General features: G+C 65.4%; 62 protein-coding genes (1 of these 62 only partly in view). 44 read left to right on the top strand and 18 right to left on the bottom strand.

Annotated features, from left to right (window positions below):
- The 3 genes in view from R4P47_RS22410 to R4P47_RS22400 are tightly spaced (at most 24 nt apart) and all read right to left on the bottom strand, a layout consistent with a single transcriptional unit that may run on beyond the window.
- Window positions 1-274, bottom strand: partial view of a histidine phosphatase family protein gene (locus tag R4P47_RS22410; RefSeq protein WP_269596090.1) — the start only. 392 nt of this gene lie to the left of the window's left edge; 274 of the gene's 666 nt are visible here — the first part of the coding sequence; it begins with the start codon at window positions 272-274; its stop codon lies beyond the left edge, outside the window.
- Window positions 271-1203 (bottom strand): prephenate dehydratase, encoded by a 933-nt coding sequence (gene pheA, locus R4P47_RS22405; RefSeq protein ID WP_317785784.1) that lies wholly within the window; start codon window positions 1201-1203, stop codon window positions 271-273. Before pheA ends, R4P47_RS22410 begins: the two co-directional genes overlap by 4 nt.
- Window positions 1204-1227: 24 nt before the next feature.
- Window positions 1228-1935: a hypothetical protein gene (locus R4P47_RS22400; RefSeq protein ID WP_317785782.1), complete on the bottom strand. Its 708-nt coding sequence runs from the start codon at window positions 1933-1935 to the stop codon at window positions 1228-1230.
- A 133-nt stretch (window positions 1936-2068) separates the two neighbouring features.
- On the opposite strand from R4P47_RS22400, the gene R4P47_RS22395 reads away from it, so the two are divergent.
- From R4P47_RS22395 to R4P47_RS22375, 5 genes are all read left to right on the top strand, one after another.
- Window positions 2069-2839 (top strand): DUF2470 domain-containing protein, encoded by a 771-nt coding sequence (locus R4P47_RS22395; protein ID WP_317785781.1) that lies wholly within the window; start codon window positions 2069-2071, stop codon window positions 2837-2839.
- Between the two features lie 34 nt (window positions 2840-2873).
- Window positions 2874-3683, top strand: coding sequence for a CPBP family intramembrane glutamic endopeptidase (locus R4P47_RS22390; protein ID WP_032396467.1), 810 nt, complete (start codon window positions 2874-2876; stop codon window positions 3681-3683).
- 493 nt (window positions 3684-4176) lie between these two features.
- Window positions 4177-5433, top strand: a complete 1257-nt coding sequence (locus R4P47_RS22385; RefSeq protein ID WP_411567376.1) for an LCP family protein — start codon at window positions 4177-4179, stop codon at window positions 5431-5433.
- Between the two features lie 150 nt (window positions 5434-5583).
- Window positions 5584-6144 carry a ferritin gene (locus R4P47_RS22380; protein WP_317785779.1) on the top strand — a complete coding sequence of 187 codons (561 nt, stop codon included), beginning with the start codon at window positions 5584-5586 and terminating at the stop codon, window positions 6142-6144.
- Between the two features lie 112 nt (window positions 6145-6256).
- Window positions 6257-6811: a ferritin gene (locus tag R4P47_RS22375; protein WP_317785778.1), complete on the top strand. Its 555-nt coding sequence runs from the start codon at window positions 6257-6259 to the stop codon at window positions 6809-6811.
- A 91-nt stretch (window positions 6812-6902) separates the two neighbouring features.
- On the opposite strand, the gene R4P47_RS22370 is transcribed toward R4P47_RS22375, so the two are convergent.
- The 4 genes from R4P47_RS22370 to R4P47_RS22355 are packed head-to-tail and all read right to left on the bottom strand — an operon-like array spanning window position 6903 to window position 10004.
- Complete coding sequence (locus R4P47_RS22370; RefSeq protein WP_317785777.1) at window positions 6903-7814, bottom strand: DUF5926 family protein; 912 nt, start codon at window positions 7812-7814, stop codon at window positions 6903-6905.
- 10 nt (window positions 7815-7824) lie between these two features.
- Window positions 7825-8598 (bottom strand): glycerophosphodiester phosphodiesterase, encoded by a 774-nt coding sequence (locus R4P47_RS22365; RefSeq protein ID WP_068045617.1) that lies wholly within the window; start codon window positions 8596-8598, stop codon window positions 7825-7827.
- Entirely contained in the window at window positions 8595-9653 is a 1059-nt protein-coding gene (locus R4P47_RS22360) for a DUF4328 domain-containing protein (RefSeq protein ID WP_317785776.1), read from the bottom strand. Before R4P47_RS22360 ends, R4P47_RS22365 begins: the two co-directional genes overlap by 4 nt.
- On the bottom strand, window positions 9654-10004 hold the full coding sequence (locus R4P47_RS22355) for a rhodanese-like domain-containing protein (RefSeq protein ID WP_411567373.1): 351 nt from the start codon (window positions 10002-10004) through the stop codon (window positions 9654-9656).
- Between the two features lie 322 nt (window positions 10005-10326).
- On the opposite strand from R4P47_RS22355, the gene R4P47_RS22350 reads away from it, so the two are divergent.
- Window positions 10327-11253: an LLM class F420-dependent oxidoreductase gene (locus tag R4P47_RS22350; protein ID WP_317785798.1), complete on the top strand. Its 927-nt coding sequence runs from the start codon at window positions 10327-10329 to the stop codon at window positions 11251-11253.
- A gap of 93 nt (window positions 11254-11346) precedes the next feature.
- Here R4P47_RS22350 and R4P47_RS22345 read toward each other — a convergent pair whose 3' ends face one another.
- Complete coding sequence (locus R4P47_RS22345; protein WP_317785775.1) at window positions 11347-12486, bottom strand: acyltransferase; 1140 nt, start codon at window positions 12484-12486, stop codon at window positions 11347-11349.
- A 260-nt stretch (window positions 12487-12746) separates the two neighbouring features.
- On the opposite strand from R4P47_RS22345, the gene R4P47_RS22340 reads away from it, so the two are divergent.
- The 9 genes from R4P47_RS22340 (at window position 12747) to R4P47_RS22300 (ending at window position 21249) form a co-directional block, all read left to right on the top strand.
- The gene (locus R4P47_RS22340) at window positions 12747-13370 is read left to right on the top strand and encodes a superoxide dismutase (protein ID WP_045197953.1); all 624 of its coding nucleotides are present in this window, start codon (window positions 12747-12749) and stop codon (window positions 13368-13370) included.
- Between the two features lie 202 nt (window positions 13371-13572).
- Window positions 13573-14100 carry a peptidase gene (locus R4P47_RS22335; protein ID WP_094638518.1) on the top strand — a complete coding sequence of 176 codons (528 nt, stop codon included), beginning with the start codon at window positions 13573-13575 and terminating at the stop codon, window positions 14098-14100.
- Between the two features lie 208 nt (window positions 14101-14308).
- Window positions 14309-15013, top strand: a complete 705-nt coding sequence (locus tag R4P47_RS22330; protein WP_317785774.1) for a TMEM165/GDT1 family protein — start codon at window positions 14309-14311, stop codon at window positions 15011-15013.
- Between the two features lie 33 nt (window positions 15014-15046).
- Window positions 15047-16231, top strand: a complete 1185-nt coding sequence (locus tag R4P47_RS22325; RefSeq protein ID WP_317785773.1) for an ATP-binding protein — start codon at window positions 15047-15049, stop codon at window positions 16229-16231.
- Complete coding sequence (locus R4P47_RS22320; protein ID WP_411567372.1) at window positions 16219-17244, top strand: hypothetical protein; 1026 nt, start codon at window positions 16219-16221, stop codon at window positions 17242-17244. The genes R4P47_RS22325 and R4P47_RS22320 overlap by 13 nt, the downstream gene beginning before the upstream one ends.
- An 86-nt stretch (window positions 17245-17330) precedes the next feature.
- Window positions 17331-18626 (top strand): sugar ABC transporter substrate-binding protein, encoded by a 1296-nt coding sequence (locus tag R4P47_RS22315; RefSeq protein ID WP_317785771.1) that lies wholly within the window; start codon window positions 17331-17333, stop codon window positions 18624-18626.
- On the top strand, window positions 18623-19528 hold the full coding sequence (locus R4P47_RS22310) for a sugar ABC transporter permease (protein ID WP_317785770.1): 906 nt from the start codon (window positions 18623-18625) through the stop codon (window positions 19526-19528). Before R4P47_RS22315 ends, R4P47_RS22310 begins: the two co-directional genes overlap by 4 nt.
- Complete coding sequence (locus R4P47_RS22305; protein ID WP_068045038.1) at window positions 19525-20364, top strand: carbohydrate ABC transporter permease; 840 nt, start codon at window positions 19525-19527, stop codon at window positions 20362-20364. Before R4P47_RS22310 ends, R4P47_RS22305 begins: the two co-directional genes overlap by 4 nt.
- A 117-nt stretch (window positions 20365-20481) precedes the next feature.
- Window positions 20482-21249 (top strand): SDR family NAD(P)-dependent oxidoreductase, encoded by a 768-nt coding sequence (locus R4P47_RS22300; protein WP_269596339.1) that lies wholly within the window; start codon window positions 20482-20484, stop codon window positions 21247-21249.
- 41 nt (window positions 21250-21290) lie between these two features.
- Here R4P47_RS22300 and R4P47_RS22295 read toward each other — a convergent pair whose 3' ends face one another.
- Window positions 21291-22904 carry a TM0106 family RecB-like putative nuclease gene (locus R4P47_RS22295; RefSeq protein ID WP_411567371.1) on the bottom strand — a complete coding sequence of 538 codons (1614 nt, stop codon included), beginning with the start codon at window positions 22902-22904 and terminating at the stop codon, window positions 21291-21293.
- Between the two features lie 107 nt (window positions 22905-23011).
- Here R4P47_RS22295 and R4P47_RS22290 point away from each other — a divergent pair, with 107 nt between their 5' ends.
- The 9 genes from R4P47_RS22290 to R4P47_RS22250 all read left to right on the top strand — a co-directional run bounded on the left by R4P47_RS22290 (window position 23012) and on the right by R4P47_RS22250 (window position 30604).
- Window positions 23012-23662, top strand: a complete 651-nt coding sequence (locus tag R4P47_RS22290) for a DUF6474 family protein (RefSeq protein WP_037186611.1) — start codon at window positions 23012-23014, stop codon at window positions 23660-23662.
- Window positions 23663-23676: 14 nt separating this feature from the next.
- The gene (locus R4P47_RS22285) at window positions 23677-24231 is read left to right on the top strand and encodes a hypothetical protein (RefSeq protein ID WP_269596340.1); all 555 of its coding nucleotides are present in this window, start codon (window positions 23677-23679) and stop codon (window positions 24229-24231) included.
- A gap of 44 nt (window positions 24232-24275) precedes the next feature.
- Window positions 24276-24938: a YcnI family protein gene (locus tag R4P47_RS22280; RefSeq protein ID WP_317785769.1), complete on the top strand. Its 663-nt coding sequence runs from the start codon at window positions 24276-24278 to the stop codon at window positions 24936-24938.
- Window positions 24935-25480, top strand: coding sequence for a copper resistance protein CopC (locus R4P47_RS22275; RefSeq protein ID WP_317785768.1), 546 nt, complete (start codon window positions 24935-24937; stop codon window positions 25478-25480). Before R4P47_RS22280 ends, R4P47_RS22275 begins: the two co-directional genes overlap by 4 nt.
- 16 nt (window positions 25481-25496) lie before the next feature.
- Window positions 25497-26441, top strand: coding sequence for a copper resistance D family protein (locus tag R4P47_RS22270; RefSeq protein ID WP_317785767.1), 945 nt, complete (start codon window positions 25497-25499; stop codon window positions 26439-26441).
- 35 nt (window positions 26442-26476) lie between these two features.
- Window positions 26477-27652 (top strand): DNA cytosine methyltransferase, encoded by a 1176-nt coding sequence (locus R4P47_RS22265; protein WP_317785766.1) that lies wholly within the window; start codon window positions 26477-26479, stop codon window positions 27650-27652.
- Window positions 27636-28493 (top strand): GIY-YIG nuclease family protein, encoded by an 858-nt coding sequence (locus R4P47_RS22260; RefSeq protein ID WP_094669712.1) that lies wholly within the window; start codon window positions 27636-27638, stop codon window positions 28491-28493. Before R4P47_RS22265 ends, R4P47_RS22260 begins: the two co-directional genes overlap by 17 nt.
- A 24-nt stretch (window positions 28494-28517) precedes the next feature.
- Window positions 28518-29426 (top strand): LysR family transcriptional regulator, encoded by a 909-nt coding sequence (locus R4P47_RS22255; RefSeq protein WP_317785765.1) that lies wholly within the window; start codon window positions 28518-28520, stop codon window positions 29424-29426.
- A 68-nt stretch (window positions 29427-29494) separates the two neighbouring features.
- Complete coding sequence (locus R4P47_RS22250; protein ID WP_317785764.1) at window positions 29495-30604, top strand: TDT family transporter; 1110 nt, start codon at window positions 29495-29497, stop codon at window positions 30602-30604.
- Here the strand turns inward: R4P47_RS22250 and R4P47_RS22245 are convergent.
- Entirely contained in the window at window positions 30595-30945 is a 351-nt protein-coding gene (locus tag R4P47_RS22245; protein WP_269596347.1) for a VOC family protein, read from the bottom strand. The two genes, R4P47_RS22250 and R4P47_RS22245, sit on opposite strands and share 10 nt — an antisense overlap.
- A 62-nt stretch (window positions 30946-31007) precedes the next feature.
- Here R4P47_RS22245 and R4P47_RS22240 point away from each other — a divergent pair, with 62 nt between their 5' ends.
- On the top strand, window positions 31008-32303 hold the full coding sequence (locus tag R4P47_RS22240) for a plasmid pRiA4b ORF-3 family protein (RefSeq protein ID WP_317785763.1): 1296 nt from the start codon (window positions 31008-31010) through the stop codon (window positions 32301-32303).
- A gap of 30 nt (window positions 32304-32333) precedes the next feature.
- Here R4P47_RS22240 and R4P47_RS22235 read toward each other — a convergent pair whose 3' ends face one another.
- A complete protein-coding gene (locus R4P47_RS22235; protein WP_317785762.1) occupies window positions 32334-33428 on the bottom strand; it encodes a hypothetical protein in 1095 nt (364 codons plus the stop codon).
- Window positions 33429-33517: 89 nt separating this feature from the next.
- Here R4P47_RS22235 and R4P47_RS22230 point away from each other — a divergent pair, with 89 nt between their 5' ends.
- From R4P47_RS22230 to R4P47_RS22195, 8 genes are all read left to right on the top strand, one after another.
- Entirely contained in the window at window positions 33518-33763 is a 246-nt protein-coding gene (locus R4P47_RS22230; RefSeq protein WP_149407682.1) for a type II toxin-antitoxin system Phd/YefM family antitoxin, read from the top strand.
- On the top strand, window positions 33751-34140 hold the full coding sequence (locus R4P47_RS22225) for a type II toxin-antitoxin system VapC family toxin (RefSeq protein WP_269596350.1): 390 nt from the start codon (window positions 33751-33753) through the stop codon (window positions 34138-34140). Before R4P47_RS22230 ends, R4P47_RS22225 begins: the two co-directional genes overlap by 13 nt.
- Window positions 34141-34249: 109 nt before the next feature.
- A complete protein-coding gene (locus tag R4P47_RS22220) occupies window positions 34250-35287 on the top strand; it encodes an ABC transporter substrate-binding protein (RefSeq protein WP_317785797.1) in 1038 nt (345 codons plus the stop codon).
- Entirely contained in the window at window positions 35253-36896 is a 1644-nt protein-coding gene (locus R4P47_RS22215; protein ID WP_411567370.1) for an ABC transporter permease, read from the top strand. The genes R4P47_RS22220 and R4P47_RS22215 overlap by 35 nt, the downstream gene beginning before the upstream one ends.
- A gap of 25 nt (window positions 36897-36921) precedes the next feature.
- Entirely contained in the window at window positions 36922-37938 is a 1017-nt protein-coding gene (locus tag R4P47_RS22210) for an ABC transporter ATP-binding protein (protein WP_317785760.1), read from the top strand.
- 217 nt (window positions 37939-38155) lie between these two features.
- On the top strand, window positions 38156-38641 hold the full coding sequence (locus R4P47_RS22205) for a MarR family winged helix-turn-helix transcriptional regulator (protein WP_068045167.1): 486 nt from the start codon (window positions 38156-38158) through the stop codon (window positions 38639-38641).
- Window positions 38642-38698: 57 nt separating this feature from the next.
- Window positions 38699-40645, top strand: a complete 1947-nt coding sequence (locus tag R4P47_RS22200; protein WP_411567375.1) for an MDR family MFS transporter — start codon at window positions 38699-38701, stop codon at window positions 40643-40645.
- Window positions 40646-40780: 135 nt separating this feature from the next.
- Window positions 40781-42184 carry a PQQ-binding-like beta-propeller repeat protein gene (locus R4P47_RS22195; protein ID WP_317785758.1) on the top strand — a complete coding sequence of 468 codons (1404 nt, stop codon included), beginning with the start codon at window positions 40781-40783 and terminating at the stop codon, window positions 42182-42184.
- A 24-nt stretch (window positions 42185-42208) separates the two neighbouring features.
- Here the strand turns inward: R4P47_RS22195 and R4P47_RS22190 are convergent, their stop codons facing one another.
- Entirely contained in the window at window positions 42209-43801 is a 1593-nt protein-coding gene (locus R4P47_RS22190) for a succinic semialdehyde dehydrogenase (protein ID WP_317785796.1), read from the bottom strand.
- Window positions 43802-43916: 115 nt separating this feature from the next.
- Here R4P47_RS22190 and R4P47_RS22185 point away from each other — a divergent pair, with 115 nt between their 5' ends.
- Window positions 43917-45122 (top strand): lipase family protein, encoded by a 1206-nt coding sequence (locus R4P47_RS22185; protein ID WP_317785757.1) that lies wholly within the window; start codon window positions 43917-43919, stop codon window positions 45120-45122.
- 196 nt (window positions 45123-45318) lie between these two features.
- Window positions 45319-46071 (top strand): MerR family transcriptional regulator, encoded by a 753-nt coding sequence (locus R4P47_RS22180; protein ID WP_317785795.1) that lies wholly within the window; start codon window positions 45319-45321, stop codon window positions 46069-46071.
- On the opposite strand, the gene R4P47_RS22175 is transcribed toward R4P47_RS22180, so the two are convergent.
- Window positions 46040-46333 carry a WhiB family transcriptional regulator gene (locus R4P47_RS22175; RefSeq protein WP_317785756.1) on the bottom strand — a complete coding sequence of 98 codons (294 nt, stop codon included), beginning with the start codon at window positions 46331-46333 and terminating at the stop codon, window positions 46040-46042. The two genes, R4P47_RS22180 and R4P47_RS22175, sit on opposite strands and share 32 nt — an antisense overlap.
- Before the next feature lie 21 nt (window positions 46334-46354).
- The gene (locus R4P47_RS22170) at window positions 46355-46795 is read right to left on the bottom strand and encodes an amidohydrolase family protein (RefSeq protein WP_317785755.1); all 441 of its coding nucleotides are present in this window, start codon (window positions 46793-46795) and stop codon (window positions 46355-46357) included.
- A gap of 161 nt (window positions 46796-46956) precedes the next feature.
- Here R4P47_RS22170 and R4P47_RS25160 point away from each other — a divergent pair, with 161 nt between their 5' ends.
- The 3 genes from R4P47_RS25160 to rraA all read left to right on the top strand — a co-directional run bounded on the left by R4P47_RS25160 (window position 46957) and on the right by rraA (window position 48390).
- The gene (locus R4P47_RS25160) at window positions 46957-47244 is read left to right on the top strand and encodes a hypothetical protein (protein WP_411567369.1); all 288 of its coding nucleotides are present in this window, start codon (window positions 46957-46959) and stop codon (window positions 47242-47244) included.
- Between the two features lie 258 nt (window positions 47245-47502).
- A complete protein-coding gene (locus R4P47_RS22160) occupies window positions 47503-47886 on the top strand; it encodes a DUF5313 family protein (protein WP_094638507.1) in 384 nt (127 codons plus the stop codon).
- A 24-nt stretch (window positions 47887-47910) separates the two neighbouring features.
- A complete protein-coding gene (gene rraA, locus R4P47_RS22155) occupies window positions 47911-48390 on the top strand; it encodes a ribonuclease E activity regulator RraA (RefSeq protein ID WP_094638506.1) in 480 nt (159 codons plus the stop codon).
- Window positions 48391-48433: 43 nt separating this feature from the next.
- On the opposite strand, the gene R4P47_RS22150 is transcribed toward rraA, so the two are convergent.
- A complete protein-coding gene (locus R4P47_RS22150; RefSeq protein ID WP_317785754.1) occupies window positions 48434-49273 on the bottom strand; it encodes an alpha/beta hydrolase in 840 nt (279 codons plus the stop codon).
- 101 nt (window positions 49274-49374) lie between these two features.
- On the opposite strand from R4P47_RS22150, the gene R4P47_RS22145 reads away from it, so the two are divergent.
- The gene (locus tag R4P47_RS22145; RefSeq protein WP_317785753.1) at window positions 49375-49947 is read left to right on the top strand and encodes a TetR/AcrR family transcriptional regulator; all 573 of its coding nucleotides are present in this window, start codon (window positions 49375-49377) and stop codon (window positions 49945-49947) included.
- A gap of 69 nt (window positions 49948-50016) precedes the next feature.
- On the top strand, window positions 50017-51165 hold the full coding sequence (locus R4P47_RS22140) for a serine hydrolase domain-containing protein (protein ID WP_317785752.1): 1149 nt from the start codon (window positions 50017-50019) through the stop codon (window positions 51163-51165).
- Window positions 51166-51168: 3 nt separating this feature from the next.
- Here R4P47_RS22140 and R4P47_RS22135 read toward each other — a convergent pair whose 3' ends face one another.
- Complete coding sequence (locus tag R4P47_RS22135) at window positions 51169-52080, bottom strand: aminotransferase class IV (RefSeq protein WP_317785751.1); 912 nt, start codon at window positions 52078-52080, stop codon at window positions 51169-51171.
- 64 nt (window positions 52081-52144) lie between these two features.
- Here R4P47_RS22135 and R4P47_RS22130 point away from each other — a divergent pair, with 64 nt between their 5' ends.
- Entirely contained in the window at window positions 52145-53119 is a 975-nt protein-coding gene (locus tag R4P47_RS22130; RefSeq protein ID WP_317785750.1) for an aldo/keto reductase, read from the top strand.
- The gene (locus tag R4P47_RS22125) at window positions 53106-53558 is read left to right on the top strand and encodes a GNAT family N-acetyltransferase (protein ID WP_317785749.1); all 453 of its coding nucleotides are present in this window, start codon (window positions 53106-53108) and stop codon (window positions 53556-53558) included. The genes R4P47_RS22130 and R4P47_RS22125 overlap by 14 nt, the downstream gene beginning before the upstream one ends.
- Here R4P47_RS22125 and R4P47_RS22120 read toward each other — a convergent pair.
- Window positions 53540-53788 carry a PLDc N-terminal domain-containing protein gene (locus R4P47_RS22120; protein WP_317785748.1) on the bottom strand — a complete coding sequence of 83 codons (249 nt, stop codon included), beginning with the start codon at window positions 53786-53788 and terminating at the stop codon, window positions 53540-53542. The genes R4P47_RS22125 and R4P47_RS22120 overlap by 19 nt on opposite strands.
- Window positions 53789-53847: 59 nt before the next feature.
- Here R4P47_RS22120 and R4P47_RS22115 point away from each other — a divergent pair, with 59 nt between their 5' ends.
- Both R4P47_RS22115 and R4P47_RS22110 read left to right on the top strand, forming a co-directional pair.
- Window positions 53848-54858 (top strand): hypothetical protein, encoded by a 1011-nt coding sequence (locus tag R4P47_RS22115; RefSeq protein ID WP_317785747.1) that lies wholly within the window; start codon window positions 53848-53850, stop codon window positions 54856-54858.
- A 15-nt stretch (window positions 54859-54873) separates the two neighbouring features.
- Complete coding sequence (locus R4P47_RS22110) at window positions 54874-55071, top strand: PLD nuclease N-terminal domain-containing protein (RefSeq protein ID WP_317785746.1); 198 nt, start codon at window positions 54874-54876, stop codon at window positions 55069-55071.
- A 6-nt stretch (window positions 55072-55077) separates the two neighbouring features.
- On the opposite strand, the gene R4P47_RS22105 is transcribed toward R4P47_RS22110, so the two are convergent.
- Window positions 55078-55434 carry a hypothetical protein gene (locus R4P47_RS22105; RefSeq protein WP_269596366.1) on the bottom strand — a complete coding sequence of 119 codons (357 nt, stop codon included), beginning with the start codon at window positions 55432-55434 and terminating at the stop codon, window positions 55078-55080.
- Between the last annotated feature and the right edge of the window lie 141 nt (window positions 55435-55575).

Genomic DNA, 55575 nt, shown 5'->3' with positions numbered 1-55575 from the left:
CCTCCAGATCTCCGGCGAAGGTCTCCTGAATTCCCTCGGTCACCACCAGGGGAACCCCGGTCGCTCGTTCGATGTAACCCGCAGTCTGCTTGGCACGCAACGCAACCGAGGACACCAGCACCGCGGGTGGGCGTCCGATCCAGGTCTGCGCATAAGCGTCGGCCTGCTGGTGACCCAGCTCGGTGAGCTCGGCTCCCGGCGGCGAGGTGTCCAGTATCTTCGCGACGTTCGCTGTCGTCTGACCGTGCCGGACCAGAATCAGTTTGCCCATCACAGATCACCGCGTCCGGCACGAATGTCTGCGACCCACTGCACGTGTTCGTCGATCGGCGGCGGCACCGAACCGCCCGTTCCTGTTGCGGTGGGCCAGGATCCGAGGAACCGGAGGGGCATCTTGCGGTGGAATGCGGCCAACATCTCCGCGACGAGCGGGTCGTCGATGTGCCCGGCACAGTCGATGAAGAACCTGTACGTTCCGAATCGTGAACGGGTGGGCCGTGATTCGATGAAGGTCAGGTCGATGTTGCGGATTCCGAACTCGGCCAACGCTGCCGGCAGCGTACCCGGATCGTTCGGCGGCTCGAGGACCACCGACGTTCGGTCCGCACCGGTGCGCGCAGGCACCGACTGCGGCGCGGTCACCAGCACGAAACGAGTCCGCGCGCCCTCCACATCGATGACCCCGTCGGCCAACTGCGACAACTTCAAGCGCTCACCGGCGAGCCGCGTCGACACCGCAGCATCGACCATTCCGGCTGCCACGTCTTCTGCCGCACCGGCATTGGACGACGCGGACTGCACCACGGCGTCGGGCATGGTGGTCTGCAGCCACTGGCGCACCTGATTGAGCGCGATCGGATAGGCGCTGATCGTGCGGGCCGAGTCGAGGGTGACACCGGGACCACCGAGAATGGTGAAGGCCACCTCGATTTCCGTCTCGGCGACGATCTGCAGCCGGCGGCCCTCCGACAATGCGTCGAGCGTCGGTGGGACCGCTCCCTCGATGGAGCTTTCGATGGGGACCACGGCGGCGTCGGCCGCGCCCGATCGCACGGCCTCGAGCGCAGCGGGTGGGTTCGACGCCGACACCCGCTCGACCGCGCCGTCCAGACCGACCGCGCCGAAGGTTCCGAGCCTTTCGAACTGCGCCAGCGCCATCTCCGTGAACGTTCCCGATGGGCCGAAGTAAGCGATGCGAGGCACGTCTCGAGGTTACGTTGTGGACGCCTACGAAGCGATCAAACCGACGTCGACGAGCCGGGCGCGGGCGCGGGCGGCGTCGACGATCTCGATTCCGAGCAGTACCTCGCGCACCGCCTCGGCGGCCTCGGGGATGAGAGCTCGCAGTGCGGCGACGTTCGGAGCAGCAAGCGCCGCGGCGATGTCGTCTCCGCGTAGCGACGCCACCGTCGCGGCGAGGATCGCGAGCACCTCGTCACCGGCGTCGGCGCGGGCGACGAGGCCCACATCGGCGTGCGAGACCACGGCGAGTACGTCGGCGATGCGCCGCGGGGTGTCGCCGACGCGGATGCCCGGGGTCCGGTGGGCGAGGACGACGGCCTCCGCGGTTTCGGCGACGTCGATCGCGTCGAACATCGGGAAGACGACCAGCGGCGAGGGCAATCGCAGCCCGAGCGCGTCGGCGAGGTGCTCGGCCGGGGCGTCGACATCGAACCGGACGGCCTCGTAGCCGCAGGTCCTCCCTGCTCGGAGCTCGTCGGGGTCGACATCGAGGTGCACCACGATGCGTCCGTGGTCGTCCGAGTCGGACAGCGCGAGCAGGGTCGATGCCCGGACGACGGGCGGTCCGTACTCGGCTCCACGCGGAGCTGCGGCCAGCGAGGGGGCGTCGGCGCATATCGGCTGCAGCAGCTCGTGGACGAGCGCGTTCGGGTCGGGTCGGTGGGGCACACCGAGGGTCAGCGGAATCGGCACGCCTTCACGGTAGACCCGGGTCTGGGTCGTTCCGCGGGCTCCACTCCCGCGCACGGTCTTGCGATCCTCGAAACACCACGCTAACTTAGGTTTGCCTCACCTACTCGCCTGACCGATCGCATCGGAGGAGCCCATGCTCGGCGCAACCACCACCACCGGACCGACCACTGCCGAACGCGTACGCAGTGCCTGCATGCGCGCCGAGGGCGCCGCCCTGGCCATCGACGGCAGCGACCCGGTGATCACGTCCCTGCATCACCTGCGTCCCAACGGCGAGATGATCCTGGCCGTCCCCACCGACTCCCTCGACGACGCGCACACCTGGCAGTCCTCCCGTGCCGGCATCCCCGCCGTCCTCGAACTTACCGATCACGCGCCGCTCGCGCTGCGTGAACCGGTGCGTTCGCTGGTGTGGCTTCGCGGCGATCTACGCCCGGTCCCGGACTCGCTGATGCGCCCGATGGCCGGAGCGGTGGCCGCCGAACATCCGCATCCCGCTCTCCTCGACGTCGGGCACACCACCTCGCTGATGCGGCTGATCGTCACCTCCGCCGTGGTCGCCGACAGCACCGGAGCAGAGCCCGTCGACGTCGACACGCTGCTGGCAGCCGAACCCGATCCCTTCTGGGAGATGGAGACCAGCTGGCTCGAGCACCTCGACTCCGACCACCCGGACCTGCTCGCCCAATTGGCCCGACGCCTCCCGCCGTCGCTGCGGCAGGGCCGAATCCGGCCGCTCGGCATCGATCGCTACGGCATTCGGCTGCGGATCGAAGGCGAATGCGGCGACAACGACGTCCGGCTGGGATTCGCCCAGCCCGTCCAGGACGTCCTCTCGCTCAGTCGCGCGCTGCGCGTTCTCGCCGGTTGCCCGTTTCTGAACGGACTACGCGCCCGGGGCTGACACCCCATCCGACGAAACAGGGCAGACTCGTGCGGTGATCGACTTCAAGAGCTGGTTGACGCCACCGCCGCCCGCGAGCACGGCTCCACCGCCCGATGCCCGCGAACGCACCACTATCAAGGTCGAGATCGCGATCGTCCTGCTGGTCACGTTCGGCCTGAGCGGTATGAGCAGCATCCTCTCGCTTGTCGAGGACGCGCTGCAGACCGCTGCCCTGTCCGATCAGACCGTGGCGCTGAACTCGTCGCGGTCGAGTTTCAGCCTCATCGATCTGCTGTTCCAGCTGCTGAGCATTCTGCGGCTGTGCGCCTGGGGAGCTCTGGGGTTGTACCTGCTGTGGCGAGCCGACTTGGCACCCCGAGCGATCGGGCTGGCCCGGCCGCGGCTGAAGATCGACCTCGGTCACGGCGTCGGACTGGCCGCACTGATCGGATTGCCCGGCCTGGCGCTGTACCTCGTGGGCAACGCCCTCGGATTCAACCTCAACGTCGTTCCCAGCGCCCTCGACGACCACTGGTGGCGCGTCCCGGCACTGATTCTGTACGCGCTGGCCAACTCCGGTGCCGAGGAGATCATCGTGGTGGCGTACCTGATCTCTCGTCTGCGCCGACTCGGCCTGAGCGAGAACGCGTCGTTGCTGTGCTCGTCGCTGCTGCGCGGCAGCTATCACTTCTATCAGGGCGTGGGCGGTGGGGTCGGAAACTTCCTCATGGGTCTGGTGTTCGGCCGCTACTGGCAGCGCACCGGCAGACTGTGGCCACTGCTGATCGCACACGCTCTGATCGACATCGTGGCCTTCGTCGGGTATGCCCTCCTGCGCGAACATCTGTCGTGGCTCCCGTGAATCGGTACGCGAGGAACCCGGGTGTTTCCGTGGCGACGGTTACAGTCGACCCGTGAACGACGACGATCGCTACGGACGGCACGGCGCGCCGGAACGGCGAACGCCGCCCGACCGATCAGAACGGAGTCGTCACGGTCGACCGGACCCAGCGCCAGGACCCGCACCTCGCCCGACCGGGGGCCAACCGCCGCGCCAACCACCGCCTTCTCAACCACCGCCTCGTCAACCACCACCCGGCCGGCAACCACCCGGCCAACAACCACGAAGCCCGCAACCGCCGAGCCAATCGCGACCACCGCAGCCGCCCCCAGGTCAGGTGCCGCCCGGCCGACAGCCGCCACCCCCACGCGGGTATCGGCCCGGTCAGCCTCCACCGGATCGGGGCCCGCGTCAGTACGAACCCGTGCCCCCGCGCCGTCAGGGACCTCCGCCCGAGCGTCCGGCACAACACCGTCCCCGCCCACAGGGTCCGCCGCCGGAGGGCACCGAGTTCATCCGCCGCGACGGCAGGCCCACTGCCGGTCCGGCGCGCTCGGCCGCCGCACAGCAGGCGTGGTCGCAGGCTCCCGAACCCGGATCGGCAAAGTCCGACGCACCTTCGCCATCCGAATCGACGCGGCAGTACTCGCGTTCCCAGGAAGTTCCACCGGGCCGCACCGGGTACGCCCCGCGTCAGCAACCGGAGCCGTTCACCGAGGAACGCAGGCAACCCGCCGCACCGGCGCAGCGAGCTCTGCGACGACCCGAACCCGTTCGGCCGCAACGTGACTCTCGGCCACCGAAGGTCGCGAAGCCGCGCAAGCGCAGACGCTGGGGTCGGCGCTTCCTGATCGTGTTGCTGGTCCTGGTGCTGGGAATCGGCGGCGTCGTCTACTACGTCGACAGCTCGTTGACGCGCGTGGACGCCCTCACCTCGTATCCCGGGCGCATCGGCGACACCCCCGGCACCAACTGGCTTCTCGTCGGATCGGATTCGCGAGCCGGCCTGACGCCGGAGCAGGAAGCCGCGCTCGCGACCGGCGGCGAGGTGGGCCCGAGCCGCACCGACACGATCATTCTCATCCACATCCCCGAGGGCAGCGGTGCGCCCACGATGGTCAGCCTGCCGCGCGATTCGTACGTGTCGATTCCGGGCAACGGCCAGGACAAGCTCAACGCGGCCTTCGCATTCGGCGGGCCGCCGCTGCTGGTCCAGACGGTCGAGAGTGCAACCGGTGTGTACATCGATCATTACGCCGAGATCGGATTCGGAGGCTTCGCCGGGATCGTCGACGCGGTCGGTGGAGTCAACGTGTGCGTGCAGAATGCGATCGACGATCCGTTGGCGGGCATCAACATCGCCGCCGGCTGCCAGGATCTCACCGGAGCCGAGGCGCTCGGATTCGTGCGATCCCGCGCGACGGCATTGGCCGACATCGACCGGATGAACAATCAACGCGCGTTCATGTCCGCCCTCCTGGAAAAGGCAACCAGCGCTTCGACTTTCCTCAACCCGTTCAAGTTGTGGCCGCTGGTGTCCGATACCGCGTCGTCGTTGAGCGTCGACGAGGGAGATCACATCTGGAACCTCGCCGCACTCGCCTGGGCGATGCGCAGCGGTCCGGTGACCACGACGGTTCCCGTCGGCGGATTCCAGGACTCCGACGTCGGAAACGTACTGCTGTGGGACGACACTCGCGCTCCGGCGTTCTTCGACGCCATCGCGCAGGATCGCGAGATACCTCCGGAACTGCTGACCGGCGGGCCCTGACGACCCTGACTTCCCCGTGCACAGCCGGTAGGCGGGAGTGGAGCCTGCGGAACGACCCTGGATGTAGGCGGGAGTGGATCCTGCGGAACGACCCTGGATGTAGGCGGGAGTGGAGCCTGCGGAACGACCCTGGGTTGTAGGTTGTGGACCATGACATCGCCGTCTGCCCAGCCCGCCGCAACCCCCGGTACGTCGTTCCACGATCTGCTGCGTACCCAGGTGCGGCACGAGTTCACTGCATCGCAGCAGTACGTCGCGATCGCCGTGTGGTTCGACCGCAACGATCTGCCGCAGCTGGCCACGCGTTTCTACGCTCAGTCCGCCGAGGAGCGTCGGCACGCGATGATGATGATCCGCTTCCTCATCGACAATCGGCTCGAAGTCGATGCGTCGGGCATCGACGACGTGGTGACGGGATTCCAGTCGGTCGTCGAACCGGTGGAACTGGCGTTGGCCCAGGAGTCGACGGTGACCGAGCAGATCAGCGCGTTGGCGCGTGCTGCCCGGGCCGAGGGCGACTACATCGGCGAGCAGTTCACCCACTGGTTCCTCACCGAGCAGGTCGAGGAGGTGGCGGCGATGCAGAGCCTGCTCAACATCGTCCGCCGAGCCGGATCGAACCTGTTCGACATCGAGCAGTACGTCGCTCGCGAGATCGGTTCCACGGTGATCCGCGCCACCAATGCCCCCAAAGAAGCCGGAAGAGCGTAGTTTTCAGCCCTGCTCAGAGCGGACATTTAGGATCGACTGTATTAGGCAACGTTCGCCTCAATAAGGATCGACTTGGATGACAACGCCTCTGACCAGGCATATCGTCCTGAGCATGAGCGTAGACATCAAAGAATCCAGCCACACCAAGTTCCACGCACTTCTTCGCGACCAGATTCGCAACGAGTTCAACGCCTCGCAGCAGTACATCGCCACCGCGGTCTACTTCGCGAATGTCGATCTGCCGCAGCTGGCCAAGCACTTCTACGCGCAGTCGGTCGAAGAGCGCAACCACGCGATGATGATCGTGCAGTACTTCCTCGATCGCGACATCACGGTCGAGCTGACCGGCGTCGACGCGTCGAAATCCGTCTTCACCGATCCGCGTGAGGCCATCGCCCTGGCGCTGGCACAGGAGGAGACCGTCACCGAGCAGATCATCGCTCTGGCGAGCACCGCACGCGAAGAGGGCGACTACCTCGGCGAGCAGTTCATGCAGTGGTTCCTCAAGGAGCAGGTCGAGGAAGTTGCCAGCATGAAGACGCTGCTCAACATCGCCGATCGCGCGGGCCACAACCTGTTCGACCTCGAGCAGTTCGTCGCCCGTGAGATGAACACCAGCGTGACCGCCGACTCGGGCGCACCCACCGTCGCCGGCGGATCGCTGTAAATTCGCACCGCAATTCTGCGCGGATGACGCGCTCATACGGGTGGCCACTCGAACGAGGATTCCTTGTTCGAGTGGCCACCCGTTTCGCGTTCTAGCGCAGAGTGACCTGGCGGCCGCGTAGGCCGTCGCGCGAACGCAACTGAGCCGCCGTGAGCGGAGCGTCGACAGCCAGTGCCTCGCTCAGTTTCTCGCCGAATTCCTTTGTGGGCCCTGCCCATTCGGTGGGGTGCATCTCGGGATCGAGATCGAACACCGGCACCAGCACCCCGTGCGTGCGGAAGGAACCGGCGTAGCGCGAGCCTTCACCCAAGTTCAGATCACCCGCGGCGTGCAGGCGCGCCAACGCGAGCATCACATCGTCTTCGTTCTCCGGACGAACCCAGCGGATGTGCGCCTTGTCGCCTGCATCCACCCACCAGGCCGCGACGACGCCGTCGGCCTCGATCCGCGCCGAGGGCATGATCGCCTGGTTCGCGCGTTCCACGGTTGCAGTCACATCGGCTGCGGGAGTGGCACTTTCGGGAATCCACCAGTTGAAGTCCTGATGAACGGTGATCTCGAGCAGCGCGGAGGCGTCGAGCACCTCGGTCAACGCGGGCGTGCTGTCGGTGATCTTCGCGGCTTCGAGCGACTCGCCCGCGGACGCGGTGGATGCCCAGCCGAGCGCGCTACTGATATCTGCCGCAACGTCTTTCGACTGATTCTGCACCTGAAGGCCGACGAATCCCTCGACGGTATCGGCATCTTCGCGCACCAGTGCCGCGACGGCACCGGGTAGCACCGTGGCCAGCGTGATGGTGCGACCGTCCACGGTGATCGGCGCGGTGGCCGTCGCCGACGGGACGAACTCGCGCAGCGCTACCAGGTCGCATTCGGCGGCGAGGCCTTCGAACGGGCGAGCCGACGCCGATTCGATGCTCGCGCGTTCCGCTTCTCGCTGCGCGAGCTTCGCTGCTCGGTTGCTGTCCTGCTTCGGTCCACTGTTTCTTTTGCTCTTACCCACGCCCGAAAACCTACACGTTCTTCGATTCGAGCCAGGCTCGCGTTCGGCCGGGGTGGTTGGTGGCGATCCACCCGACGCCGAGCTCGCGGCACAGGTCCACGTCCTCTTTCTCGTCGACGGTCCACACGTAGCTCGCCCGGCCGGACGCCGCTGCGCGGTCGATGATGGCCGGGTGCTCGCGCAGCGCACGAATCGACGGGCCGACTGCGGTGGCCCCGACGGTCGTCGCCGCTCCCCCACCGAGGTAGTGCGAGCTGTCGCCGAGGAGCACCGTCGGAAGCATCGGAGCCGACCGCCGTACGCGCCAGACGGCCGAGGGCGCGAACGACATGATGACCGCCCGCGAGTGGTCGGCCGACGCGGGCGCGCCGATGCCGAACTTGTGCAGCTCGGCGAGCACCGTGCTTTCGATCAGCGAGCCGTATCGCACGGGATGCTTGGTTTCGATGAAGAGTTTGACCGGCTTGCTGGTCCAGTCCAGGACGAGAGCAATGAGGTCGTGCAACGTCAGGAGTTCGGCGGGTTCGTCGTCGTCGCCGTAGTTCAGTCGGGCGAGATCGGCGAAGTCCATCTCGCTGACGATGCCGGTGCCGTTCGAGGTGCGATCGACGCGACGATCGTGCACGCACACGATATGGCCGTCCCTGGTGAGCCGCACATCGCATTCGACGCCGTCCGCCCCCTCGCGCAGCGCGAGGTCGTAGGCCGCAAGAGTGTGTTCCTTCTTCGCCGCCGACGCACCTCGATGCGCGACGACCAGTGGCCCACGGCGATCGGGACTCACGACGCCGTCACCGTCTCGGATTCGTGTTCGGGCTGCTTCTCTTCGGGCTGCTTCTGTTCGGGCTGGTTTTGCTCGAGCTGGTTCGACTTCGGCGCGGTGCCGGTGGCGATCACCCAGCGGGTCGGACGCGACATCGCGGAGCCGCGCAGTGTGCGGCCTTCGAGTCGGCGCATCACGGCCAGGGTCAGCACGGCCGAGACCGCGGCCACCAGTGCCACGAATGCCGACAGCAGAACTCCGTCGGCGCGGGCCTGAAGTGAATCGCGCAGGTTCCACAGCAATTGGACGATGACCAGTGCATTGCTCGCTGCCCAGACAGCCCACCAGATGCGAACCAGTGTCAGTTCGCGGTGCACGTCGGCATCGGCACCGCCGCGGAGACGGACCACCTCGGTGAGGTAGACCCCTGGCATCACGATGCGGACCAGAGGCAGCATCGACAACAGCAGCATCGGGCGCACCGATCGCGGGTCGGTGGAGCCGGCGGCAGTGAAGGCGAGTCTGCGCTGGTCGATCAGCCAGCAGGACGAGGTGATCAGCGCGGCCAGGCCGATGACGAGCGCGCCGACCTGGGCGAAATACACCAACGCGTCGGACACGGCGAGGGTGATCGGCGAGATCAGTCGCACGCGGTTGTGCAGCAGGATGCCGTACCGGAACACTTCGGCGAACGCGGCGAGCGTCAGCAACATCGCGGTGACGAGGACCAGGTTCTGCGCGTTCCCGGCGTACCGCTCGACGCGACCGACGCGGCGATCGGCCTCGGGATCGCGCGGGATGTCGCGTAATCCCCAGGTGGGCGTCGAGGCGTAGTGCTGCGTCGGGGTCGGTGCTACGGATCGGCCGCGGCGTGCGGCTTTCGTCGACGAGGTCGCCGGACGGGCTACCCATCGGAAGTTTCGGGCGCCCTGCGCGGGTGCCCTGGTGGACACCGGCGAGAGCAGCACGCCATGGCAGCGGGGGCACCAGGTGCCAGGCCGTGCGCCGACAGCCCAACGGGTGCTGCAGCGGGCACAGACCTGGAACGCCTGAGCGCGCCCCTGCGGTGCCGACATCTAGATGATTCTCGCTTCGTGGGCGTCGTTCTCGCTCTGGATCGGTCGACCAGCGGCCTGCCAGGCGAGCATCCCACCGTCGACGTTGATCGCGTCGTAGCCCACGCGGTTGAGATATTCGACGACGCGAGCCGAGCGACCACCGGCTTTGCAGACCACGTACACCTCGGATTGGTTGTCGACCTCACCGGCGCGGGACGGAATGTCGCCCATCGGGATGTGCACTGCGTCCGGAGCGTGTCCGGCCTGCCACTCGTCGTCCTCGCGCACGTCGAGCAGGATGGCCGTCGTAGGGAACGGCACCGGCAGGCGATCGACGGTGACGGCAGGCGACTGCTCGGGATGCGACACACCTCGATCTTGTCACGCGTCCGCGCGGGGCTGCCACCCGTGTCCTCGCGACCGAAGCGCCACCGCGCTATGACCTACATCACTGCAGTCACAGAAGTTATCCACAGTATCCACAGATCGATCCACAGAATCGGGGTCTGTGCCGGTTTCTATCCACAGGTCAGAGCGTCGAGTCGGTCCCCCGGTGTATCGAGTACCAACTCGGCCTGTGGATCGATGGTGATTTGACACAGCCATCGTCTGCGGTCCTGCGAAGCCGCTGTTTAGGCTGGCGAACATGACTAACCCACCGCAGGTCGTTCCGCAGGCTCCCCTCCCGTCCATCGAGCTACGCGTCTTCACCGAACCGCAACAGGGTGCCACGTACGACGAACTGCTCCGCGTCGCGAAAGCTGCCGAGGAGTTCGGCTACGGCGCATTCTTCCGATCCGACCACTACCTCGCGATGAGCGGTGACGGCGGTCCAGGGCCCACCGACGCGTGGATCACCCTGGCCGGGCTGGCCCGCGAGACCTCGACCATTCGGCTCGGCACCCTCGTCACCTCCGCGACCTTCCGCTACCCGGGGCCCCTGGCCATCAGCGTCGCCCAGGTCGACGCCATGAGCGGTGGTCGCGTCGACCTCGGCCTCGGTGCCGGCTGGTTCGAGGACGAGCACAAGGCCTACGGCATCCCGTTCCCTCCGCTCGGTGAGCGTTTCGATCGGCTCGAGGAGCAACTCGCCGTCATCACCGGACTCTGGGACACCCCCGTCGGCGAGACGTTCTCGCACGCGGGCACGCATTACCCCGTCAGCGACTCCCCCGCGCTCCCGAAGCCGGTGCAGACACCCCACCCGCCCATCGTCATCGGTGGCGGCGGAAAGAAGCGCACCCCGGCACTCGCTGCGAAATACGCCGACGAGTTCAACATCCCCTTCGCCTCGCTGGCCGACACCGAGACACAGTTCGGTCGCGTCCGCGCAGCCTGCTCAGCAGCCGATCGCGACCCGGACTCCCTCGTCTACTCCAACGCCCTCGTCCTCTGCTGCGGCCGCACCGAAGAAGAAATCACACGCCGTGCCGCTGCCATCGGCCGCGAGGTATCCGAACTACGCGAGAACGGTGCCGCAGGAAGCCCCGCCGAACTCGTCGACAAAATCGGTCGCTTCGGAGCTGTCGGAGCCACCCGCGTGTACCTGCAGACCATGGACCTCACCGACCTCGATCACCTCGAACTCGTCGCATCCGAAGTTCTCCCGCAGCTCTGACCCCCGCCGAATCCCGCCCCCCGAGTCCACTCAACGTGACATTGACTGCCCAAAAGTCCACTGAATGTCACATTGAGTACCCAGGGGGCTCGGTCAGGTGGCGGATCGGGCGCGCAGGCGGGCGTAGTTAGTGCTGATATGTCGTGCCGCGGGCAGTTCGATCCATCGGTACATGATTTCGGCGAGCAGGGCCGTGCCGGCCAGGAATGCCAGGACGGCGGCGCTGGGGCCCAGGTGCGGTTCGACGGTTGCGTAGATGCGGTAGAGCACGAGGGTGTGGATCAGGTAGATCGCGTAGCTCCGGGTGCCGATCCATCGGATGACGGGCCAGCGGGTGATGGGTCCGTTGTATCGGGCGAGTATCAGGACGGTTCCGGTGACGACGAGCAGTGTCCAGAGGTAGGTGTCGCCCATCCAGAAGGTGTGGACTTCGATGGCGAGTCGGATCACTTCGATCTGGGCGATGACGCCGACGACGACCCATCGCCAGGCGATCAGTCGCGCCCATCCGAGGTAGGCGATCTGGCCGAGGAACAGCGTGGGGAGTACGCCCGCGACCTTGGTCAGGAACGGGACTGTGTAGGGCTGCGGTAGGTAGAGGTTGTAGACGATCACCAGGGCGCACAGTGCAGCTCCGACGAGTGGCACCACGATGGGTCTGGTGTTCAGCGTTCCGCGCATCGAGATGCAGTAGAGGTAGAACACGATCTGGACGACGAGGGTCCAGGTGACGCCGAGGACGGCGACTTCCGGTCGCAGGAAGAAGCCGCCGAGGAAGAAGCTGAGGAACGCTTCGCCGTTGGTGATGCCGGGTTGGCCGCTGAACATTCCGTTGAGGCCGAGTTTGACCAGGATGACCGCCATGGCGACGGCGAACCAGAGCGCCGGGACGAGGCGGGCGAGACGCGCGACCATGAAGTCCCGACGCGATTGCCGCATGGCGGATCGGGTGATCAGCAGGCCGGTGAGCAGCATGAAGATGCTGACTCCGACGAACGAGAGGTGCATGTTGAGGCCCGCGTCCTCGATGAGGACGGTGTTGACGACGTCGATCATCCACCAGCCACCGCCGATGTCGTCGAGCAGATAGAACGAGATGTGTGAGTACAGCACCGCGAGGACGGCGATGACGCGGAGGAGGTCGGCACCGTCCATCTGGACTCGGGGCGCGTCGACCGGCTGCGTGGCGGCGGACTTGTCGACCGTGTTCTGGCTCGGTCGGTCCCCTTCCACACCCGCGAGTTTAGGTTCCGTTCATCTGTAGGACCAATCCGCCGCCGCTCCGCAACTGATTCGTGATATTCGGAGCAGATTCACAGCCGAATTATTTGCCTGTCTCGTTCACACGAATTTATTCCGAGAAAAGCATCTCGGTTACAACTGTTGCACTGGGGGTAGGAATGAGATTGGGTTGAACCCTACGAAAGATCCGCAGTAGGACGAACGTGCCCGCATCACACGATGGGTACGGCGTCGTTAGAGAAGGGAACCACGTGTCCGAGTACACCTTGCCCGACCTTGATTTCGATTACTCCGCCCTCGAGCCGCACATCTCGGGCGAGATCAACGAGCTTCACCATTCCAAGCATCACGCGACCTACGTCGCAGGCGCGAACACCGCGGTCGAAAAGCTCGCCGCCGCGCGTGACAACGACGATCATGCAGCCATTTTCCTGCTGGAGAAGAACCTCGCGTTCCACCTCGGTGGCCACGTCAACCACTCCATCTGGTGGAAGAACCTCTCGCCCAACGGTGGCGACAAGCCCGAGGGTGAGCTCGCTGCCGCAATCGACGACCAGTTCGGTTCGTTCGACAAGTTCCGCGCACAGTTCACCGCTGCCGCCAACGGCCTGCAGGGCTCCGGCTGGGCAGTTCTGGGCTACGACTCGCTGGGCAAGAAGCTGCTCACCTTCCAGCTCTACGATCAGCAGGCCAACGTGCCGCTCGGCATCATCCCGCTGCTCCAGGTCGACATGTGGGAGCACGCCTTCTACCTGCAGTACAAGAACGTCAAGGCAGATTACGTGAAGGCGTTCTGGAACGTCGTCAACTGGGCCGACGTCCAGGCTCGCTTCGAGGCCGCGACGTCGAAGACCCCGGGTCTGATCTTCCCGTAGGTCCTCGCACCACCCGCTTCACCGACAGCGTCGATGGACCACTGCCCCGCTCAGACGGGTGCAGTGGTCCATTCACGCTTCGAAGGGAGTTCGCTGGCACTCTCCCCATCTTGTGTGCCAGCCGTTTTCGCGTCATTCTCTTCCTACCCAACGTCGTGTACCCGGCTTCGAGCCCTGTACCTGTCTGGGAGGAACGATCGAGATGGACGAGCGAGATCTCATCGGTGTTTCACCGTTTCATGCCGCCGGTCTGCTGCGCGGATTCGTTGTTTCCGGCCGCTGGCCGGACACCACCAAGGAATGGGCCCAGTTTCTGGCCCTCGCTGTGCGGGTGGCCTCGATGCCGGGCCTGTTGGCGACGTCGACGGTGTTCGGGGTGCGTGAGGAATTGCCCGACGACCCCGCGCCGGGAACGGTCGGCTTGGTCGTCGCCGAGGGTCCGGTGATCGGTGACTTCGCGTTGGCTCCCGGACGGTTCGCCGCGCATCAACCTGCCGCCTTGCTGATGCTGCATCCACCGTCGGAGACGACACCGACGCTCCCGGAATGTGTCGGCGCGGCGTCCGGCTGCGTTCTGCTCCCCGGCCTTCCACATCTCGGACTCGACCATCGGGCGGCCTGGGTGGAGGCCGAATCCGACGGCACCGTGACCTCGATGGTCAGCCGGGTGGGTCTCGATCCCATCAGCGATCCCGACACCGCAGTTTTGGCGATGCTCCTCGCATCCTGACCGCTGTCCGCACACGAATTTTCGGGAACCCAAACTTATTGTCGCATTGGACATTTCGCGACGACACCCCTACAGTCGTGTGCAGCGAAGGGGAGTAGCCCCCAATCACCGTGTCGACATACTGGTTGCTCGAATGCAACCCGGCACCTGAACCGGCCAGTTCCGGTGGGCGAGACCTTCGGTCCTATCGACGACCGAGGAGTCCGCTGTGCTGTCCGCATTACTGTTGAGTTTCGCTGTCATTTTCGTCGCCGAGCTGGGTGACAAGTCCCAACTCATGGCCATGACATTCGCCCTGCGCTACAAGTGGTACGTCGTCATCGGCGGCATCACCGTTGCCACCACCGTGGTGCACCTGGTCTCGGTCGCGGTCGGCCACTTCCTCGGTGTATCGATTCCCACCGAGGCGATCTCCATCGTCGGCGGCATCGCGTTCGTCATCTTCGGTCTCTGGACGCTACGCGGCGACTCCCTGTCCGACGACGAGGGCGCGAAGGCCTCCCGGGTCACCAAATCCGCATTCCTCGCGATCGCGTCGGCGTTCTTCCTGGCCGAGCTCGGCGACAAGACGATGCTGGCCACCGTCACTCTCGCCGCCGACAACGACTGGGTGGGCGTGTGGATCGGCTCCACCGTCGGCATGGTCGCTGCCGATGCACTCGCCATCGTGGTCGGCGCGGTACTCGGAAAGCACCTGCCGGAGCGCATGATCCAGTACGGCGCGGCCATCCTGTTCTTCGTCTTCGGTGCCGTCCTGTTCTTCGAGGGCCTGATGCCCGGCACCGCAGCTCCCTACATCGCTGCCGGAGCAGTCGTCGCGATCTCCGCCGTCGTCGTCGCCGTCTTCGTTCGACGCTCCCGCATCAAGGCAGCGCGGGAATCGGCACAGCAGACCAGCACCGAACACGCCTGACCTTGGTTTACACTCCTCTCCCGGGAGGGGTGCATGAACAACGAGCAGCAGGTGAGTACGACCGACGCGGCGCACCACTCGACCGACCGGCTGATCAGAATCTTCGGCCGTTTCGTCGGTACCGGCTATCTCATCTATCTGCTGCTGTTGATCCCGGATATCGCACGGAGCAGCGAGGTGGTTCCCGGTTGGTGGACTCCGGTCACCGTTGCGGTCGTGTTCGGCACCGGATTCGCGTTCGCGGCCTCCACCTTTCACCCGAGCATCGGGGTCATTCGCATTGCCGGTTCCGTGGCCGCGTTGGCGTTCCCGATCATGGCCCTGCTGTGGTGGGTGGCTTGGGACGGCGAGACGTTCGATCAAGCCGGGACGTTTCTCTCGGTATTTCCCGGCTTGGCGGCACTCGCCGCCGCCACGGTGTGGCACCCCGTCCCGGCGTTCATCCACATGAGCGTCAGCGTCGTTCTTGTGCAGCTGGCCAACCAGGCTGTGCGAGAACCGTTCCCCCGCAGCAACATCATTGCGGAGATCTTCTTCGCGATGATGTTCTGCACGGTGTTCGTGGCCGCCACACTCGCCGCGGTACGCACCGGACGCATTCTCGACGCGACGATCTCGACGACACACGACGACGCAGCCCGGGCGGCCGCGGCCACCGCGCGTGAGGTCGAGCGCGAACGATTCGACGCGCTGATCCACGACGAGGTCATGTCTTCGCTGCTGGCTGTTGCCCGCCATGGCCGCACGCCCAGCCTGGCGCGTCAGGCGCGCTCGACTCTGCTGCATCTCGATGACCTGACCACCGGCACCGTCTCCGAGACGTTCTCGGCCGACGAGACTCTGGCTCAGCTTCGTTCTGCAGCAACGACAGTGGACGAGTCGATCGACTTCACCGTGCACGAGGGCGCGCTCGAGCGGACAGAGCACTACCCGGCCGAGACGGTACGCGCCATCGCCGCTGCACTGGCAGAGGCTTTGCGCAACAGTCTGATTCACGCACAGGCATCGGAACGGTCGGTCTCCGCCCGGCTGGCACCGTCGACGTTGCAGGTCACCGTTCAGGACAACGGCATCGGCTTCGATCGACGTTCGGTGCCGCCCCACCGACTCGGCGTCGCCGTCAGCATCGAAGGCCGGATGCGTCAACTCGACGGCGGGTCGGCCGAGATCGAATCCTCCACCGCAGGCACCACCGTGCGATTGGGGTGGAAGCGTTGAACGGCCAAGACATCCGCGACCTGCTGTCGATGAGGTCGGCGGCGGCGTATGCGGTGGCCGGTTTCTTCGTCCTCGCGTGCCTGGTGTGCGCATCCGCAACCCTGACCGGGGTGTCCGCAGTGTGGCCCGAATACGCAGCGGTGCTCGTGCTCTCGGCCGCGGTCATCCTGCTGCTCCGGGCACCGGGTGACCCACTGACCGCGCGGTCGACCGCACTGATGACCGTATCGGGCCCGGTGGCAGCCGCTCTGGTCTTCGCCGTCCTGCCGGTGCCGCTGACCGGAAGCTTGCAAACGTGGCCCCTGGGGATGTCGGTGGTGATCTACACCTTCATGTGTGTCCGCGGCCGGACCCCGGCCGCGTGGCTCGGGCTGGCACTGACCATGTCGGTGGCCATCGGGTGGGCGGTGGTGACGGGTCAGGGATTTCTGTACGGGCTCTCGTTCAGCGCGATCAACATCGCGCCGCTGTTGATGGCGACGTTCTTCGCCTTCACCATTCGTCCCTTGGCCGCCGCAATTTTCGAGCTGCGCAAGCAGTCGACGGTGCGTATCGCGTCCCAGGCCGCGGCGGCGGCCGTGCTCGAGGAACGCGACGCTCGCCTGGCCAGTCTCGACGCGTTGGCCCGTCCGTTGCTGCAGCGCATCGCCGACGGTCCCGATCCCACCGAGGAGGAAATCCTCGCGTGTCGACTCCTCGAAGCCGAGCTCCGCGATTCCCTCCGCGCCCGCGGTCTGGTGCGACCCGATCTCGCTCGCGCCGCCAGGTCCGCTCGGGCCCGCGGGGTGGAGGTGATGATGCTCGACGACCGATCCCCGGACGTACTCGACGACGACGCCCGTGAACGCATCGTGGCCGCCGCGTCGGGTGCTCTCGATGCCGCCGAGGCGGGCGCGGTCACGGTCCGCCTTCTACCGCCCGGTCGGACGGCGGCGGCGACGATTCTGCTCGACGACCTGGGCGACGGTGCGCACCGCGTCGAGTACGACGAAACCGGTCACGTCCGGCGCTGAACAGTGGTTTGGACCGCTGCTCCCCTGGCTACTCTGCGGCGGACCAGTCGGTCTGTACAGCTGCAGCCGGTGAACGGAGATCTTTCATGGCACTCGATCGTCGCTCGTTTCTGATCGGATCCGGTGCTGCCGCAGTACCGTTGCTGTTGGCCGGATGCGGCTTCGTCAGATCCAGCCCGTCGCAGCAGACCGAGGGCACACTCACGTTCACCACCTGGGGTACCGATGCCGAGCTGGCCGGCTTCCGGGACTCGATCAGCGCGTTCGAGGCGACCAATCCCGGGACGACGATCACCCTCAACGCGGTGCCGTACGAGCAGATGTTCACCAACATCGACGCCCAGCTGCAGGCGGGCAATCCACCCGACATCTTCCGCGTCCCGTATTACACGTTCGGTGCATATGCCGGCCGAGGCCAACTGCTGGATCTGTCGCCGCTGTTGGCGTCGGACACGCGGGATCAGTTCACGCCCACAGCGTGGGCCGCAGTGCAGAACGGCGGAATCCCCTACGGCCTACCGCACCACACCGATACTTCCGCAATTCTGGTGAACCGAAACCTGTTGTCGCAGGCCGGTATCGACTCGGTTCCGACAAGCCTGGACGACGCCTGGACGTGGGACGAGTTGGCGTCGATCGGCGATCGACTGCGTTCCTCGCTGCCGGCCGACATGTACCCGTGGGCCTACAACTGGCAGGGTAACGGTGTCACCCGCTGGTTGAGTCTGCTGTTCCAGGCCGGCGGGTCCTTCCTGGCCGAGGACCAGAAGACTCCCCTGATCGACTCCGACGAGGCGCGCCGAGCCGTCGAATTCTCTTCGTCGTTCTTCTCGAACGGCTACGTGCCGGCGAACAACACCATCGCGTCGTCGAGTTACGCCAGCGAGGCGTGGTTCTCGCAATCGGTGGCGATGGTGTGGTCGGGTGCGTTCCAATTGCCCGACGCCGATGCGACGGCCAGTTTCGATTGGACGGCAACCTACGCTCCCCGAGATCGCCGGGGCGGCGGCGACTTCGGTGGCAACGCACTCGTCGCGACGTCGCAGACCTCGCAGCCGGAACTGGCGGCGTCGTTCCTGGAGTTCGTCACCCAGCAGGAACAGATGCGCAACTTCTGCAGGGCCGCCTCGTTGCTGCCGACGCGTACCGATCTGCTCAACTCCGACCTCGAGTTCGATATCCGGTCGGAGCTGGCCCCGATCTTCGCAGCTCAGGCCACTACGGTGCAGCCGCAGGATGCCGCTCAGGTGGCGTCGCCGTCGATGTCGGCGATCATTCCGGTTCTGAAGGAGCAGCTCGATCTTGCGTTCGCCGGTTCGCAGGATGCCGCTGCCACCGTCTCGGCGTTGCAGAGCGGAATCGCCGGGGTCACCGGCGCATGACGGCTGTAGTACGAGCGAAGACCAAACGCGCCGGGGCCAGGAAAGAAGCGTTCGCGGCCGCCGGATTCCTGGCCCCCAGCTATGCACTGTTGGCCGTGTTCGTCCTCGTCCCTCTCGTCGCCGCGTTTGTCGTCAGCCTGCAGCAGACAGACGGCTTCGGTGCGGGCGAATTCGTCGGGGCAGCCAATTACGCTCGCCTGGTGGATGATCCGCTGTTCTGGCGGGCGCTGATCAACACGCTGCTGTTCACGGCGTTGGTCACTCCGCTGTCGATGCTGTTCGGTCTGATCGCTGCGGTACTGCTCAATTCCGCGTTGCCGGCGCGGCCGCTGTGGCGCTCACTGGTGATCCTGCCGATGGCCGTCTCGGGCGTGGCCACCGGACTGATCGGCATTCTGGTGTTCGACCAGAACTCGGGCGTGCTGAACAATCTCATCGGTTTCCTCGGGCTGCCTGCTATCGACTGGCAGTCCTCCCCCGGGCCGGCTTTCGCGTCGATCGTCATCGCCACTGTGTGGTGGCGCACCGGGTTGAACATGCTGATCTACCTGGCCGGTCTTCAAGGTCTCGGTCCCGACCTGCACGAGGCAGCCCGGCTGGACGGCGCGAACGCATTCCAACGCTTCCGCAACGTGACGGTGCCGCTGCTGGGTCCCACGTCGTTCTTCCTGCTGGTGCTCAACGTCATCTACTCGTTCCAGGTGTTCGATCTGGTCTTCGTCCTCACCGGCGGCGGACCGGGCGGGGCGACCTCGGTCCTGGTCACCTACGCCTACGAGACGGGCTTCGTCACCCGCGATCAGGGCTACGCCGCATCGATCGGCATGGTGCTGTTCCTGTTCGCCCTCACCTTCGCCGCCGCGCAATGGCGCGCGAGCCGAACGAAGGATCTGGTCGAATGAGCGGGCCGAGAAACGCGTCCGCTCGCCGCGCACTGGTCCTGCGCACCGTGATCATCGCCGTCATCGGCCTGATCACCGTCGCACCGCTGTATTGGATGCTGGCCGTGGCGTTCTCGACTCGCGGGGAATTGCTGGGCGGGGGTGAGCTACGGCTGTGGCCGCGCCAGGTGACGTGGGAGAACGTCACCCGCGTGTTCGACTCGTTCCCGGTCGCGACGTGGCTGGGCAACTCGATCGCCATTGCCGTCGTGGTTACGATCATCACCGTGGTGACGAGTCTGCTCGCGGGATATGCGTTCGCGCACTTGAAGTTCCGATTCTCGACGCCGCTGTTCTTCATTGCGCTGGCAACGTTGGTACTGCCCGTGCAGGTGATCATGGTGGCGCTGTTCCGCATCGTGGTGGGGCTCGGCCTGTACGGCACGTACTGGGCGGTGATCCTGCCGAGTTCGGCGTCGGCGTTCGGGCTGTTCCTCGCGCGCCAGTTCATGCTCGGCATTCCCCGTGAGCTGCTCGAGGCGGCCCGACTCGACGGTGCCGGGCATTGGCAGATCTTCCGACGCGTCGTGCTGCCCTTGTCGGGACCGCTCATCGCCGTCCTCGCCTTCATGAGTCTGCTGCAATCGTGGAACGACTTCGCGTGGCCACTGATCGCGCTGCGTGAGAACGAGCTGTTCACACTGCCGATCGGCCTGCTGTACCTGCAAGGCCAGGCGAACAGTGACTACGGTGCCACGATGGCGTTCGCGCTGATCAACGTCGTGCCGATGGCGTTGCTGTTTCTGTTCTTCCAAAAATACTTCATCGCCGGATTCGCGCGCAGCGGTATCAAGTAGGCCCCACTCCAGGGTGCCTGAGGGCGGGTGAGGTGCCCCGCCGGTTATGGTGCAAGCGACTACGAGGTCGCAGCCTGTGCCGCGGCCCGCCACCGTGAGCGAAGGGGATCGTACGACGTGGAGATTTCAGGAACAGCAGCACTTGTCACCGGCGGGGCATCGGGCCTCGGTGCCGCAACGGCCGCACGTCTGGCCGCCGCGGGCGTCACCGTCTTCGGTCTCGATCTGCCGCAGTCCATCGAGCGTGCCGGAGACAGCGTCCCGGCAGGGGTGACGCTGCTCCCCGCGGACGTCACCAGCGAGGCCGAGGTCGAGGCCGCACTGGACACGATCGTCGCATCCGGTGTGCCGCTGCGCATCGTCGTCAACTGTGCAGGCGTCGGCTGGGCGGGCCGCATTCTGTCCAAGAAGGGACCGCACGATCTCGAGCTGTTCCGCACCGTCATCACCATCAACCTGCTCGGCACGTTCAACGTGATGCGCCTGGCCGCGAACCGGATGCAGTCGCAGTCGACCGTCGACGATGCGGGCCAGCGCGGCGTCGTCATCAACACGGCCTCGGTCGCGGCGTTCGAGGGCCAGATCGGTCAGATCGCCTACACCGCCTCCAAGGGCGGCGTGCACGCGATGACCATCACCGCAGCTCGCGACCTGGCGCAGGTCGGCATCCGCGTCAACACCATCGCCCCCGGCATCGTCGACACCCCGATGCTGGCAGGCGTCACCGAGGAATACCGTCAGGGCCTCGAGGCGTCGGTGCCGTTCCCCTCACGTCTGGCGCAGCCCAGCGAGTACGCGCAGCTGGTCCAGATGATCGCCGAGCACGATTACCTCAACGGTGAGACCATCCGCATGGACGGCGCAATCCGCATGGCTCCGCGTTAATCACTGACCACTGGCGCGTGGCCCCGCCGATCGAGGCGGGGTCACGCGCGAGCGCGCAGGTCCGCCACCGTCGGGATTTCCTTTTCCGCGCGGTCGGACATCCACTCGCGCAACACTTTCGTCGCCAGAACGTCGTCCTCGTTGTAGACGAGCAGTCGCTCGCGCTGCGTGTGGTCGGGCTCGGCGTCGTATCCGACGGCTTCCCGGTACCACCCCATCGACGCCTCGCCGCCGGCTTCGTCGTCTCGCCACGAAAATCCTGCGACAGGCGCAATCTTTTTCAGTCCCTTGCCGTTCGGGCAGATGAACTGATCGCTCACGGCCTGGTAGATGTCCACCCACTGCTCGCTGTCGATGAACTCGCGAATCTGCGCCTCGGTGGGAACCCCGGGAACGTCCGCGAAACGGCGAGCCGAGTCGAGCAGCCACTTGTCTTCCGCCTGTCGCGAATAGCAATAGGCGGCAAAGGTTTTGCCGCGCGCAGCCGCGTCGGCCCTGGTGTCCATCAACCAGTTCCAGAACACCGCAAACGAGCGTCCCTCGTCGACGGTCGGCAGCGGATCCCACGTGACGAAACCCCGATACGACGGCGGCGGGCCGCCTGCCTCGGTGAGCAGCGTGCCCCACAGATACGCGCCGTGTTCCTGGTAGCTCTCCATGTCCACGTCCACCTCGACGTCGGCGCGATGCACCGAGACGGTCTCCGAGCGCCGGAGCAGCGGCACGTCCGCTCGCCAGGCCAGCGCGGCGGACACGGCGTCGTCGAAGTTGCCGAACGGCCACTCCTCGGGAGCCGGGCCGGTCCACTGCGCCAACTCGTCGATGGTGCGCACGCCCGCGCTGCGCAACACCTCGGCGCGGGACCCGGAGGCGACAAGCGAGACGTCCCGAACGGCTTCGAGTTGCGGCTTGCAGTCGAACCACCATGCACACGAACGACATTCGCTCACCTGGGAGGGCACGGTGAACGCGACGCCCTGGGCCACCGCGAGCCGGTCCGCGAAGCGGGTGTCGTACTCGTCGAGGACCGTCGTGAGATCGTGCACCAGCATGCATTCACCCTTGTAGCCCACTGCGCCGCCGACGGGTGTGGCCGTGGCCAGGCCCTCGTGCGCGAGCATCCGATACAGGTGCGCGAGCCGGAGTTGATCGCGCAGCTGACTGCGCACCTTTCGAGTCTCGTCGATCGCCGGAGACCACTGGTCGAGCGGGGTGGTGCGCGCCCCACGGCCGGGGTCGGTGACCTTGTGGTTGACGGCGATCACCGGGATGTATCCGCCCGCCGCGTCACGGATGAGCAATTCGCTGCGCCCGCGTCGACCGGTGTCGCGTTCGAGGGGCAATACCGCGTTCCAGATGCGTTCCACGCCGGCCCGGCAGGCGGCGACGGTCGCGTCGGCCGCCTCTCGGGCGGTGGGTTCGTCGATCTCGATCCACCGCATCGAATCGCCGACCGCCAACTGCGCACGGACGTTCTCGCGGTGAGCCTGAGCTGCTTCTCGACGCTGCCGCACCCCTGGGTTCTCGGGTTCACCGCGCAGCAACGATCCGTACGCGGTGTCGAGATAGAGCCGATGCCTGCACCGCGTCAACGATCCGGCATCGAGCAGCACGGGCACAGGAGATGTGGCTGCCGCGCCTCGTTGACCGTTCACACTGTTAGACACTAGGTCAGCCCTCCGACAGCCTGCACAGATCAGCGCCCGATAGGGTGTGGGTAACGCACTGTCCCGCCTAGCAGCACACGTCAGGAGCCTTTTCGATGGGTTTGTTCCGCAAGCGTAAGGGTCGAGCCACTCGCAAGGCAGAGGCCAAGGCGCTCAAGCACAAGGCAACACTCGAAGCGAAGCTGGGCGCGAAGAACGAGCGCAAGCAGTTGAAGTCGATCGCCAAGGCGCAGCGCAAGCTCAGCGCTGTGGAGGCGAAGTCGCAGAAGAACGTCGAGAAGGCCCAGGTCTCCGCGCTCAAGGCGCAGCAGAAGGCCGCGGTGCAGGGAACGCTCAGCGTGGCTCAGATCCGCAAGTACCTCGGCATCGCTCGACTGCTGATTCCGGTGCTGGCTCCCATCCTCTACCGCGGTGCGACGGTCGTTCGCGCGCAGCTGGACAGCCGCAAGGCACAGCAGCTCGGTGTCGCTCCCGACCAGCTCAGCGAATACACCGGCCACGGCGGAAAGCTCAGTGCCCGCATCGCCGGTGCCGAGAAATCGCTCGACACCATCGGTGCGCGCCACTCCGATCCCGAGACCAAGAGCTTCGGTGCCGCGATCAGCGAGCGTCTGGACGATCTGACCACCGCCGTCCGCGCATCCGAGCAGATGCCGCCCGCTCGCCGCAAGACCGCGCACGCCGCGATCTCCGCAGAGCTCGACGGCATCGAGGCCGATCTGCTCGCCCGCCTCGGCGTGCGCTGAACCCTGCACAACCGATGACCGACAGCTCTGCCGCCCCGCTTCGCGGCGGAGCTGTCGGTATCGTCACCGCGGCGCTCGCAGTCGCCGCTCACGGCATGGCCGACGGCGGTTGGCCCGACGGTTCCGCACTGGCTCTGCTTGTCGTCGTCAGCATCGGGGTGGGTGCCATGACGGCCCTGCCCAGACGTTCGACCGTCCTGCTGCTTCCCGCTCTGCTGGGCGGACAACTCGTCGCCCACATCGCGCTGAGCCTCGGCAGTGCAGCGGAGATGCACGCGCATTCACTGTTGCCCAGCACAGCGATGATCGCCTTTCACGCGGCCGCCTCGGTCGTCACCGGCCTGATGATCGCCGCGGCCGAGCGCCTCTACGGCCCGATCACGTCCATCGTCCGAGCGATTCTTGCGCTCCTCACTCCCCTGCCCGACGGTTCCGCCGTCGGTCGCGTGTCCATGTCCGTCGCGGTTCCGTCGGTAGACGGCGCCGCTCTCGACTGGGTCATCTCTCGTCGCGGGCCCCCGGTGTCGTCTTGCTCGTTCCGCGGGCTCCACTCGCGGTCGGCGTTCTGACCGACATCCTTGTTCCGCTTCTCTGCACAGAAATGACCCAACCCATGAAGAGCTCTCTTTCCCGTGCCCTGTTCGTCTCGGGAGCCACCGTCGGCGCACTGCTGATCGGCGCAGGCGCAGCGTCCGCGCACGTCGTCGTCTCCGCTCCCGACGCCGCGCAGGGCGGCTACTCGGTGCTGACGTTCCGCGTTCCCACCGAGTCCGATACCGCCTCGACCAGTTCGGTCAAGGTGACCCTCCCCGGCCTCAATTCCGCTCGCACACAGCCCGTTCCGGGCTGGACGTCCACCGTCGAGAAGGACTCCGCCGATCTCGCGGTGTCGGTGACGTGGACGGCGAACCCCGGTTCCGAGGTCGGGCCAGGCCAGTTCCAGCAGTTCCTGCTCTCGGCGGGCCCGCTGCCCGAGCAGGAGACCGTCTCGTTCCCGGCCACCCAGACCTACACCGACGGTGAGGTCGTCGACTGGAACGAGCCGATGACCGAGGACGGTAGCGAGCCCGAATTGCCCGCTCCCACCCTGACTCTCGCCGCGGCCGGCAGTGGTGATGCGCACGGCAGCGCCCACAGCGAGACCACCACGACGACCGAGGCGTCGACGTCGTCGGAGGACAACACCGCCCGCTGGCTCGCCGGCGTCGGACTCGTGCTCGGTGCCGTCGGTGCAGGTCTTGGCATCGGTGCAACGATCAGGGCGCGGCGCTCATGAGATCGCTGGTCTTGTCAACGAGGGCGCTGGTCGTCTCGGTCGCAGCACTGCTGATGCTGTTGATCGCGGCACCGATCGCCTCGGCGCACTCGCAGGTCACCGGCTACAGCCCGGCCGACGGTTCCTCCCTGGACTCGTCTTCGGCGACGGCGTCCGTGTCGTTCAACGAGGTGCCGCAGTCGCAGTTCGCCACGCTCAACGTCGTCGGGCCCGACGGCAACATCTGGTCGAAGGGTGATGCACGCATCGAGGGCCAGAGCGTCGTCGTCGACGTCGGTGAACTGGGGCCGGTCGGCGAGTACACCCTCGCGTATCGCATCACCTCGGCCGATGGCCATCCGGTCAGCGGCACAGCGTCGTTCACGCTGACGCAGGAGGGGTCAGGGACACCAGGGGCACCCGCCGACGCGTCGGGAAGCGCAGAGGAGTCCGAGGGCTCGTTCCTCGGCGGCTACGGTCGCATCGCGCTGATCGCCGTGGCGGTTCTGGCCTTCGCCGGGGCATTGGGGTTCGCACTCCGTAAGCCCAAGACGCGGAAGTAGCACCGACGTGGCTGCGGTGGGCGAGAGAAGTGTTCGGCTGGTACTCGCCGCCGCAGCTGCGGCGCTGGTGGGGGTCGCGGCGGCATTCGCGCTGGCGTATCCCACCTTTCCCGGTGGGTCGTCGTGGCTACGGGTGATCGCGGTGGCGTCGGGTTCGGTGGTGTTGGGGTTCGGGGTTCTCGCCGTCCTGGACGCCAGTTCCGATTCCCGACGCCCCGCCGTGGACCCGCCGGTGATGTGGCGCGCGATCGGCTACCTGTCGGGGCTGTGGGCGGTGGCCGAGTTCGTTCTGCTCGCCGCCGCGGCAGCAGATTCTGCCGGTCGCACGCCACTGACCCTGTCGCCCAGCGCTTTCGCCACGTTCGCCACCTCGATCTCGGTGGGCCGTCTGGGTTCTGCGACGGTGATCCTGACGCTCGCCCTGTGCGCCATCGGGGTGGCCGGGTATCGGCTGAGGGCGAGCTGGTCACCGATCCCGGTGGTCGTGCTGGCATCCCTTGCGCTGGTCGCTCGGCCGATCACCGGGCACATGTCTCAGTTCACGTTCGGCTCTTTTGCCGTCGCCGTGCATGTGGTGTGCGCGTCGGTGTGGCTCGGCGTCCTGGGTGCGATGGCGCTGAGCCTACGGAGCAAATCCGCGTGGGCGACGCTGTTGCCGGTCTATTCGCGAGTCGCGTTCTGGTGCGTCGTCGGGGTTGCCACCACCGGGGTGCTCGACGCGGTCCTGAAGCTGGACAGCCTTTCTGCCGTGGTCGAGACCGGTTACGGCCGAATCGTTCTCGCGAAGCTTCTCGTCACGGTGATCCTGATCGCCTCCGCTCACCGAATCCGTGGGACGTGGTTACCCACCGTCGCCGCGCACCGATCCACCGTCGAGCACTCGGTGGGCCGAGCCGCAGCGCACATCTGCCTGCTGGCGGTGGCGTTCGGCTTGGCTGCGGCGCTGGCGACCACTGCATAACCAAGCTTGTCGGCGCTCTGTACTAGCCTGGGTGCATGCCGAAGTTGACTGTGGTGCCGGGTGGTTCTTCGGCACCTGCGCTCGGTCGGATCCACACTGTCGCGGAGTTCTTCGCCGGTATCGGCCTGGTGCGAATGGGTTTGGAGCAGGCCGGTTTCGAGGTCTCGTGGGCCAACGACATCGAGCGCGACAAGCATCACATGTACCGCCAGCACTTCGGTGACGATGCCGGCCATTTTCAGCTCGGCGATGTCGCACGCACCCGAGGAGACGATCTGCCCGAGGGTCTGTCGTTGGCGTGGGCGTCGTTTCCGTGCACCGATCTGTCGTTGGCCGGCGGCCGGGCCGGGCTCGCGGGTAAGAATTCTTCGACGTTTCGACATTTCACGCGGGTGTTGAGCGAGCTCGGTGATGCTCGGCCCGAGGTGGTGACGCTCGAGAACGTCGTCGGGCTGGCTACCAGCCACGGTGGAGACGATCTGGCCGCAGCGGTCCGGGAGCTCAACGAACTCGGCTACTCCGTGGATGTCCTCACCATCGATGCTCGACGCTTCGTTCCGCAGTCGCGTCCGCGCCTTTTCCTGGTCGGTGCGCAGAATCCCCCGGACGATGCCCGCGATCCCAACAGCGAGCTTCGGCCGGATTGGCTGCAGGCGGTGTACGGCGATTCGACGTTGCTGACCCATCGGGCACCCTTGCCGAGTCCGCCGATTCCGTTGACCAGTGGCCTCGGTGATCTTGTCGAGCGCATGGACTACCGCGACGAGCGGTGGTGGGATGCAGACCGTACCGCAGCATTCGTGCAGTCCTTGTCGCCGATTCAGTTGCAGCGCATCGAGATTCTGAAGAAGGCCCGCAAGGTCAGCTACCGCACCGCCTACCGACGCACCCGTAACGGCGTCGCCGTCTGGGAAGCTCGCCCCGACGACATCTCCGGTTGCCTCCGCACCGCCCGCGGCGGTTCGTCCAAGCAAGCGGTGGTCAAGATGGGCAACGGCCGGTTGCAGGTGCGGTGGATGACGCCACTCGAATACGCCCGCCTGATGGGTGCCGGCGAGTACTCACTCGACGGGCTGCGAAACAACCAGGCGCTCTTCGGTTTCGGTGATGCGGTGTGCGTTCCCGTGGTCGCCTGGCTGGCCGAGCACTATCTGATGCCGCTGGTCAACGGATCGTTCGATTCTGCTGCGGCGCATGTCCAGTCACGGTAAGTCCTCGCTGCGGTCGTCCGCCGTCGCGCCGCGCAAGAGCACCCTTCCCGCGGACGACGTCCAGTCCTTTCGCACCGCACTACGAGAAGTGCTGAGCGAGAAGGACGATCAGGGTCGAGTGTGGTCGGCGGCCAAATGGGGCGTTTACGCGTTCTACGATTACGACGGTGAGCCGATCTACGTGGGGCAGACCAAGGAGAAGCTCAGCGTCCGGGTGCAGCGCCATCTGACCAACCAGCGAACCGACGCGGTCGCGATGCGGGTCCTCGACGTCTTCGAGGTCGCGGAGATCGAGATCTGGCCGCTGTGGCAGTACGAGGATCTCAAGAAGTCCGACGGCGCAGAGCAATTCCGCGCGGCCGAGCGTGATCTGAATGCGCACGAGTACACCGCGTATCTCGAGGCCATCGACAAGTCGCGACACAAGGCGATCCTCAACGAGAAGATTCCGCCGGTCTCGGAGCCCATCGCACTCCCCGCGTCGCTGCGTCGGTCGCTCATCTCCGAGCAGACCCGCCGCGAGCGCGGGCACCCCGACATTCGCATCGCGCGCCGCGCCGAGACCATCTCACGGCTGGCTGCCGTCACTCGCGAACGCGGTGAGGTCTCCGAGGGTCTACGACGCGTCCTCGTGGTCCAGGCCGTGCGTCTGGCCTACCTGTCGGCCGAGCGACTCGCCTTCGTCGAGGGACACCCCATCCCCGATCCCGCCGCGATCGACGTCACCGCGCTGGTGGGTTCGGTGCTGCACGAGCGCGCCCCGGACTCGGACGACGAGCCCGAAGACATCGAAGGGGCCACCGACCCCGAAGGCGAGTTGGACCTGTTCAGCGAGTTCTGACTCGGGTCGTCGTACGCTCGCCCTGTGCCGCTCCCCCCTCACGTTGCCGATCTCACCAGCATCGACCTGCTGCTGTCGGTCGCCGAGCTCGGCAGCATCGGGCGAGCGGGTCGAGCGCACGGCATGTCGCAGCCCGCGGCCAGCGCGCGTATCCGTGCGCTGGAACGACGGGTCGGCGCTCCTTTACTGAAACGAGGCGCACGCGGAACGGTGCTGACCGAGTTCGGCGAGCTGGTCGCGAGTTGGGCAGCGCCGGTCGTGCGGTCCGCCGAGGACCTGGCGACGGCCATCGCCACGTTGCACGCCGAACGCGTCGGCCATGTGCAGATCGCCGCGAGTCAGACTGTCGCCGAGTATCTTCTGCCGCGTTGGCTGGTCACGCTCCACACGCTCGTTCCCCACATCGTGCCGAGCCTCACGTCGGGCAATTCCACAGTGGTCGCCCAGAGAGTGCTTGCGGGCGCTGCCGACCTCGGCTTCATCGAAAGCCCGAGTGTCCCTGCAGCTCTGGACCACCGGACAGTTGCCACCGACGAGCTGGTACTGGTGGTGGCACCGGATCACGCCTGGGCAGTCACCGCGCCCTCGGCCGTCGAGATCGTCGCCACCGCACTGGTGACGCGGGAGGCGGGGTCGGGAACGCGCTCGGCCTACGAAAGCGCTGTGGCTGCAGCGGGTCTCGGACGCCCGACGTCGCCGCTCCTCGAGGTCTCCTCGACGACGGCGATCAAGTCCGCCGTCGGGGCGGGAATCGGCGGAGCCGTGCTGAGCTCGTTGGCCGTCGCCCCCGAGTTGGCCGCGGGAAGTCTGGTCCGCGTACCGATCCCAGGATTGACTCTGCGTCGTGAGTTGCGGGCGATCTGGCCGTCCGGCCGCATCCCCACCGGCCCTGCCGCAGAATTGCTGTCCGTGGCGGCGAGGACTCAGTCATAACGTCCAGTTATGGGTAGTGAACATTTCGGTACCTACCGGACGTGATCGGCTACGCGCACGCTGAAGTCATGACCGTCACCGCCCTCACCCCCGCTGTGCATCCCAGGACTTTCGAGCACATCACCCCCAATTGGTTCGCCGCGGTGATGGGTACCGGGATCGTCGCCACTGCGGCCGCAAGTCTGCCTGTGCAGTTTCCTGCACTGCACGTCTTTGCCGTTGCGGTATGGGTGATCGCCGCTACGGCGCTGGTCGTGATCGGTGGAGCCTTCGCGCGGCATTGGATCGGGCACCGCGACCGGGCCGTCGAGTACGCGCGGCACCCGGTGATGGTGCAGTTCTACGGCGCTCCGCCCATGGCGATGCTCACCGTCGGCGCGGGAGCGGGACTGCTCGGCTCGGACGTGCTCGGCCCAACCACAGCCACCGCGCTGTTCGCCGTCCTGTGGATCGCCGGGACGATCGCCGGTCTGCTCACCAGCGTCGTTGTTCCGTTTCGGATGATCACCGCGTCCGATCATCGCGACGTCGCAGCCCTGCCCGCGTGGCTGATGCCCGTCGTCCCGCCGATGGTGTCGGCGTCGACAGGGGCGTTGCTGCTTCCGCATCTGCCCGAGGGCCAGTGGCGGCTGGCGCTGCTGTGCGCCTGCTATGCGATGTTCGGGCTGTCGCTGATCGTCGGGATGATCACGCTGACTCTGATCTACGGACGTCTGCTGCACGGCGGTCTGCCGCCCGTCGACGCGGCTCCGACCGTGTGGATCACGCTGGGGTTGATCGGCCAGTCGATCACGGCGGCCAACCTGCTGGGCACCGACGCATCGATGGTGTTCACCGGGGCACAGTCGTCGATCGCCGTCGGGCTACACGTGTTCGGCATCGGCTACGGGCTGATCATGGGCGGCTTCGGAATGCTGATGTTCGCGCTCGCGACAGCTCTCACCGTGCACGCGGCACGCAGGAACCTGGGATTCTCGCTGACGTGGTGGTCGTTCACCTTCCCCATCGGGACTTGCGTCACCGGAGCCACTGCGTTGGGTCATGCGCTGAACTTCGGTGCGGTGCAGGCTCTGGCCGTTGCCCTGTACGTCCTACTGCTCGCCGCCTGGCTCACCGTGGCCACCCGCACTGTTCGCGGAATCCGGCGCGGAGAGTTGTTGCATCCGGATCACAGGTGAGACAGCACGTTCACCACGTTGCCGCCAGCATCGCGAAAGAAGAATCGGCGGACTCCCCATTCCTCGTTGGTGATCTCGTAGACGATCTCGAGTTCGGCGTCCATCGCCGCCCGGTACGCCGCGTCAACGTCGTCCACTTCGATCGATGCCGACGGATTGACCGGCCCGGTGGGGTCGGCGGTGATCAGACTGAGCTGCGCCGCACTGTCGCCCGACGGAGCGAGCGTGGCGATCCAACCGTGATTCATCACCACCTCCATGCCGGTGACCTGGACGTACTTGTCCAGCGCCGCATCGAGATCGGTGACCGTGAGCAATGGCATCGCGCGCAGAACATCCATGCCCGGACTGTATCGCCGACAACGTCCCCGCGGGGACGTGCTCGACGAACATCTCGCACATCATGGACGATGTTCCGATGCTGACGATCAAGGTGACTCTGGCCGACGTCGAGCCTGTGGTGTGGCGGCGATTCACCATCGCCTCCGACGCCACACTGCCCGAGCTCCACGACGTCATTCAGGACGTCATGGGTTGGGAAGACCGACATCTGCACATGTTCTTCGTCGGCGACGATCCTCTTCGAAGCACTCGACGCTACGAGATGAAGTCCTCGCTCGAGGAGTGGGACGACGGCACCGGGACGCCCGAGGACGGCGTTCGAGTCGACGACGTCCTCGGTGCCGTCGGGGATCCTCTCGGGTACGAGTACGACTTCGGTGACGGATGGACACACCACCTGGTCGTCGAAGAAATATCGACTGCTGCCGGTACTGCCGCTTGTCTGGACGGGGGCCGCGCCTGCCCACCCGAAGACTGCGGCGGCTCGTCGGGCTACGACGAACTGCTGAAGGTTCTCGCTGATACCGACCATCCTGAACACGACCACATGAAGCTCTGGGCGGGAGACTTCGACGAGCGCTTCGCGGTGGCCGACGCGAACAACAGAATCGCGTTGCGGCGCGCGGTGACGGAGTTGGCGAGCCAGGTACGGGATCGACTACCCAAACTAGGCTCGCTTCTCGAACGCGGGCCCCTCGAGTATCACCCCGATCTTCCCGATGTTCTCGCACGCGTCGATGTCGACGCGGCTCAGGTGGACCCCGCAGTGGCGGCGTCGGCGATGGAGAAGCTGATGTGGATGCTGGCGCGCGTGGGCGAAGACGGAATCACGCTGACCGCTGCAGGCTATGTGCCGCCCAGGGACGTTGCGGCGATGCGTGCCGAACTCGAGTGGGGTACCAGATGGTTCGGAAGCTCCAACCGCGAGGTGGACCATCAACAGGTGCACTGGCTTCGGGCTGCTGTGACGCAACTCGGACTCGTTCGCGTCCTGAGGGGGCGGCTTCTTCGCACCCGTCTCGGTAATTCCCTCGCCACCGACCCGGTTCGCCTGTGGTCGCACGCCGCGGCGCGGATGCCCGTTGGGCGCGAGCAGTACGAAAAGGATGCGGGCGTACTGCTCCTCGTGACGGTTGCGGCGAGTTGCTCTGTAGACGAACGCAATTCGCTCGTCTTCCGCAGCCTCGAGGCGCTCGGATGGATGATCCCCGAGAGGGAGAGACCCTACGCCCAGTACCTCGCTCGACCGACGTTGGACTTCCTGACTCTGATCGGCGCTGTGCCGTCGACCTTGGGTCGTGAAGGGGCCGGACCGGATTGGGGACGGCAGTTCGCGGTACACGCACTCGGCTCATGAACCAGAATGGGCTACCGGCCGCGTATCAGGTCATGAGGCGCGCCCTGTGCGCCGCAGACGATCCCGATCGAGCGCCTCGAGTAACAGGGGTGCCAGAGGGTCAGGTACGCAGAACTTGTCGTTCACCTTGACGAGCAATCCGAGGTCGAACATCGACATGAACCGGAGTGTCGTGACGGTCTGGATCAACTTGCGGTCGGACATCGTCCCCAGGACGACACCCTCCGACTCCCCGACCGGATCACCGACGAGGCTGCGCGCGAGCACGGTGGTCGCCAAAGCCGAGCCTGCCACGAGCTCGGACTGCACGGAATCATCGCCGGAGTCGTACACAGGCGTCAAGCAGGATCCGTACGCCTCGACCACGGCGGCGCGAGTTCGGTCTGCACTCGGAGACACCACCCAAGCACCGGCTTCGGGTCCGCGGGTGTAATTCTGGCCCGCGTTCTCGAGAACACCGACCCTACGGGCGGTATCCAACACCGATCGATAATTCACCATCGCCATGAAGTCCGGTTGTGTAGCGACACTGTCGAAACCAGGAATCCCAAGTGCAGCAACGATCTCGGCCGAGTCGTTCCAGTAGTCGATGCGGGCCGATGTCGCGCAGCGCTCGGTCGCAGCCCACGTTGCCAAACGCTGCAGGAGCGAGACGACTATCGGTGTACTCAGTGGGCTTGCGCGCCCTGGCGACACCGAGGAACTGGGCACCGGCGCGACTGCAGTCGAGGACCCGATCTCCCTCGAGATCTCCTCGTTCTGAGATGGCGACAATCGCTCAGCGATGACGAACCTACCGAACAGATGGACGGCGCGGCGGATCTCGTCACGCTCTCTCGGCGACTGTTCATACTCATCGAAGTCGAAGTACTCGTGATCATCGAGACAGAACATGTCGATCGGAAAATCTGCGCCGTACACGCTCACGTTCCGCTCGCGGACCGATCGATCGATTGTCATCGCTGCCGCCAAAGCCGTCAACTGGTCTGTGGCCCAGCTGTTCTCGATCAGCCAATCGGAGAATTGGAGAAGGATGGTCGGCCAGAAAAGGGCTTCCCTTTCACGCGGAGCCTGTATGTAGGCCTTGCGACTGGTCTTTCTGCTGCGCGACCTGCGGTTGCTCATGATGTCCCCCCGGATGTATGTGGTCGAGAGAGTAGGCGAGGGGTACGACAACCCCGAACTCCGAGTAGCACAAGTGCTACCCTTTCGATATGGAGTCCATCGGATTGAAAGAGCTTCGGCAGCACGCGTCCGACTATGTCAAGCGCGCGGAGGCAGGCGAGTCGATGCTCATCACGGTCGCCGGACGGCCCAGCGCCTTGTTGGGGCCGGCAGAGCGAAAGCAATGGAACACGTTCGACGACGTCGCCGATGTTTTCGACTCGGAACGCGACCCGACCCTTGCCGACGATCTGATCGACATCGACGACGTGATGCAGGACCCATGGCAGCGATGAGGACGGTGCTCGACACCAGCGTCCTGATAGGAGACTCGCTCGATCGCGTCGCAGGGGAAGTCGCGATCAGCGCCATCAGCCTGGCAGAACTTCACTTCGGAGTTCTGGTTGCTTCCACATCCGAACAGCGCGCGCTGAGACTTCAGCGATTGGTTGCGGTCGAGCGCCGCTTCGAACCTCTTGCAGTGGATGCCAATGTTGCCCGAAGCTACGGTCGGCTGGCAGCAGCGGTTCGAGAAAGCGGCCGCCGCCCACAAGCGAGAGCGCTCGACTTGATGATCGCGGCGACCGCACACGCTCACGGTGCTCGACTGATGACCCGCAATGCCGAGGATCTTCGAGGCATCGAAGAACTGGTCGAGATCCACAGCCCCTGAAGCCATCGAGTCGTTCACCCCGGCGACACGTGCAGTTCCCACAACACATGTCTGCGTGTCGATTCAGGTCGGAAGCATGAGCAACTTCCGTGCTCGATGCTTCCAGGAGATGTACCTAGTGAACACTGTTCGTCGCGTTGCCACCGGTGGAATCCTCGGTCTCGCAGCCGCTCTCACCCTCGCGTCCTGCTCCGAGCCTGCGGCTCCCGAAGCCGCTGGAGACGGCGACGGGGCCGGCGGCACTCTCACGGTGTACACCTCGGAGCCGCAGGCGAAGATCGACGCACTCAATGCCGAGTTCACCGCAGAGAACCCCGGGATCGATGTGCAGGTGTTCCGCGCGGGCACCGGAGATCTCAACGCGCGCATCGCGTCGGAGCGGCAGACCGGCTCCATCGGTGCCGACGTTCTGCTCGCTGCGGACGCCCCCACGTTCGAGAAGTACAAGGCCGACGACCTGCTGCTGCAGTACACCCCGGCCGACGTCGACGCGCTCGACCCGAACGTCGTCGATCCCGACGGCTACTACGTGGGAACCCGCATCATCCCGACGGTCATCGCGTACAACACCGGGACCGTCTCGCAGCCCCCGACGTCGTGGAAGGACCTGGCGGACCCCCAGTACAAGGGCCGGATCACGCTGCCCAATCCCGATGTGTCCGGGGCGGCAGCGTTCAACACCGCCGTCTGGTTGGGTCAGGAAGACCTCGGCCTTCCGTGGCTCACCGACCTCGTCGCCAACGAACCGGTGGTCGCCGAGAGCAACGGCCCCGTCGCTCAGGCCGTTGCGGCCGGCACCCAGCCGGTCGGGATAGTCGTCGACTACCTGGTGCGCGAGTTGGCCGAGAAAGGCTCGCCCATCGCCGCGTCGTACCCGACCGACGGCGTCCCGTACATCTCCGAACCGGCCGGAATCTTCAAGGACTCGGCCAATCAGGAGGCTGCACAGAAGTACGTGGACTTCCTGGTCAGCAAGCGCGGTCAGGAGCTCGCCGTCGAGCAGCAGTACCTGCCGGTCCGGTCCGACGTCGGCACGCCCGAGGGTGCACCCGCACTGGACGACATCGAGCTACTGAACCCGGACCTCGACACCATCACCGCGTCCCAGCCTGATGCCGTCGCCACGTTCAACGATCTTCTTGGCTGACCGCGTCACCTGGGTACGCGCCTGCCTGTGGTTGGCCGTACTGGCCCTGATCGGCGCTCCGCTGGCGGCCGTGGTCTCGATCGGATTGGGCGGCAACCACATACAGGAGCTGCTCGACGGCGGAATCGCGTCGGCCGCGACCAACAGCGTCGTGTCGGCCGGTGTGGCGGCGGCCGCGGCGGTGGTGATCGCGACCATCATGGCCCTCGTTCTCGATCGCACCGATCTGCCGGGCCGATCGGTGCTGCGCCTGATTCTGCTCAGCCCGTTGCTGATTCCGCCGTTCGTCGGCGCGATCGCCTGGACGGGCCTGCTCGGCCCGAGCGGGATGATCAACTCGTACTGGAACGACGCCTTCGGCGGCGGACCGCTGTGGAACATCTACGGCGGCGACGGAGTGATCTTCTTGCTGACGGTCCACTCGTATCCGCTTGCGTACCTGATCATTTCGGCGGCGCTCCGACGCGTACCCGGCGATCTGGAACAGGCGGCTCGAATTGCCGGGGCATCTCCCTGGCGAGCCATGCGCGATGTGACGCTGCCACTGCTGCGTCCTGCCCTCCTGGCGTCGCTGACGTTGACGGCCGTGTCCAATCTGGCCGATTTCGGCATCCCGGCGCTGGTCGGACTGCCCGAGCGCTACGTCACCCTGTCGACCATGGTGTACCGATACATCCAGTCGGGCACCGTCGATCGACCACTGGAGGTGGTCTCCACCATCGGCATCGGACTCCTCGCACTGGCCGTGGTCGCGGTCGCACTCGACCGCGTTCTGGGGCGTCGCTCCGTTCAGCTCGACGGTGCGGTCACGGCCCCGCAGCTACTTCCGTTGGGCCGCAGCCGAATTCCAGCAGGTCTCGCTGCATGGATCCTCGGCCTCGTTCTGACGGTCCTGCCGATCCTGGCGTTGGCGACGCAGGCCCTGCTTCCTGCCCCCGGCGTGCCGCTCACCTGGGGCAACCTCACGCTGCAGAGTATCGAGAGCGCGGTCACCGCACCGGGAACCCTCGTCGGCATTCAGAATTCGGTGACGCTGGCCTTGGGAGCCGCAATCGTCTGCGGATTCCTGGGCCTGGCCATCGGGGTACTGACCACCCGCACCAGGTCTCGCGACAACGTCGGCCTGGATCTCGCGGCGATGCTGCCGCAGGCGATTCCCGGCCTCGTCATCGCAGTCGGCTGGTTGATCATCGGCCGCTACACCGGCCTGTTCGACACCAAGTGGGTCATCCTGTGCGCCTACGTGATGGCGTTCCTCGCGATCGTCGTCCAGGCCGTTCGAGCACCGCTGAGTTCCACTCCGACAGCACTCGAGGAAGTGGCCAGATCCTCCGGCGCGTCACATCTTCGATCGCTGTGGGACGTGCCGTGGAAGATGGCGATCCCCGCTGCAGTCACCGGTGCGGTGCTCGTTGCTCTCACTGCGGTGCGCGAGCTGACCATGTCGGTGCTCCTCGTCGCTCCGGGCACACAGACCCTCGGCGTCTCCATATTCAACCTGCAGCAGGCCGGCGACTACAACGCCGCCTCTGCCCTGTCCTTACTCGTCGCGCTCGTCGGATTCGCGGGCCTCGGCCTCGTCGCCTCCACCCGAGCCGGACGACCGTAGATCCAACGCTGAGAAGAGAGAACCGATGTCCGCCATCACGATCGAACGTCTCGGCCTCCGGTACCACGACGGCACGGTCGGCGTGGAGGGCATCGACCTGAAGATTGCCGACGGAGAGTTCGTCGCACTCGTCGGGCCGTCGGGCTCCGGTAAGACCACGCTGCTGCGTACCGTCGCCGGCTTCCTGACCCCGACTGCCGGTTCGATCTCCATCGGCCCGGATGTGGTTGCCAGCGAGCAACTCTCGACGCCGCCCGAGTCGCGCAAGCTCGGCATGGTGTTTCAGCAGCACGCGCTGTGGCCGCACCGCAGCGTCGGGCGCAACGTCTCCTACCCACTCGAACTGGCCAAGGTCTCCAAACCGGAGCGAACGAAGAAGGTCGCCGACGTGCTCGAGCTCGTCGGGCTGCCCGGGCTCGAGAACCGGGACCCGTCGACGCTGTCCGGTGGCCAGCGGCAACTCGTCGCCCTCGCGCGCGCTCTGGTCGGCTCGCCACGGGCACTACTGCTCGACGAGGCGCTCTCCGCCTTGGACGAACCACTACGCGATCGGCTTCGCCTCGAGCTGAGATCTCTGACGCGAGCAGCTGGTCTGACCGTCGTACACGTCACGCACGATCGCACCGAGGCCCTTGCCCTCGCGGACCGGGTCGTCGTCCTCGATCGGGGCAGCATCGCGCAGATCGGTACACCCGAGGACGTGGTGCGCGCCCCGAACTCGGCGTTCGTCGCTCGCTTCCTGTCCGACGCCACCCTCGTCGACGGCACGGTCGCCCATGGCACCTTCACCTCGGGCTCCCTGACACTCGCCGCGGACGGTGCCGGCCCGGGGACGCTTGCGATCCTGCCGACCGACATCGAAATCGTGCCCGACGGCGAGATAGAAGGAACCGTCACCTCGTCACTCTTCGGCCGCGACGCCAGCGATGTTCTGGTGCGCTCCGGCGATGTGGACTTCCGCTGCTCGGTACGCGGACCGCGTCCCGAGGTGGGTGACACCGTCGCGCTGACCGTCCGGCGGTCGTTCTTCTACCCGCGGTAGCCACCCTCGACCGCGGATCGGCTCCCCAGTTTCGGATTTCCGACTGCGATCGGAGGCGCAAATCCATATCCGGGGAGCCGATCCCCGTCCGGATCCCCCCGATCAGCAGCGGACCCAGCACTGTGATCCACCAGACAGGAATATTATTTGCTTAGCGCATGTATGTATATATATGGTTGCAGACAGCAAGTAAATGAACATCGGCGTTGGAGTACTCATGGCAGTTCAATCCACGACAGCGGAGTCGTTGGTCGAAGAGGTCTTCCTCTTCGGGCGCACGCTGAAGCGGGCCGTGACCACCGGAGTCGAGGATTCACCACTGCCGCAGGCCCTGACCGGAGTTCTGGCCATCCTGGCGACCGAGGGTGAATGCAGGCAGACCGACCTCGCCAGCAGGCTGTGCGTCAGTCAGTCGGCCCTCAGCCGGCAGATCGCGGACCTCGTCGACCTCGGCTACATCGATCGACATCCCGATCCCGACGACCGAAGGGCGTCACGGGTCTGTGTGTCGGACATCGGTCAGGTTCGACTGACACAAATTTGGAACAGACGCGCACGCCGCCTGGCAGAAATGTTGAGCGGCTGGAGCGAGGACGAGGCACTCGATGCACTCGACTCGATCCGCAAACTGAACGACACCTTCACCGAAGACGCCCACGCCCAGCATCAGGACGTGGCACGTATTGAATCGATTGCGAGATAAGACATGACCACATCTGCGGATACTCCGCCCAATCAGGCAGTCGTCGATCCCGACGCGATGTCGCATCGCCAGATCCTCGAAGCCCTCACCGGCCTGCTCGCCGCGCTGTTCACCGCGCTGCTGAGCACCACTATCGTCTCGACGGCACTGCCCACCATCATCGGTGATCTGAAGGGTTCGCAGACCGCGTACGCCTGGGTCATCACCACCGCACTGCTGGCCAACGCCGCATCGACGCCCATCTGGGGCAAGCTGGCCGACCTGTTCAACAAGAAGGTGCTGGTCCAGAGCGCGATTCTCATCTTCGTCGCAGGCTCACTGATCGCCGGCTTCGCGCACAACGTGCCGGTCCTGCTGGCCGCACGCGTGGTGCAGGGCATCGGCATGGGTGGTCTGACGGCTCTCGTCATCGCCATCATCGGCACCATCGTCTCCCCGCGTGATCGCGGCCGCTACTCCGGCTACACCGGTGCCGTCATGGCCGTGTCGATGTCCGGTGGCCCGATCCTGGGCGGCGTCATCGTGGACAGCCCGCTCGGCTGGCGCTGGTGCTTCTTCGTCTGCGTACCGCTGGCCGTCGTCGCCCTCGGCCTGCTGCAGAAGACCCTGCACATCAAGACCATCCGCAAGGACAACGTCTCCATCGACTGGCTCGGTGCACTTCTGCTCACCGCAGGTGTTTCCGTTCTCCTCGTGTGGGTCTCGTTCGCAGGCAAGGCCGACTACTACGCCTGGCTCTCCCGTGAGACGGCCTACCTGGTCGGCGGCGGAGTGCTGCTGCTCATCCTGACGATCATCGTCGAGGCGCGTCACAAGTCGCCGATCATCCCGCTCAAGATCGTCACCGAACGCACCACCGGCTTGGCTATCGTCGCGTCCATCGCCGTCGGTGTCGGCCTCTTCGGAGCCACCACCTTCCTCGGCCAGTACTTCCAGACCGCTCGCGGCTACACCCCGACCGAAGCCGGATTGCTGTCCATCCCACTGGTGTTCGGCATGCTCGTCGCCTCCGTCGGCTCGGGTCAGCTAATCACCAAGTTCGGTAAGTGGAAGCCGTTCATCGTCACCGGATCCGTTCTGTTGGTCGTCGGATTCCTGCTCCTGGGCACGATCGACCACGCCACCAGCCTGGTCACCGTCGGAATCTTCATCACCATCGTCGGCCTCGGTACCGGCATGTTGATGCAGAATCTCGTTCTCGCAGTGCAGAACACGGTCAGTGTGCAGAACGTCGGTGCGGCATCGTCGACGGTTGCGTTCTTCCGTACCTTCGGCGGCGCGATCGGCGTCTCGGTTCTCGGCTCGCTCCTGGCAACTCGGGTTGCCGAGAAGTCCGCAGCAGGCCTGGCCCAGCTCGGCGTCGACAGCTCGTCGGGTGGCGGTGGATCACTCGATCTCACCGCACTGCCCGCGCCGGTCCTCGAAGTCGTCCGCACGGCCTACGGTGACGCGACCGGACGCATCTTCATGATCGCCGGCTTCGTTGCGATCGTCACGCTGATCGCGGTGATCTTCATTCCGAATCGCCCTCTGCGCCAGACGATCGACATCGCGACGACCCCTGCGCAGGGACCCAAGGACGAGCCGCAGGACCAGCTCGCCGAGATTCCGTCCTTCGGTGACACGCAGGAGTACGTCTCCGCCGAGCGCGAGGCCGAGTACGACGCCCATCGTCGCGCCGAGGGTCGGCACGAGGCTCAACCGGGACAGCGCCCCTTCGAGGGTCTGAGCACCGACGCACGTGATCGACTGCTCGCCCTGCTGCTACCCGAGCCGAAGGACACGTTGGCCGCACTGGACGAGGCCGAGACCATCCGCGCCGAAGTGATCGAACTGCAGCAGGAACTCGATGCGAAGATGCTCGATTTCGATGCAGTGTGCGAGCGGCTCCGTCGCCTCGGACTCAGCGAGCAGCAGATCGCTCGAGTGTTGGGAGACAACCACATTCCCGACAGTCGCAATCACTACGCACACGCAGGATTGAACGGACACAGCGTCAACTAGGTCCACCGCCGACCAGGCCAAGCGTTACGGCGGTTCCCCGCACCCCCACCGGGAGTGCGGGGAATTTTCGTTCTCTATGCTCCAAGAACGGACCGGCCACCTTCTTTCGGTTCTGCACAGGCGGGAGAATCGCTCATGACACGTCGCCTCCAGATCTCCGCCGCCGCGGTCCTGGTAGCAGCGCTCGTCTGCGCTTCGTGCGCAACCGAAGAGCGGACGCCCGGCGCCCCCATCGACGGTGCAACGGGGTCCGCTCCCGGACTCGGGTGGACTCTCACTCCCTCGGATGCGGGTATCGAGGGCGGCCAGTTCCGCGATCCCGTCCAGGGCAGTGACACCGATTCGATGCACTCGGGATCCATCTCCGACGGGTCGACGGTCGTAACGCTCGTCGGCCGCCTGGACGGCAGGGAGTTCGTCGACGCGACCCTGGTGGGCGCGAGCATCGCAGACGGCTCGGTGCGCTGGCGTGCCCCCGCGGACGATATCGTCGGCTGCGGTGAGGAATTCGTCGACGGGCAGGTCGTCTGCTACCGCGGCAACACCGGCACTACATCCGAAATCCTCACTGTCGACACCGAATCCGGAGAATCGAGCACTCGGGACACGGCCTTTCCGATCACGAGTCTGACCACCGCAGACGGCCACGTGTACACCTCCCGGGCGGTGCGTGATGGTGCGAGGGCGACGGTGTCTCGCGGCACTGCGGACGCCCTCGACGCGGACTGGTCGGTGCAGTTCGATTCCACGGCCTCGCCTGACGCACCGTTCGCGTCCACGCTGCACACCGAGAACGAAATCGGGTTGTTCGACGACGGCCGAGGAGTGTTCGCCTTCGACCTCGACACCGGCGACAACCTCTGGTCCAGAACGGTTCCCGACTGCGCCCGATCGGGCGTCGCCTCGCGCGACGGCGCAGTGCGGGTGGCGCGGGCCGACTGCTCGGACCCGAATGCGATCGTGGGTTCGGAAATCGTCGACACCGACGGAACCGTTCTCGCTGCAACGGATTCCGTGACCCTGCAGCAACCGACGTTCGATTCCCCCGCCGAGTCGAGTCCGCTACTGCTCGGAACGGGAGGCTATCGGCCGTCGAATCCCGACCCCGTGTGGACCGACGAGAGTCTGGTCTGGGCCGTTCCGTCGGACATCACCGGCCCCGCCGCGGCGTTCCTGTCCACCAACGGACTGGCCTACGCCGTCACGGGTTCGGTTGCACTGCTGCGCAACACCGACACGGCCACCGAATCCGCGATCGACCTCGACACCGGGACCACGCTGTGGAGTCGAGAATCGGGGGCTTTCGCGGAGGTCGGCGCCCTCGACGGCGACGTAGCCACGCTGTTCGGACCGGAAGTTCTGCGCGGAATCGACGTCAGAACCGGATCCACGGTATGGGACATCCCCGTGGCGACGTTCGACGACGAGGGAATCGATCGGCAGTCGTGGCCGATGTTCGATCGAGTCGACTGCGACTCGATCGACACCGACTCGATCTACAGCAGGGCACTGAGCATCTCGCTGCTACGAGCGAGATAGATCTTCCCCCGTCGTCGACGCTGCTTACCGACCCGGAATGTACTTCAGCGCCTTGACGAAGGGCGGCATGATCTTTGCCCACAGCTTCGGCGGAAGTCCGCGCGGCCCACCGAGGTTGAGCAGACGCGTCGTCGCGATGGTCTGCGATTCCGTGTACTTGAGCAGCCCCTCGGTACCGTGCCTGCGTCCGACACCGGACACGCCCATGCCGCCCATCGGAGCGCCGGTGGTGCCCCACGTCGGCGCGTAGCCCTCGTCCACGTTGACGGTGCCCGAATGCAGCCGCGCCGCAATGGCTTCACCCTGCGCCTTGGTCTTGGCCCACACGCTGGCGTTGAGTCCGTACTCGGTGTCGTTGGCCTTCTCGATGGCCTCGTCGACGTCGGCGACGGGGTAGATCGACACCAGCGGCCCGAAGGTCTCGGTTGCCGCGCATTCCATGTCCTCGGTGACGTTCGTCAGCAGCGTCGGCTCGTAGAACAGCGGGCCGATGTCGGGACGTGCGTTGCCGCCTGCGACGACGGTCGCGCCCTTGACCTTGGCGTCGTCGACGTGGGCCGAGACCGTCTTGATCTGATCCTCGGAGATGAGGCTGCCCATCTCGATGCCGAATTCGTAGTCGGCTCCGAGGCTCATGTTGCGCACCCGTTGACCGAACTTCTCGGTGAACTCCGCGGCGATCGACTTCTCGACGTAGATACGTTCGATGGAGATACAGAGCTGGCCGGAGTTGGAGAAGCAGGCCCGCACGGCCGCGTCGGACACTTCCCGGAGGTTGGCACCCTTGGCGACGATCATCGCGTTCTTGCCGCCGAGCTCGGCGGAGAATCCGATGAGTCGACGCCCGGCCTGCTCGGCCAACAGCTGACCGGTGGCGGTGGAGCCGGTGAACATGACGTACTCGGTGTTCTCGACGATGGCGGTTCCCACCACCGAACCCGGGCCGGGAACCACGGCGAACAGGTCACGGGGCAGACCGGCCCTGTAGAGCAGTTCGACGCAGGCGAGTGCGCAGTACGGCGTCTGGCTGTCCGGCTTGAGCACCACTCCGTTGCCTGCCAGCAGTGCCGGGATGGCGTCGGACACCGCGAGGGTCATCGGGTAGTTCCACGGGGAGATGATTCCGACGACGCCCTTCGGCTGGTACCGGATCCGAGTCTTGGTCAGCACGGGCAGCATGCCGGTGACCTTCTTCGGGGCCAACAGCTTCGCGGCGGTGCGCGCGTAGTGCCGAGCGGTCATCGAGATGTCGAGAACCTCTTCGAGGGCAGCGGCGCGAGACTTGCCGGTCTCGGCCTGCGCCATGTCCATCAGCTCGTCGCGGTGGGCGAGCACCAGGTCGCGGTAGCGGTGGAAGATCTCGGCGCGCTCGGACACGGGGCGCTTGGCCCAGGCCACCTGAGCTGCACGAACGCGGGCGATCGCAGCGGTCGCGTCGGCGGCGGTGCCGACCGGGATGGTCGCCAGCTCCTTGCCGGTGAACACCTCGGTGATGGTTTTCGTCGGCCGCGATTCGGCGTCGGGGATGGCGATGAGATCGGCGAGCCGGGAGAAGGTCGAGGCGGACGGTGCTGGCATGGACTGGTCCCTACTGGTGAGTAGTGTTTTGAGTAACAGACAACCTACCTGGTCTTCGGCTCACTTCACAGGGCCGAAATTACCGAATCCTGTGGCACGATGGTCAGTGGTCTACCGGACGTCGGGGCGTACGGAGCTACAGGGTGGGAAATATATGCGCAAGGCATTCGTTCTGGCCGGAGCCGCGGCACTGATGCTGTCGTTCGCAGGGTCGGCCCAGGCCGATCCACTGCAGGATTTCATCGCTCCGCCGAGCGATCCGGATGCGTATCTCCCCACCTCACTCGGTGATCCATGGTTCGACCCGCCTGCCGGGTACGAGAACCTGCAGCCCGGCGCGGTGCTGAACCGTCGCGACGTCGCGGTCACGCCCGAGGCGTCGTCCGTGCAGTTGCTCTTCCGCTCCACCGATTCGAAGAACCGACCCATCGCCGCCGCGACGACGGTCCTGACGCCCACCGCGCCGTGGACCGGAGCCGGAGATCGTCCGGTCATCGCGTACAACGAGGCAACTGACTCGCTCGGTAATCAGTGCGCGCCGTCGTACACGCTGCCGCGCGGCAACAACAAGGAAATCGACCAGGTTCGAATTCTGCTCGACCGCGGCTACACGGTCGTCGTCACCGATTACCAGGGTCCTCGGCAGGCCTATTCGGCCGGTCTCGTCTCCGGACAGACCGTGCTCGACGGCTTACGCGCATCCCAGAGTGCAGGAGTGGCTGCGGACGCGCCGATCGGCATCACCGGTTACTCCGGCGGTGCCATCGCCTCGGGTTGGGCCGCGCAGTTGGCTCCCGAGTACGCGCCTGAGTTGAACATCGCCGGTGTCGCGTTCGGTGGCCCGCCGACCGACTACAAGATTTTGCAGACCTCCCTGAACGGCCAGATCGGTTCCGGTCTGTTCACTGCGGCGACCATCGGATTGTCCAGGGAGTACCCGGAGATGCGGGAGCTCGCCAACGACAACGGGAAGCGACTGGCTTTGGCGCAGAAGGATCAATGCGTCGACGTGTTGTCGTATTCGGGACTGTTGTTGCTGGACCAGCGAAACCTCTCCAACGTGCCCGATGTCTTCGACCACCCGATCACCAAGGCCGTCGTCGAGGAGAACCGGATGGGCCAGACGACGCCGGACGCACCGATCTACATCTACCAGGGCCTGCAGGACTTCCTCATCCCCAAGAAGGGTGCCGAGGCCGTGCAGGACCAGTGGTGCGCGGCGGGAGCGTCGGTTCGCCTCGAATTGGTCCCCGGGGATCATTCGGTGGCGCAGACCAACGGCCGTCCCGGTGCGTACGACTGGCTCGGGCAGCGCCTCGCCGGAGAGTCCACCTCCGGGTGCGAACGCGTGACCCGCTAGGAGTGGAGCCTGCGGAACGACCATGGAAGCTCGTCAGCAGTGGAGCCTGCGGAACGACCATGGAAGCTCGTCAGCAGTGGAGCCTGCGGAACGACCATGAAGGCCAGCACCGCTTGACCCTCACGCCACGGGAGGCAGCACAGTGTCTTTCGTGAGTGATTCGTCCGCGAACAGTTCGGTTGACGTCCAGGTCGGCATGCAGGTCGGTGCTGTCGCACGGTTGGTCGGTGTCAGCGTCAGAACGCTGCATCATTACGACGAGATCGCGTTGGTGGTGCCGTCGGGTAGAACCCCGAAGGGCTATCGGACGTACTCGTCGGCCGATGTCGAGCGGCTGCATCAGGTGCTGACCTACCGCGAACTCGGGTTTGCGCTCGACGTCATCGCGGCGTTGCTCGACGATCCCTCGGTCGACGCCATGGCGCATCTGCGTCGGCAGCGAGAGTTGTTGAACGAGCGAATCGATCACTTGCACGCAATGGCTGCGGCCGTGGACAAGATGATGGAGGCGAAAAAGATGGGTATGCAACTGACTCCCGAGGAGCAGCGCGAGATCTTCGGTGACAACTGGACCGGCGAAGAGTACGCAGAGGAAGCCGAGCAGCGGTGGGGCGAGACCGATGCGTGGAAGCAGTCGCAGGAACGGACGGCGTCGTTCACCAAGGACGACTGGAAGGCCATCAAGGACGAGGCCGATCTCCTCGAAGCGGATCTCGCAGCCGCGATGCAGCGGGGTGTGTCACCGGATTCCGCCGAGGCCGGGGTACTGGCCGAGCGGCACCGGGCGACCATCGAGCGGCACTACGACTGCAACCACGAGATGCAGGTCAACCTGGCGGAGATGTACATCGCGGACGAGCGATTCGCCAAGCACTACAACGACATTGCGTCGGGCTTGGCGCAGTACCTTCGCGATGTCATTGTCGCGAACGCTGCTCGTCAGGGTTGACGCGAACCATCGCGGACCGCTCGTGTGCGGTCGATCCACCCCAGACTCCGTACTTTTCGTCCGCGTCGAGTGCGTGTTGCAGGCAGCGCGCGATCACGGGGCATCGATCGCACACGAGCTTCGCCTGTCGCTCGAGGTTTCTCAGCGAGTATCCCCGCAGTCCCAGGGGCGGGTAGAACATCGAGACCGGCATCGAGCGACAGGCAGCGTTCATCTGCCAATCCCAGTGCTCGGAGATCGGTTGCATTGCTTGCGTTTTCATCGGCAGCATCCACCCTTTCGATCAGAGAAACAGTAGTCGGCGGGTGTTGCCGGATGTGACTGCGCGCCAGTTCTCGAGTCCGCCGTCCGCGGCACCGGCGTCGAGTGATCGCAGCTGCTCCTGTACCGCGGCGATCGGCGTGAAGCAGTAGTCGCTCCCGTACACCAGACGATCGGTGCCGACGCTGGACAGCAACGCGGGGAGCTGTCGCGGGACCGGAGTTCCGGCGAGGTCGAACCACAAGCGCTGCAGTACATCCGGCGTCGTCGGGGTTCCCAGACCTACCTGGGTTCGGAAGAAGTCGACCCGGTCGGCCAGCAGTGGCAGAACGCCACCGCCGTGAGTGAACACCCAGCGGATGTTCGGGAATCGATCGACCACGCCCAACAGAATCAGATCGACGACGGTTCGTGCTGTGTCGAAGAGGAATTCGATCATCGGTGCCGGACGCCCGAGTGACACTGCAGCAGAATTCGGCGGAGACGTCGGGTGCACGAAGACCACCGCAGGATCGCGCGTCCAGCGCGGCCAGCAGTGGCGTCAGTACGGCATTACCCAGGTAGATGCCGCCGGCGTTCGACATCACCGTGACGCCGTCTGCCCCCAGCTGATCGAGCGCCCGTATGGCCTCGACCGTCGAGTCGACGACGTTCGGCAGCGGTAGCGACGCGAAGAATCCGAGGCGGGGCTCGCTCGCCACGACCCCGGCCGCGAAATCGTTGACGCGTCGAGCCAGGTCGGCGGCCTTGCCGTCGTCACCGAAATGCACCCCGGGTGACGAGACGGACAGGATCGCGCTGTCGATGCCGCAACCGTCCATCATTGCCAGGTGTTCACCGACCGACCAGGACGGCCACTTCGGCATGCCGTCGGGAAATGCGATGCCCGACGCTATGGCCTCCCGCAGCTAGAAGTCAGGAACCATGTGGGAATGGACGTCGATCAACCCACCGGTGCCAGGAGTGGGCGATGCCGACGCCAGCGCAGACGGCAACGTCGAGAGGGCCGCGCCGGAGATCGTCGCGGCACCGAGCGCTGAGCAGGGTTCTGCGATCGATCACTGTCGAAGTCCTTCGGTCCGCCGTCACAAACTGACGTTAGCGTCACATATGAGATAAACCGCAGTCAACGGTGACATATACCAAGACAGGTCGGACTAGCATTGCGCGATGACAACCGATCGCTCTACCCCGAGCCCCATGCAGTTCCTCGGGTACACGTTCGGACGCGTCCTGCCCGCGTCGATGCAAGACTGGGTTCGAAACGATCTGGTGGGTAATGGCGCCCAGGTTCGCTACATCGCGCGCTTCGTTCTTCCGATCGTTCCGCTACTGCTGCTGTTCCTGCTGATCCCGGGGCCGCTGTGGATGTCCCTGGCGATGATGTCGCTGCTGTTCATTCCGCTGGTCTACTTCTCGATCGCGCTGATGAACGTCTATCGGCGGCATCGTCTGCTGATCCACGGCCTCGACCCGCAGATGATCAACGCCAAGGCCCAGAGCCGGGTCGACCGCACTCGTGACGACTACGAACGGCGTCACGGCCGCGGTTGATGTGCGAGCGATAGTCTGTGCCGCATGACGTCACCTGTGGAATTCAAGGCAACAGCTGATCTGGCCGACGAGATCGGTCCCGATATCCGCAGTTGCGACACCCAGTTCATCCAGTTCGGCAAGCACACGGAGTTCGCGGGCCCCATCACCACCATTCGCTGCTTCCAGGACAATCTGCTGGTCAAGCAGACCCTGAGCGAACCCGGCAACGGTGGCGTGCTGGTGGTCGACGGCGATGCCAGCGTGCATACCGCGTTGGTCGGAGACATCATCGCCGGACGCGGCGTCACCAACGGTTGGGCGGGTGTCATCGTCAACGGTGCGGTGCGCGACTCCGCGATTCTGCGCACGCTCGAGATCGGCGTCAAGGCACTGGGGACCAACCCGCGCAAGAGCACTCAGACCGGCTCGGGCGAGAAGAACGTCCCGGTGAGCTTCGGCGGCGTCACGTTCAACCCGGGCGAGATCGTCTACAGCGACCACGACGGCGTCGTCGCGGTCTGACCCACTACGGCGGCAGGCCTGAATGCCTGCCGCCGCAATGTCCTTACTTCACAAACGCGAGCAGCGCGTCGTTCACTTCCCGGAAGTGCGTCCACAGCAGCCCGTGCGGCGCGCCCTCGACCTCGACGTACGTCGCCTCTGGTAACACCTTGTGGAACTGCCGGCCCGTCGAATCGATCGGCAGGATGTTGTCTGCCGTGCCATGCAGGATCAGCGTCGGCTTGCCCGAGTCGCGGACCTTCTCCACATCACCGCGGAAATCCTCGAGCCAGGTGGGCACGACGGCGTAGGCAGCCACGGGAGCGCTGCCGGTCGCGGTGTTCCAGCTCGCGCGGACCGCAGCCTCACTGATGCGGGTCCCGAGGTTCTCGTCGAGGTTGTAGAAGTCCTTGTAGAAATTGTCGAACCAGGCGAAGCGGTCCTCGCGAGCGGCACTGTCGATGCCGTCGAACACCGACTGCGGAACTCCGGTGGGGTTGTCGTCGGTCTGCAGCAGGAACGGCTCGAGCGAGGCGAGGAACGCGAACTTCGCGACGCGATCGGTGCCGTACTTCGCGGCGTAGCGCGCGAGTTCACCTGTGCCCATGGAGAATCCGACCAGGATGACATCGTTCAGGTCGAGCTCGGTCAGCACCTTGTCCAGGTCGGAGGCGAAGGTGTCGTAGTCGTATCCGACGGTCGGCTTGCTCGACTGACCGAATCCGCGGCGGTCGTAGGTGATGACGCGGTAGCCGGCGTCGAGCAACGCCCGCGACTGACGCTCCCAGGAGTTGCCGTCGAGCGGGTAGCCGTGGATGAGCACGACGGGCTGCCCGGTGCCGTGATCCTCGTAGTAGACCTCGACGGGTGTGGAGTTCTCGGTTCCGACGTTGATGTGCGCCATGATCCTGCCTTCCTGTGGTCCTGAGCCGAGCAGGAGAACGGTCGTTCTCTCCGCTGTGGACTACTGTAGAGAACGTTGGTTCTCTCGGCAAGGGGTAGACGATGACGAATACGGAACTCGGGCGGGACGACGTGATCCGAGCAGCGGACGCGCTGTTCTACGCCCGCGGAATTCAGGCCGTCGGCATGGACGAACTGCGCACTGCGGCTGGCATCTCTCTCAAACGCATGTACTCGCTCTTCCCGTCGAAGACCGCCATCGTGGCCGAGGTTCTTCGCGGTCGCACCCGCCAGTGGAACGACGGCATCCATGCCGAAGCCGCCGTTCACGCGTCACCTCGCGAGAAACTGCTGTCGATCTTCGACTTCCTGGACCACTGGTTTCGCGAGGACGACTTCCGCGGGTGTGCCTTCATCAACTCCTTCGGCGAACTGGGCGCAACCATGCCCGAGGTCGCCGACGCCGCGCATCAGCACAAGAAGAACTTCATCGACTACGTCACCCGATTGGCCGTCGAAGCCGGCTGCGCACCGACCGTCGGGCTGCAGATCGCGTTGCTCGCCGAGGGCGCTCAAACCACGGCGGCCATCACCGAACTGGCCGAATCTGCCGCTGCGGCAAAGACTGCGGCCGAGGTTCTGCTGGATTCGAGCGCGGGGCAGGTCGATCGCTGACCTCTCCCATCGAAAATCACTGACATTTGACACTGAAATTCTTCGCAGGGCGGCGTTAGCGTCGAAGACATGAGCAAGCTACGAATCCTCGCCGCCCTCACAGTGTCGACGTCCCTGCTGATCAGTGGGTGCTCCACATCCGACGAGCCGTCAGCCGTCGAGTCGACCACCACCACGCCCTCGACCGGAACCATCAGAACCGACGACGTCCAGGCGGCCTTGGACGCCATGGTCGACGCCGGATCCGTTGCCGCTGTCGCGCAGGTACGTGACGGCGAGGATTCATGGTCGGGAGCCGCAGGCCTGGTCGAACGCGACGGCACCGAGGCCGCGTCGGCCGACGACCCGGTCCGCATTGCCAGCGTCACCAAGGCGATGGTTGCTGCCGTCGTGCTTCAGCTGGTGGACGAGGGGAAGCTCGAGCTCGATCAGCAGGTCGACGAGTTGCTTCCCGGCGTGCTCCCGAGGGCGGTGACCGTTCGCCAGCTACTCGACCACACCAGCGGTGTTCCCGACTACTTCACCGGATTCGACTCGGCGGAGCAGATCGCCGCGCGGGCGAACGATGCCGTCACCGACGACGAGTTGATCGCCCAGGCTGTGGCCATGCCCTGGGCGAGCGAGCCCGGTCAGGAGTTCAGCTACGCCAACACCAACTACGTCCTGCTCGGGAAGATGATCGCCGAGCTGGACGGCAAGTCCATCGGACAGTCGTTGCAGGACAGGATCTTCGATCCCCTGGAGATGAGGGACACGACATACCCCACCGATTCGACGCTCGACGCCGATGCCCTGCACGGTTACGTTCTGGACAACGGGACGTACACCGACGTCACCGAGTACGACGCCAGCATCTGGTCGGCGGGGGCGGCAGTGGTCTCCACCGTGGCCGACATGAACACCTTCTTCAGAGGGCTGTTCGACGGCACGCTGATCCCGCAGAACCTGATCGACGAAATGCAGGTCGTGACGCCGTCCACGTACGGACTCGGCCTGCTGCTCGGCGGAGATGCGTGCAACCCGGGCTCGGGCGAGCTCGTATTCGGCAACCGCGGCAACGGCTTCGGCTACCGCACCTACGCGTTCTCGAGCCCGGACGGTCAGCGTCAGGTATCGCTGGCCTGGACCACGGCGGGGCCGAACCCGGCCGCCGATCCACTCGAGCAGCCGGCCGCCGAAGCACTGATCGCCGGACTCACCTCGACCTGCCCGGCGTAGAACTCACAGCACGCTCACCCAGCCGTGCACCTCGTCGCTGGTGAGCGCGGCCTGGTGTCGCTTACGCAGAGTCAGCGTCACCGGTCCGGTTTCCTTGGTTCCTATTGCGCGACCGTCGATTTCGTACACGGGAGCAACTCCGGCCGAGGTGCCGCAGACGAACACCTCGTCCGCGATGTACAGCTCGGTGAGATCGACCGTCCGCTCCTGAACCGTCAGCCCTTCCTCGCGCGCCAGGGTCAGAATGGTCCGACGGTTGATGCCGTCGAGAATGTCGCTGGTGACGTCCGTGGTCACGAGCACGCCGTTCCGGACGAGAAAGATGTTCGCGGCACTGAGTTCGCACACATGGCCGTTGATGTCGAGGAAGATGCAGTCGTCGAAACCGCTGTCGATCGCATCCTGTTTGGCGAGAACAGAATTGACGTACGCACCGTTGACTTTGGCGCGCGATGGAATGGCGTTGTCGGGGATTCGACGCCACACACTCGTCTTCAACCGCATGCCGTCCTGCGGGACAATGGGATTGGCGTCGTACAGAAAGATCGACACCGTGGTGTGCAGCCCGCGCACCCGAGTTCCGGGAATCGATTCGTCCACATGGACGGTGGCTCGGACGTAGACCTCGGCCGTCGGGGCATTGGCGTCGACCACGTCGCGGGTTGCCTGTACGAACCGCTCGAACGTCCACTGCGACGCGAACGTGTCGATGCCGATGATCTTGCAGGACTCGACCAGTCGCTGGTAGTGATCGAGCAACCGGAATGCAGTACGCCGATCGCCGTCCACCTGCACGGGGAAGACGGTGTAGACGCTGAGCCCGTACAGAACGGCCGAGGTCGCTACTCCGAGCGTCGCATCCTGCGCCTCGACCAAACGGTCGCCGAAATACACCTTCGAGTGTGGAAGAGCCATGCGGCGATGCTAGTCGCCCGGCAAGTCCGAGCGACAACACATTTCTCGTCGTATGGTCGAGTTCATGAGCGCACGAACAGTACAGACCCGGACCCTGTGGAACGACGGCCCCGAGGTGGGTGCCATCGGCCTGGGATGCATGGGAATGACCTGGGCATACAAGGCCGACGACCGGACGGAGAGCCCCGATCACGTCATCGGGCACGCCCTGGACCTGGGTGTGAATTTCATCGACACAGCCGATGTGTACGGACCGTTCACCAACGAGGAGGTCGTCGGCACAGCCATCGGTAGCCGACGCGACGAGGTGATCCTCGCGACCAAGGGCGGTCTCGAATCTCATATCGGCGACGCCGGAGAGCCGGTCATTTCGGGCCCCAACGGCAAGCCCGAGCACCTGCGTTCGGCGATCGACGATTCGCTCCGTCGCCTGGGCGTCGATCACATCGATCTGTACTACCTGCATCGCCCGGATCCCGAGGTGGACGTCGAAGACAGCATCGGCGCGATGGCCGAGGCCGTGCAGGCCGGAAAGGTTCGCGCACTGGGTGTCTCGGAGTTCACCGTCGAGCAGCTCGATCGGGCCCAGCAGGTGCATCCGATCTCGGCCGTGCAGTCCGAACTGTCACTGTGGACGCGCGACCACCTCACGACCTCCCTGAAGTGGACGCAAGACAACGGTGCGGCATTCGTCCCGTTCTCACCGCTGGGCCGCGGCTTCCTGACCGGGAATTTTCGCGGAACCACGCCTGCCGCAGACGATTTCCGTTCACGATTGCCGCGCTTCAGCCAGGACAACCTCGATGCCAACCTCGTGATCGTCGACGCCATCGCGGCCGTCGCCGACGAGCTCGGTGCGACGCCTGCGCAGGTGGCCTTGGCGTGGGTTCTGGCGCAGGGTGAGCACGTGGTCCCGATTCCGGGCACCCGGCGCACGTCGCGTCTGGACGAGAACGCGGGAGCGGCCGAGTTGACCTTGAGCGCCGATCACCTCGCTGCACTCGACGCTTTGCCGGCTCCCGCTGGTGGTCGCTATTGAGATCGTCGGTATCGACCCTGCCGCCGACCTCGGCCTCGCCGAGCAGATTCTCGCAGTGCAGAAGAGTTCGTATGCGGTCGAAGCAAGACTGATCGGCGACAACAGGATTCCGCTGCTGCACGAGTCGGTGGACGATCTGTGCGCCGCACAGGTCCACTGGCTCGTCGCGCGAGAGGATCACGAAATCCTCGGTGCCGCTGCATGGTCCGAGGCGGAGATCGATCGCCTGGTGGTGGCTCCACACGCACATCGACGAGGAATCGGACGCGGCTTGGTGGACGTGATGTTGGATTCGATTGTGGGACAGCGAGTTCAGGTTGCTACCGGACGAGACAATGCGCCGGCCCGCAGGTTGTACGAGTCACTCGGCTTCGTACACACCGAAGATCAAGAAGTACTGCCGGGACTGTGGCTGGCTCGCTACGAACTCGTTCGCTGATCGTTGTCGGAGTTACGCGGGCGAGCGACGAACCAGATCAGTGCACCGGTTATCGGCATCAGCAATACAAATACGCACCACCAGAATTTCGTGCCCCTACGCGACTGAGTGCTGCGAAATATCGACACCCACGCAACAACGACGAGCACCAGCCACAACACGACCATGGACATCCAGGCAAGGTCGAACGCCAGCGGAAGTGTGGGATTGACCTCGGCGCTGATTTTCACCCGACTCCCTTCGACTCCGAACTCCACCTTGTCGAGTTAGATCGCACTAGGCTGCGGCCATGACCGCGTGGATCGAAGTGCTCACGGCTGTGACAAGTGAATCGAACATACCGTTGCGCGGCACTATCGAGGAAGTCCACGAAGCGGGCAGCCCCGAGTCCTTTCGTCACGGATTCACCTACAGCGGAACGCCACCCGTTCTGATCGCGCCCGAAGACAGCTGTCGGGTATGGCGATCCGGGCGAAAGACCCGCGTGGAACGCATCGACGGCAGTCCCATCTTCATCAGCGACGGCACGCGCGCCTGGGACTTCACGGGCCCGGCCGACCGGCCTCGCGTCGGCCCACTCGGCAGAGTGATCTACCTCGGGCCCAGCCAATTCTTGTTGCAGCAACGCAGTACCGCCGAATGGGCCAGCAACGAGTTCGCCCAACCCACCGGGCCGGTGGAGACCGTCGAGTTCGCCGGGCGCAAGTGTTGGACGGTTCGATTGGCTCCGCCGGAGGACAAGCCGTATCCGCTCCGAATCTGGGTCGACGTCGAGTCCGGCTTCATCCTGGGTGACCGCATCGACGAAGTCGGAATCGGTTCGCAGTTCGTCGAACTCGCAGTGGGCGAACCGATCGACGAGGCGTTCTTCGTCTGGGACGGGCCCGCAAACACCACCGAGGAGTACCAGAAACTGCTCGAGGACGAGTCGAGGGCGTCGCGCCGCGAGCACGTGCAGTGGTTCGCAGACCAGGTGGCGTCGACGCCGCTGACCGTTCGTGCGCCTTTGAATTTCACTCCCGAGGACGTTCGCATCGCCGGTGACGGGGGCTTCGATACCAGTTCTCGCAGAACGTTCCTGGGCCGCCGTCCCCGCAGTGACGAGGGATGGGCACCGAAGTGGAGGGTGACGCACTATGTGTGGTCCACGCAGGACTGGGACTGGGCGGCCGGGGCGTACGACACGGAGTTGGACGATGCTGCAATCCTTGAGTTGCAGCAATCGTTGCACCCGGGGGATCCGGTGGACCGTGGTCGGCGAGTCGCGGTACGTCGCGATTCTCTGCGCGGAACCGACTGAGTTGCGTCTCGACAGATGACCTCTACCGGTGTCGCTGTCGCGCTCGCCCTGTTCGCCATGGCTGTTTTCTCGATCGTCCGTGACCGCTACATGGGATTCTTTGCCAAGTTGGCATGGATTCTCGTTGCGTTCGTTCTGCCCATCATCGGGCCGATCCTGTGGTTCACAATCGGTAAGCGGTACTCCTACGGGCCGAGCGGCGGCAACGGCTAGCCGCCGCTAGTGACCGAGTGCGCTCCTGAGATCGACATTCACCAGATGGCCTGCCTGAGCGCGCAACCATTCGATCGTCTGCAGACTCGGCGCAGGTGCGTGAGCCAGCAGCACCCATCGGAGCTGGGTATTCGGTCGTAAATCGAACTGCACCAGCACTTCCGGAACGGTAGGCCACGGTGAGCTCCACACGACACGGTCGAACTCACTGCTCTCGACCACCCGAGGCGGCGGCGCGTCCTGGAACATCACCGGCCAGGCGAAGCCTCGATTGTGCGGGTGCAGATCGGGATGCATCAGCGCATTCCACACGAAGCGCGCAGGCGGCGACAACGAAGCCGTGCCGCTCCCGAGAACCATCATCGACCCACCGTACGCAACGGCCGACCTCCGAGTCCGTCCCTCGGACAGGCAGGTTGTGCTGATTACCGGGACTGTCTGAATAACGGTTGATCCGGTCCTTGGTTCGACACGCCGAGCTCAGCTTGGTGGGAAGGATCGACG

The sequence above is a fragment of the Rhodococcus sp. IEGM 1370 genome, assembly GCF_033142325.1.
GTDB lineage: Bacteria > Actinomycetota > Actinomycetes > Mycobacteriales > Mycobacteriaceae > Rhodococcoides.
Note: the sequence above shows the minus strand (reverse complement) of the source record. Positions and strands in the feature narration are given on the sequence as shown.

Coding starts and splice junctions, on each gene's coding strand:
- R4P47_RS22395 (WP_317785781.1), top strand. CDS start 2,069: ATGCTCGGCGCAACCACCACCACCGGACCGACCACTGCCGAACGCGTA.
- R4P47_RS22380 (WP_317785779.1), top strand. CDS start 5,584: ATGACATCGCCGTCTGCCCAGCCCGCCGCAACCCCCGGTACGTCGTTC.
- R4P47_RS22375 (WP_317785778.1), top strand. CDS start 6,257: ATGAGCGTAGACATCAAAGAATCCAGCCACACCAAGTTCCACGCACTT.
- R4P47_RS22360 (WP_317785776.1), bottom strand. CDS start 9,653: ATGTCGGCACCGCAGGGGCGCGCTCAGGCGTTCCAGGTCTGTGCCCGC.
- R4P47_RS22335 (WP_094638518.1), top strand. CDS start 13,573: ATGGACGAGCGAGATCTCATCGGTGTTTCACCGTTTCATGCCGCCGGT.
- R4P47_RS22325 (WP_317785773.1), top strand. CDS start 15,047: ATGAACAACGAGCAGCAGGTGAGTACGACCGACGCGGCGCACCACTCG.
- R4P47_RS22315 (WP_317785771.1), top strand. CDS start 17,331: ATGGCACTCGATCGTCGCTCGTTTCTGATCGGATCCGGTGCTGCCGCA.
- R4P47_RS22310 (WP_317785770.1), top strand. CDS start 18,623: ATGACGGCTGTAGTACGAGCGAAGACCAAACGCGCCGGGGCCAGGAAA.
- R4P47_RS22305 (WP_068045038.1), top strand. CDS start 19,525: ATGAGCGGGCCGAGAAACGCGTCCGCTCGCCGCGCACTGGTCCTGCGC.
- R4P47_RS22290 (WP_037186611.1), top strand. CDS start 23,012: ATGGGTTTGTTCCGCAAGCGTAAGGGTCGAGCCACTCGCAAGGCAGAG.
- R4P47_RS22285 (WP_269596340.1), top strand. CDS start 23,677: ATGACCGACAGCTCTGCCGCCCCGCTTCGCGGCGGAGCTGTCGGTATC.
- R4P47_RS22280 (WP_317785769.1), top strand. CDS start 24,276: ATGAAGAGCTCTCTTTCCCGTGCCCTGTTCGTCTCGGGAGCCACCGTC.
- R4P47_RS22275 (WP_317785768.1), top strand. CDS start 24,935: ATGAGATCGCTGGTCTTGTCAACGAGGGCGCTGGTCGTCTCGGTCGCA.
- R4P47_RS22265 (WP_317785766.1), top strand. CDS start 26,477: ATGCCGAAGTTGACTGTGGTGCCGGGTGGTTCTTCGGCACCTGCGCTC.
- R4P47_RS22260 (WP_094669712.1), top strand. CDS start 27,636: ATGTCCAGTCACGGTAAGTCCTCGCTGCGGTCGTCCGCCGTCGCGCCG.
- R4P47_RS22250 (WP_317785764.1), top strand. CDS start 29,495: ATGACCGTCACCGCCCTCACCCCCGCTGTGCATCCCAGGACTTTCGAG.
- R4P47_RS22245 (WP_269596347.1), bottom strand. CDS start 30,945: ATGGATGTTCTGCGCGCGATGCCATTGCTCACGGTCACCGATCTCGAT.
- R4P47_RS22240 (WP_317785763.1), top strand. CDS start 31,008: ATGGACGATGTTCCGATGCTGACGATCAAGGTGACTCTGGCCGACGTC.
- R4P47_RS22235 (WP_317785762.1), bottom strand. CDS start 33,428: ATGAGCAACCGCAGGTCGCGCAGCAGAAAGACCAGTCGCAAGGCCTAC.
- R4P47_RS22230 (WP_149407682.1), top strand. CDS start 33,518: ATGGAGTCCATCGGATTGAAAGAGCTTCGGCAGCACGCGTCCGACTAT.
- R4P47_RS22225 (WP_269596350.1), top strand. CDS start 33,751: ATGGCAGCGATGAGGACGGTGCTCGACACCAGCGTCCTGATAGGAGAC.
- R4P47_RS22220 (WP_317785797.1), top strand. CDS start 34,250: ATGTACCTAGTGAACACTGTTCGTCGCGTTGCCACCGGTGGAATCCTC.
- R4P47_RS22215 (WP_411567370.1), top strand. CDS start 35,253: ATGCCGTCGCCACGTTCAACGATCTTCTTGGCTGACCGCGTCACCTGG.
- R4P47_RS22210 (WP_317785760.1), top strand. CDS start 36,922: ATGTCCGCCATCACGATCGAACGTCTCGGCCTCCGGTACCACGACGGC.
- R4P47_RS22205 (WP_068045167.1), top strand. CDS start 38,156: ATGGCAGTTCAATCCACGACAGCGGAGTCGTTGGTCGAAGAGGTCTTC.
- R4P47_RS22200 (WP_411567375.1), top strand. CDS start 38,699: ATGTCGCATCGCCAGATCCTCGAAGCCCTCACCGGCCTGCTCGCCGCG.
- R4P47_RS22195 (WP_317785758.1), top strand. CDS start 40,781: ATGACACGTCGCCTCCAGATCTCCGCCGCCGCGGTCCTGGTAGCAGCG.
- R4P47_RS22185 (WP_317785757.1), top strand. CDS start 43,917: ATGCGCAAGGCATTCGTTCTGGCCGGAGCCGCGGCACTGATGCTGTCG.
- R4P47_RS22180 (WP_317785795.1), top strand. CDS start 45,319: ATGCAGGTCGGTGCTGTCGCACGGTTGGTCGGTGTCAGCGTCAGAACG.
- R4P47_RS22175 (WP_317785756.1), bottom strand. CDS start 46,333: ATGAAAACGCAAGCAATGCAACCGATCTCCGAGCACTGGGATTGGCAG.
- R4P47_RS25160 (WP_411567369.1), top strand. CDS start 46,957: ATGGCCTCGACCGTCGAGTCGACGACGTTCGGCAGCGGTAGCGACGCG.
- R4P47_RS22160 (WP_094638507.1), top strand. CDS start 47,503: ATGACAACCGATCGCTCTACCCCGAGCCCCATGCAGTTCCTCGGGTAC.
- rraA (WP_094638506.1), top strand. CDS start 47,911: ATGACGTCACCTGTGGAATTCAAGGCAACAGCTGATCTGGCCGACGAG.
- R4P47_RS22150 (WP_317785754.1), bottom strand. CDS start 49,273: ATGGCGCACATCAACGTCGGAACCGAGAACTCCACACCCGTCGAGGTC.
- R4P47_RS22145 (WP_317785753.1), top strand. CDS start 49,375: ATGACGAATACGGAACTCGGGCGGGACGACGTGATCCGAGCAGCGGAC.
- R4P47_RS22140 (WP_317785752.1), top strand. CDS start 50,017: ATGAGCAAGCTACGAATCCTCGCCGCCCTCACAGTGTCGACGTCCCTG.
- R4P47_RS22135 (WP_317785751.1), bottom strand. CDS start 52,080: ATGGCTCTTCCACACTCGAAGGTGTATTTCGGCGACCGTTTGGTCGAG.
- R4P47_RS22130 (WP_317785750.1), top strand. CDS start 52,145: ATGAGCGCACGAACAGTACAGACCCGGACCCTGTGGAACGACGGCCCC.
- R4P47_RS22115 (WP_317785747.1), top strand. CDS start 53,848: ATGACCGCGTGGATCGAAGTGCTCACGGCTGTGACAAGTGAATCGAAC.
- R4P47_RS22110 (WP_317785746.1), top strand. CDS start 54,874: ATGACCTCTACCGGTGTCGCTGTCGCGCTCGCCCTGTTCGCCATGGCT.
- R4P47_RS22105 (WP_269596366.1), bottom strand. CDS start 55,434: ATGATGGTTCTCGGGAGCGGCACGGCTTCGTTGTCGCCGCCTGCGCGC.